Source organism: Akkermansia sp. (assembly GCF_020860705.1).
Classification (GTDB): domain Bacteria; phylum Verrucomicrobiota; class Verrucomicrobiia; order Verrucomicrobiales; family Akkermansiaceae; genus Akkermansia.
The window spans coordinates 60,460-118,130 of the sequence record NZ_JAJBTT010000029.1; the positions used below are offsets into that span (position 1 = coordinate 60,460).

General features: G+C 57.5%; 45 protein-coding genes (1 of these 45 running past the window's edge). 13 read left to right on the forward strand and 32 right to left on the reverse strand.

Translation table 11 applies throughout. The annotated features are described in order from the left end of the window. Positions 1 to 181: 181 nt before the first annotated feature. Together LIO64_RS06365 and floA are read right to left on the reverse strand one after the other, a co-directional pair. On the reverse strand, positions 182 to 832 hold the full coding sequence (locus LIO64_RS06365; protein ID WP_290548604.1) for a hypothetical protein: 651 nt from the start codon (positions 830 to 832) through the stop codon (positions 182 to 184). A gap of 54 nt (positions 833 to 886) precedes the next feature. Beyond that, positions 887 to 1,936: a flotillin-like protein FloA gene (gene floA, locus LIO64_RS06370; protein ID WP_290548605.1), complete on the reverse strand. Its 1,050-nt coding sequence runs from the start codon at positions 1,934 to 1,936 to the stop codon at positions 887 to 889. A 94-nt stretch (positions 1,937 to 2,030) separates the two neighbouring features. Between floA and queA the strand changes: the two genes are divergently transcribed. Then, complete coding sequence (gene queA / locus LIO64_RS06375) at positions 2,031 to 3,020, forward strand: tRNA preQ1(34) S-adenosylmethionine ribosyltransferase-isomerase QueA (RefSeq protein ID WP_290548655.1); 990 nt, start codon at positions 2,031 to 2,033, stop codon at positions 3,018 to 3,020. 104 nt (positions 3,021 to 3,124) lie between these two features. On the opposite strand, the gene LIO64_RS06380 is transcribed toward queA, so the two are convergent. Both LIO64_RS06380 and LIO64_RS06385 read right to left on the reverse strand, forming a co-directional pair. Then, a complete protein-coding gene (locus LIO64_RS06380) occupies positions 3,125 to 3,742 on the reverse strand; it encodes a hypothetical protein (protein WP_290548606.1) in 618 nt (205 codons plus the stop codon). Between the two features lie 311 nt (positions 3,743 to 4,053). Beyond that, a complete protein-coding gene (locus LIO64_RS06385; protein WP_290548607.1) occupies positions 4,054 to 8,016 on the reverse strand; it encodes an autotransporter domain-containing protein in 3,963 nt (1,320 codons plus the stop codon). A 241-nt stretch (positions 8,017 to 8,257) separates the two neighbouring features. On the opposite strand from LIO64_RS06385, the gene LIO64_RS06390 reads away from it, so the two are divergent. Continuing rightward, positions 8,258 to 9,985 (forward strand): cation:proton antiporter, encoded by a 1,728-nt coding sequence (locus LIO64_RS06390; RefSeq protein ID WP_290548608.1) that lies wholly within the window; start codon positions 8,258 to 8,260, stop codon positions 9,983 to 9,985. 11 nt (positions 9,986 to 9,996) lie between these two features. On the opposite strand, the gene LIO64_RS06395 is transcribed toward LIO64_RS06390, so the two are convergent. From LIO64_RS06395 to LIO64_RS06405, 3 genes are all read right to left on the reverse strand, one after another. Continuing rightward, positions 9,997 to 10,731, reverse strand: coding sequence for a class I SAM-dependent methyltransferase (locus tag LIO64_RS06395; protein WP_290548609.1), 735 nt, complete (start codon positions 10,729 to 10,731; stop codon positions 9,997 to 9,999). Between the two features lie 43 nt (positions 10,732 to 10,774). Next, positions 10,775 to 12,193, reverse strand: a complete 1,419-nt coding sequence (locus tag LIO64_RS06400; protein WP_290548610.1) for a cation diffusion facilitator family transporter — start codon at positions 12,191 to 12,193, stop codon at positions 10,775 to 10,777. A 146-nt stretch (positions 12,194 to 12,339) separates the two neighbouring features. Then, positions 12,340 to 12,732: a hypothetical protein gene (locus tag LIO64_RS06405; protein WP_290548611.1), complete on the reverse strand. Its 393-nt coding sequence runs from the start codon at positions 12,730 to 12,732 to the stop codon at positions 12,340 to 12,342. A 224-nt stretch (positions 12,733 to 12,956) separates the two neighbouring features. Here LIO64_RS06405 and LIO64_RS06410 point away from each other — a divergent pair, with 224 nt between their 5' ends. Beyond that, positions 12,957 to 13,712 carry a YebC/PmpR family DNA-binding transcriptional regulator gene (locus tag LIO64_RS06410; RefSeq protein WP_290548612.1) on the forward strand — a complete coding sequence of 252 codons (756 nt, stop codon included), beginning with the start codon at positions 12,957 to 12,959 and terminating at the stop codon, positions 13,710 to 13,712. A 50-nt stretch (positions 13,713 to 13,762) separates the two neighbouring features. After that, complete coding sequence (gene rho, locus LIO64_RS06415) at positions 13,763 to 15,751, forward strand: transcription termination factor Rho (RefSeq protein ID WP_290548613.1); 1,989 nt, start codon at positions 13,763 to 13,765, stop codon at positions 15,749 to 15,751. A gap of 88 nt (positions 15,752 to 15,839) precedes the next feature. On the opposite strand, the gene LIO64_RS06420 is transcribed toward rho, so the two are convergent. The 7 genes from LIO64_RS06420 to LIO64_RS06450 form a co-directional block, all read right to left on the reverse strand. Then, positions 15,840 to 16,523, reverse strand: a complete 684-nt coding sequence (locus tag LIO64_RS06420; protein WP_290548614.1) for a 7-carboxy-7-deazaguanine synthase QueE — start codon at positions 16,521 to 16,523, stop codon at positions 15,840 to 15,842. Between the two features lie 128 nt (positions 16,524 to 16,651). After that, the gene (locus LIO64_RS06425) at positions 16,652 to 17,701 is read right to left on the reverse strand and encodes a hypothetical protein (protein WP_290548615.1); all 1,050 of its coding nucleotides are present in this window, start codon (positions 17,699 to 17,701) and stop codon (positions 16,652 to 16,654) included. A gap of 156 nt (positions 17,702 to 17,857) precedes the next feature. Then, complete coding sequence (locus tag LIO64_RS06430; protein ID WP_290548616.1) at positions 17,858 to 19,429, reverse strand: 3-phosphoglycerate dehydrogenase family protein; 1,572 nt, start codon at positions 19,427 to 19,429, stop codon at positions 17,858 to 17,860. A 20-nt stretch (positions 19,430 to 19,449) separates the two neighbouring features. Next, positions 19,450 to 20,703 (reverse strand): DUF1015 family protein, encoded by a 1,254-nt coding sequence (locus LIO64_RS06435; protein ID WP_290548617.1) that lies wholly within the window; start codon positions 20,701 to 20,703, stop codon positions 19,450 to 19,452. 263 nt (positions 20,704 to 20,966) lie between these two features. Further along, positions 20,967 to 22,040: an alanine--glyoxylate aminotransferase family protein gene (locus LIO64_RS06440; protein ID WP_290548618.1), complete on the reverse strand. Its 1,074-nt coding sequence runs from the start codon at positions 22,038 to 22,040 to the stop codon at positions 20,967 to 20,969. Positions 22,041 to 22,270: 230 nt separating this feature from the next. Continuing rightward, the gene (locus LIO64_RS06445) at positions 22,271 to 23,293 is read right to left on the reverse strand and encodes a YeiH family protein (RefSeq protein ID WP_290548619.1); all 1,023 of its coding nucleotides are present in this window, start codon (positions 23,291 to 23,293) and stop codon (positions 22,271 to 22,273) included. Between the two features lie 120 nt (positions 23,294 to 23,413). After that, complete coding sequence (locus tag LIO64_RS06450) at positions 23,414 to 24,313, reverse strand: LysR substrate-binding domain-containing protein (protein ID WP_290548620.1); 900 nt, start codon at positions 24,311 to 24,313, stop codon at positions 23,414 to 23,416. 405 nt (positions 24,314 to 24,718) lie between these two features. Between LIO64_RS06450 and LIO64_RS06455 the strand changes: the two genes are divergently transcribed. Both LIO64_RS06455 and LIO64_RS06460 read left to right on the forward strand, forming a co-directional pair. Then, on the forward strand, positions 24,719 to 26,824 hold the full coding sequence (locus LIO64_RS06455; RefSeq protein ID WP_290548621.1) for a hypothetical protein: 2,106 nt from the start codon (positions 24,719 to 24,721) through the stop codon (positions 26,822 to 26,824). Positions 26,825 to 26,984: 160 nt separating this feature from the next. Further along, positions 26,985 to 27,404 carry a hypothetical protein gene (locus LIO64_RS06460; protein WP_290548622.1) on the forward strand — a complete coding sequence of 140 codons (420 nt, stop codon included), beginning with the start codon at positions 26,985 to 26,987 and terminating at the stop codon, positions 27,402 to 27,404. A gap of 19 nt (positions 27,405 to 27,423) precedes the next feature. Here the strand turns inward: LIO64_RS06460 and LIO64_RS06465 are convergent, their stop codons facing one another. Genes LIO64_RS06465 through LIO64_RS06495 form a run of 7 tightly spaced genes read right to left on the reverse strand, consistent with a single transcriptional unit; the run spans position 27,424 to position 34,563 of the window. Then, positions 27,424 to 27,879 carry a hypothetical protein gene (locus LIO64_RS06465; RefSeq protein ID WP_290548623.1) on the reverse strand — a complete coding sequence of 152 codons (456 nt, stop codon included), beginning with the start codon at positions 27,877 to 27,879 and terminating at the stop codon, positions 27,424 to 27,426. A gap of 19 nt (positions 27,880 to 27,898) precedes the next feature. Beyond that, positions 27,899 to 29,008 (reverse strand): glycoside hydrolase family 43 protein, encoded by a 1,110-nt coding sequence (locus LIO64_RS06470; protein ID WP_290548624.1) that lies wholly within the window; start codon positions 29,006 to 29,008, stop codon positions 27,899 to 27,901. Between the two features lie 24 nt (positions 29,009 to 29,032). After that, positions 29,033 to 30,115, reverse strand: coding sequence for a glycoside hydrolase family 43 protein (locus LIO64_RS06475; RefSeq protein ID WP_345779569.1), 1,083 nt, complete (start codon positions 30,113 to 30,115; stop codon positions 29,033 to 29,035). Positions 30,116 to 30,174: 59 nt separating this feature from the next. Beyond that, positions 30,175 to 31,428: a hypothetical protein gene (locus tag LIO64_RS06480; RefSeq protein WP_290548626.1), complete on the reverse strand. Its 1,254-nt coding sequence runs from the start codon at positions 31,426 to 31,428 to the stop codon at positions 30,175 to 30,177. A 4-nt stretch (positions 31,429 to 31,432) separates the two neighbouring features. Continuing rightward, positions 31,433 to 32,665, reverse strand: coding sequence for a hypothetical protein (locus tag LIO64_RS06485; RefSeq protein ID WP_290548627.1), 1,233 nt, complete (start codon positions 32,663 to 32,665; stop codon positions 31,433 to 31,435). A 17-nt stretch (positions 32,666 to 32,682) separates the two neighbouring features. Then, positions 32,683 to 33,867, reverse strand: coding sequence for an HlyD family efflux transporter periplasmic adaptor subunit (locus LIO64_RS06490; protein WP_290548628.1), 1,185 nt, complete (start codon positions 33,865 to 33,867; stop codon positions 32,683 to 32,685). A 15-nt stretch (positions 33,868 to 33,882) separates the two neighbouring features. Continuing rightward, complete coding sequence (locus tag LIO64_RS06495) at positions 33,883 to 34,563, reverse strand: hypothetical protein (RefSeq protein ID WP_290548629.1); 681 nt, start codon at positions 34,561 to 34,563, stop codon at positions 33,883 to 33,885. 188 nt (positions 34,564 to 34,751) lie between these two features. On the opposite strand from LIO64_RS06495, the gene LIO64_RS06500 reads away from it, so the two are divergent. The 4 genes from LIO64_RS06500 (at position 34,752) to asnS (ending at position 38,770) form a co-directional block, all read left to right on the forward strand. Then, entirely contained in the window at positions 34,752 to 35,429 is a 678-nt protein-coding gene (locus tag LIO64_RS06500) for a hypothetical protein (RefSeq protein WP_290548630.1), read from the forward strand. Between the two features lie 38 nt (positions 35,430 to 35,467). After that, a complete protein-coding gene (gene trxA, locus LIO64_RS06505) occupies positions 35,468 to 35,785 on the forward strand; it encodes a thioredoxin (protein WP_290548631.1) in 318 nt (105 codons plus the stop codon). 226 nt (positions 35,786 to 36,011) lie between these two features. After that, complete coding sequence (locus tag LIO64_RS06510; protein ID WP_290548632.1) at positions 36,012 to 37,292, forward strand: C39 family peptidase; 1,281 nt, start codon at positions 36,012 to 36,014, stop codon at positions 37,290 to 37,292. A 110-nt stretch (positions 37,293 to 37,402) separates the two neighbouring features. Beyond that, positions 37,403 to 38,770, forward strand: coding sequence for an asparagine--tRNA ligase (gene asnS / locus LIO64_RS06515; protein ID WP_345779570.1), 1,368 nt, complete (start codon positions 37,403 to 37,405; stop codon positions 38,768 to 38,770). 167 nt (positions 38,771 to 38,937) lie between these two features. Here asnS and LIO64_RS06520 read toward each other — a convergent pair whose 3' ends face one another. After that, complete coding sequence (locus LIO64_RS06520; RefSeq protein ID WP_290548634.1) at positions 38,938 to 39,366, reverse strand: hypothetical protein; 429 nt, start codon at positions 39,364 to 39,366, stop codon at positions 38,938 to 38,940. A 682-nt stretch (positions 39,367 to 40,048) separates the two neighbouring features. Next, on the reverse strand, positions 40,049 to 43,186 hold the full coding sequence (locus tag LIO64_RS06525) for an autotransporter domain-containing protein (RefSeq protein ID WP_290548635.1): 3,138 nt from the start codon (positions 43,184 to 43,186) through the stop codon (positions 40,049 to 40,051). A gap of 843 nt (positions 43,187 to 44,029) precedes the next feature. Between LIO64_RS06525 and LIO64_RS06530 the strand changes: the two genes are divergently transcribed. Next, a complete protein-coding gene (locus tag LIO64_RS06530; protein ID WP_290548636.1) occupies positions 44,030 to 46,702 on the forward strand; it encodes a hypothetical protein in 2,673 nt (890 codons plus the stop codon). Positions 46,703 to 46,716: 14 nt separating this feature from the next. Here the strand turns inward: LIO64_RS06530 and LIO64_RS06535 are convergent, their stop codons facing one another. From LIO64_RS06535 to kdsA, 8 genes are all read right to left on the reverse strand, one after another. Beyond that, positions 46,717 to 48,726, reverse strand: a complete 2,010-nt coding sequence (locus LIO64_RS06535) for an ATP-dependent helicase (protein ID WP_290548637.1) — start codon at positions 48,724 to 48,726, stop codon at positions 46,717 to 46,719. A 94-nt stretch (positions 48,727 to 48,820) separates the two neighbouring features. After that, positions 48,821 to 50,140, reverse strand: coding sequence for an OmpA family protein (locus tag LIO64_RS06540; protein ID WP_290548638.1), 1,320 nt, complete (start codon positions 50,138 to 50,140; stop codon positions 48,821 to 48,823). A 24-nt stretch (positions 50,141 to 50,164) separates the two neighbouring features. Beyond that, a complete protein-coding gene (mpl, locus tag LIO64_RS06545) occupies positions 50,165 to 51,547 on the reverse strand; it encodes a UDP-N-acetylmuramate:L-alanyl-gamma-D-glutamyl-meso-diaminopimelate ligase (RefSeq protein WP_290548639.1) in 1,383 nt (460 codons plus the stop codon). A gap of 24 nt (positions 51,548 to 51,571) precedes the next feature. Beyond that, entirely contained in the window at positions 51,572 to 52,456 is an 885-nt protein-coding gene (locus LIO64_RS06550; protein ID WP_290548640.1) for a haloacid dehalogenase-like hydrolase, read from the reverse strand. A 19-nt stretch (positions 52,457 to 52,475) separates the two neighbouring features. Beyond that, the gene (gene lptB / locus LIO64_RS06555; protein WP_290548641.1) at positions 52,476 to 53,222 is read right to left on the reverse strand and encodes an LPS export ABC transporter ATP-binding protein; all 747 of its coding nucleotides are present in this window, start codon (positions 53,220 to 53,222) and stop codon (positions 52,476 to 52,478) included. Beyond that, positions 53,219 to 54,202: an LptA/OstA family protein gene (locus LIO64_RS06560; RefSeq protein ID WP_290548642.1), complete on the reverse strand. Its 984-nt coding sequence runs from the start codon at positions 54,200 to 54,202 to the stop codon at positions 53,219 to 53,221. The genes lptB and LIO64_RS06560 overlap by 4 nt, the downstream gene beginning before the upstream one ends. Before the next feature lie 12 nt (positions 54,203 to 54,214). Then, a complete protein-coding gene (locus LIO64_RS06565) occupies positions 54,215 to 54,694 on the reverse strand; it encodes a hypothetical protein (RefSeq protein ID WP_290548643.1) in 480 nt (159 codons plus the stop codon). Continuing rightward, positions 54,691 to 55,506: a 3-deoxy-8-phosphooctulonate synthase gene (kdsA, locus tag LIO64_RS06570; RefSeq protein WP_290548644.1), complete on the reverse strand. Its 816-nt coding sequence runs from the start codon at positions 55,504 to 55,506 to the stop codon at positions 54,691 to 54,693. The genes LIO64_RS06565 and kdsA overlap by 4 nt, the downstream gene beginning before the upstream one ends. 27 nt (positions 55,507 to 55,533) lie before the next feature. Here kdsA and LIO64_RS06575 point away from each other — a divergent pair, with 27 nt between their 5' ends. Beyond that, positions 55,534 to 55,797 (forward strand): hypothetical protein, encoded by a 264-nt coding sequence (locus LIO64_RS06575; RefSeq protein ID WP_290548645.1) that lies wholly within the window; start codon positions 55,534 to 55,536, stop codon positions 55,795 to 55,797. Between the two features lie 30 nt (positions 55,798 to 55,827). Continuing rightward, a complete protein-coding gene (locus LIO64_RS06580) occupies positions 55,828 to 56,493 on the forward strand; it encodes a CbiX/SirB N-terminal domain-containing protein (RefSeq protein WP_290548646.1) in 666 nt (221 codons plus the stop codon). 64 nt (positions 56,494 to 56,557) lie between these two features. Here the strand turns inward: LIO64_RS06580 and LIO64_RS06585 are convergent, their stop codons facing one another. Beyond that, positions 56,558 to 57,671, reverse strand: partial view of an MATE family efflux transporter gene (locus tag LIO64_RS06585; RefSeq protein ID WP_290548647.1) — the 3' portion only. Its footprint extends 320 nt past the window's final position; only the last 1,114 of its 1,434 coding nucleotides appear in the window; the start codon falls outside the window, past its right edge; it ends in the stop codon at positions 56,558 to 56,560.

Consider the following 57,671-nt stretch of genomic DNA (forward strand, 5'->3'; position numbering starts at 1 on the left):
TTTACTGGGAATGAAGGCCTCCGGCCTTCATAGTTTGGGGCTGGGTAGAAGGGAAAAGAAGGGTGTGATTTATAAGGGCCGGGAGGCCCTTGTTCCCGTTAGAGAGTCCGTCAGGAGGCGGTGTGGAAGGGAAATATTTCCCCTTTTGGGAAAGCCTTGACCGGGAGAGGGCTCTCTACTTTTATTCCCCGCTGAAGGAAACGCCCCGGAGCGCTCTGGGTTTGCCCAGAATTTCCTGGTAAAGAATGGCCGTTTTCAAGGATTGGGAACGGCGCAGGGAATCTTTCAGGGAAAGAGGTTCAGACACGGCAATCGCCGGGAGCGGTTCAGGGCGGCTTTCCTTGAGTTCCCTTTCCTGTAAACGGTGCAGGGCGGCCTGTTCCGCATCAGACAGGGAACGCATGGACTGTTCCGCTTCTTCCGTGGCTTTCACGTAGCGCTCCAGCACGTTCTGGGCGGTTTGCTGGGCATTTCCCCCGGCCCACTCAGGCATGGGTTCCGGTGCGGGCCGGCGTTTGCGCGCCACGGCGGGAGTGGGGAGCTCAACGGGGGAGGCAGAGGGCCGCGGAGCATGTGCCGGAGCCTGGGACCGCGCCGGCTGGGGCCGCTGCGGTTGAGGATTGGTCCGGCGCATTTCCGCAATGACTTCCTTCACGCGTTTTTCGTGATGGTTCTCCGTGTCTTGGACAGGCGTTTCCTCGTCTTTCCCTTTGGATCGGAAAGATTCGATCCCTTTCGTGATGAGGTAGACCACCACGGCGATCAGCCAGAACCAGAGTTTCGTGTTGCTGCCTTCATCGCCCGAGGCGAGCATGTATGCCAGTAAATCCATAAAGAAAGAAAGGCCTCCGGGGAGAAAATCCAGACTCTCCGGAAGCCGGAAAAGCTATTTAATGGAAGAGGGGGAAGCATCCGGTTTGGCGATGGAGTCCCTCATCCTGGTGTCCGCCACCACGTTCTGGTAGCGGGCGTAATCCAGCACTCCCAGGTTGCCGTTGCGGAAGGCTTCCGCCATCGCCATGGGAATCTGGGCTTCCGCTTCCACCACCTTGGCGCGCATTTCCTGTGTCCTGGCGGCCATTTCCTGTTCCGTGGCTACGGCGGCGGCCCGGCGGACTTCCGCCTTGGCCTGCGCAATCTGCTTGTCCGCTTCCGCCTGTTCGGCCTGAAGGCGTGCGCCCACGTTGCCCGCGACGTCCACGTCTGCAATGTCAATGGAAAGCACTTCAAACGCGGTGGCGGCGTCCACGCCCTTGTCACTCACGGTGCGGGAGATCACTTCCGGTTTTTCCAGGACGTCCTTGTAGGAGGGCGCGGAACCTACGGCGGAAACGATGCCTTCCCCTACGCGGGCGACCACCGTTTCTTCCGTGGCGCCCCCTACGAAGAGGTCAAGGTTGGTGCGTACCGTCACGCGGGCGCGTACCGCCACGGCAATGCCGTCACGGGCCACCGCCGTCAGGCGCGTCTGGCCGGAAGAGGGGTTCGGGCAGTCGATGACGCGGGGGTTGATGGAGGTTCTCACGGCTTCCAGCACGGTCTTGGACGTACCTTTCACGGCCAGGTCAATGGCGCAGGCGCGGTCGTAGCTCAGCGGAATGCCCGCTTTTTCCGCGGCGATCAGGGCCAGCACGCAGTCCACAATGTCGCCGCCCGCCAGGAAGTGGGCTTCCAGTTCGTCCGTGCTGATGCCCAGGCCGGCCTTGGCTGCCGTAATGCGGGTGTCCACCACCAACGGGTAGGGCACTTTCCGGAGCCACATCCCCAGCATGTTGCTCATGGAGACGGGGGCTTTCGCCAGGCGCGCGCGCAGCCATGTCTTGAAGAATTTGGCAATGATGGCGAAGAAGATTACCAGAAAGATGACGAGAACGACTACCAGGATGGTTCCCCAAGCCGTTGTGTTGGATATGTTTGCTAACAGCAAGTTGTTCATGTCTCCTTCCATACCATAGAATGCGAAGCTGGGTAAAGATATAATTGTGTTACCTATGGTTTAAAGGTATTGACCTTTCAGCGGATTCGTGGCAATGCACTTGGCCGTGCGCACCATTGATTTTGATTATCCGCTGCCGGAAGAGCTGATAGCGGACCGTCCCCTGCCGGACCGCGCCGCTTCCCGGATGATGGTCATCCACCGGGAGACGGGTCTGATAGAACACAGGCATTTTTGTGATCTGCCGGAATACGTGCGGGAAGGGGACCATTTCATCCTGAATGACACCAGGGTGGTTCCGGCGCGGTATTTTTCCAACGACGGGTCTATTGAAATCGTGCGTGCCGAAGTACTCAATCCCCTGCTGTGGAAGTGCATGGTGCGTCCGGGGCGCAAGATGAAGCTGGGGCGTACGGTTGCCATAGGAGACGCGGAGGGCACCGTGGAAGGCATTGACGAGGAGGGATACCGCCTGATCCGGTTTGACCGGGAGGTGGACGAGGACAAGTACGGACGCCTGGCCCTTCCCCATTACATGAACCGGGAAAGCGACCCGTCCGACAAGGAGCGCTACCAGACCGTGTACGCCAGGCATGAGGGGGCCATTGCCGCTCCCACGGCCGGACTGCATTTTACGCCGGAGCTGCTGGCGGCCGTTCCCCATGATTTTCTGACGCTGCACGTGGGCGTGGGGACGTTCCGTCCCGTGAAGGCAGACAGGATTGAAGACCACCAGATGCATACGGAGCATTTTTTCCTGCCTGAAGCCACTGCCCGGGCGATCAATGAGGCCCGGAGGGTCATTGCCGTGGGAACCACCAGCGTGCGCGTACTGGAGCATGTGGCCACCGCGGAAGGGCTGCCGTTAAGGGAATGTGCCGGATCAACGAACATTTTTATCTATCCCCCCTACAAGTACAAGGTGGTGGATGCCCTGATCACGAATTTCCACCTGCCGCAGAGCACGCTCCTGATGCTTGTAAGCGCTTTTGCCGGGAAGGATCTGGTCATGAAGGCTTATCTGGAAGCCATACGGGAGCGTTACAGGTTCTTCTCCTACGGGGACTGCATGCTGATTCTGTAAGGTTCCTGCGCTCTTTCCGCCAATCATTCGGGAAGGGGCGGCTCCCTTTCAGGATTTGCCGCCCGGCGGCTTTTCCGGTGAGCGGCGGGAAGACGGAACGCCGTCTAAGGAGCAATGGAAATTTGTTCCCGCCTGAGCGCCAGCATGTTTTCTCCGTGATCCCTGATTTGACGGAGGGAGACCAGGAAGCGCAGGATTTCCCCCAGCATGATGTGCATCATGTTGGCGTAGTGGCCGTCCGTGTTTTTCAGGCACAGCCGGGGAAAATAGGAGGCCTCCAGCTCCGGAGCGTTCCACTTGTCCCGGATGATGCGGCTTTTGCGGGAGGCCGGAGGCCAGCAGGAATGATGCCGTTCCCTCAAATAAAGGAGATAGCAGTTTTTCAGCATGTCAAGCTGGTGGGTGACTCCCTCTCTTGCAAGTGTTTCAGCAGTTTTCTCCCCGTCTTTCACCCCCTGAAGCATCATGTGGATGTTTGTTTCCGCAAGGACGGTCCAGTAAAGGATGGGTTCCGCCAGGGCGCGGCTCCGCCTGCGAAACCTCAGGTAGAAGCGGTGGCTGAGTTCCAGGACTGAGAGCGCTTTTACGTAATGCATCAGGACTATCCGGCCGTATTGCCTGGAAATGAAGTGTTCCAGCTTTCGCTGGAGGAGGGCGTCCTTCATTTCCGTCTCCTCCCTGAGGATGGTCCACTGTTCCTGGAATATTGAATCTTCAGCCATGAATGCGGGGAATGATATGTTCAATAAATATGAATTATATTCCCATTAAATCAAATAAAAATAACAATAATTGGTAAGAAATGACAAATAAACCTAATAGGAAATGCTTTAATCCTGTGCCAGGGCTGTCGCCTGGAACACGCATGGCATAGGGGAGCGGAGAGAACCGCCGCCTGAAAAGGAGGAAGCCGTGCGGAACTTTCTTGGGGCCAGTTCGTGTGCGGCGGCCATGGATGATGGGAACGGATCATGAAAAAGCGCCATGCCTGTAGTTCCAGGCATGGCGCTTGTCTAATAGAACAGGGGACGGATTAGAAGTTGTACCGGTAGCCAAGGGCGCCGCCGATGGAGGTGTCTCCGGAGCGGAGGTCGGCATTGCCGTCCACGTAAACGGTGCCGTAGTCGGAACAGGGGATGTTGAGGCCCACGCCCAGCTGAACGCCGGTACGGCCAAGCTTGGCTCCCCTGATGGTCTGGACGAGACCCGGATTGGCAAGGTAGGCCACATTGGCCTGGGCCTTGTCATCTCCGAAGTCCTGCGAGACAAGAGCACGGAATTCGCCCGTAATGTCACGCCCGGTCAGATTGGTGCCCAAGACGCCTTTCAGGCGTAAACCGGCGGCAATGCTTCCCGTGGTGATGTCCATGTCATCCACGCGGAGTCCTGCGCCGCCTGCTCCGGCTTCATTGAAACCGTCCACGGAGGAATGCATGACGCTGACGTTGGCAACCGGCTGGAGAATGGTTGTCTGGCGTTTGTTGAGAACCAGGTCATAAGTGAGCTCGTACATGGCTCCGAAGCTCATGCCGGAGGTGCTGAAGCTGGTCTGGTAGCTGCCCAGGTTATGACGGACATCACGGGTGATGTCTGCATCCGACCAGCCGCCGGACAGAATGAGGGAGTGGCCCCATTTCTTGTGACGGTAGTGGCCGAAGAGGCTTACATAGTAGGTGTCAAGGTCACCGGAAGCGTAGTCGGCTCCGTTAGAGGAGTAATCCCCGTAATTGGCGGAGAAGGCTGCGCCCAAAGTGAAATTCTCCGAGCAATTGACGTCCATGCCGACAGTGCCGCCCCAGGAGTTAAGGGTAAAACCGCTGCCTTCATTGGAGCTGTCCAGGGAGTCCCTGCCTGCGTTGGCTTCAATCCAGCCGTTCACCTGGGGAATATCTCCCTGGATGTAGTTGGGATTGAGGCCCATGGTCTCCGCACGGTTGCGGATGAAGGTCATTTCCCTCCGCAGGCCGGACCTTTGAGCGGCCAGGATGCCGGGAATGGCCGTTCCGGCGGAAGCACTCAGCAGGCGGTTGGCCCTGGCGTAGTCTCCGTCATTCCAGGCATCGGAGACGGCGCGGTTCAAATAGCCCAGTTCCGTTCCGTCTTGAATGTTGTCACAGTTCCAGAGCAGGACGGCGCCTGCCACGGAATTGGAGGTATCTGCCGTAGCAAGCAGGGCGTTGTCCGCCTTGCGCGTTCCAGTCAGTACGACCTGGCCTTCCCGGTTTTCCGCATGCAGATTGGAGTAATAGGTTCCCAGTGCGCCATAGGCATTGATGTTGAGGTCACTACCCACCATGTCCCCTTCAAAGAGCACCAATTCCAGCCTTCTTTCAGATGCGGCGACATTGGATTCAATATTAAGGGTGGTTCCGTTGCGGTCTCCCTGGATGGTCAGCGTAGCCCCGTCTTCCGTAGAGATGAAAGGAGTGTTGTTCTGCGCCAGCAGGGGATTGATCACGAGCGTGATGGTGGAACCGTCCATGAATTGGCTCGTTCCGCTGAGAAGGAGCGTGGTGTTATGGGCGGCACCGGCGGATTCCATGGCAAGCGTGAGCGTGCCGGTGGAACCTACAGTCAGTGAATTGAGAAGAATGGGATTGGCGGAATCCCGGATCAGGGCCACTTCCCCTTCCGTAATATTGAGATTCAGGGTGTTTGAGCCTGCACCGGTGTAAGTCCAAGCCGCCTTACCCGCCTTGTTGATCGTGCCGTTCCCCTGGAAGGAGCCGGCAAAGGCGGATGCCTTTTCCGCATGGAGGGCAAGTTCTCCATTATTGAAGGTCACGGAGCCTTTCCCAAGCAGTCCGCCCACCACGGATTGGCGCGTGGAACCCAGATCCAGCGTAGCTGCTGCCGATTCCGGTCCCACGGCAACGGCCGTGCCGTCAAACCTGGCATTTCCGGACAGGGTGAAGGTTCCTTCCTGGACTACCACCAGGCCGGAGCCGGCAACAGTGATGTCCGTGTCCAGCTTGTTGCTGTTGCGGATGGCCAGCATGGAATCCCCGTTCAGCCGCAGGATGCCGGTGCCGGTGATGGAGGCCTGTTCCGTCAGGGTGTTCGCCGTTCCGCTCATGGACAGGGTGGCGTCATTCAGCGTCAGGGTTCCTTCCTTCCCGGTGAAGCGGGTAGTGGAAGACGTATGGGAAATGGAAATGCCGCCTCCATTCAACGTCATGGCACCGTAGGCGGAGGATTCGGATGTCAGGATGATGGAGCCGCTGGTGGCGTCCAGATGGAATCCGGCGTTCCCGGTCCCTGCCAGTGTCAGGTCACCGGTTCCTTTCTTGCTGAGTGTGCCCGTGCCTTGGAGAGTTCCGTTCCAGATAAGGGGATTTTCCGTGTCCAGAGTGATTTTGCCGCCCTGGGCCGCCAGAACGCCGTCTCCCGTGATGGAATGGATGACAATGTCCTGGGTGGTTCCCGCATTCAGGGTGGAAGTGCCGGAATCCAATGCCAGCGTAGCTATTTCCATCCGGGCCTGGTTGGTGAAGGACAGCGTTCCCTGGGTGATGTGCAGGGTGCCATTTTGAGTGCCGTCAATGTAGATGGCGTCTCCGATGGTGTTGCTGCCGTCAAAAGTGAGCGATTTTCCTTCCGCCAGGGCAATGGTACCGGTGCCTACCAGTTTCAGGCCGCTGGAAATGGTATTGTCCGTGCCGGTCAGGGTTAGGGAGGACTGGAGAAGATTAATGGAGCCTTTGGTGCCCGTCAGCTTTCCTATCTCCGCCGTAGTTGCTTCCTGGGCAAGCTTGGATACGCCGAAGATGCCTCCATTGATAGTCAGTTCCCCGATGGTGTTGGTGGCACCGGAGAGCACCAGCCCTCCCTCCCGCACATCCAGCGTGCCGGTAGTGGAAAAGCCGCCGGCCAGAACGAGGTTTTTAACCCCTGTCTTGGTGAAGTTGGCGTCATTGCCGATGACGGCTCCGGCGCAGATGGAATCCATCTTCGTGTTGGACAAATTGACCGTCAGGGATTTCCCGGCGGTGATGGTGACATTGTATTCCGCCTTGTCCCCTCTCAGGGAAGGCAGGACGATGGTGGCTCCGTTATCCGGATCAATGGTCATGTTCCTGTTGACGAGAACGGAGGTAAAGAAATCCAGGTCAATCTGGTTTGTAATGGAAGACCCGTCCACGGAAGCGTAGTAGGTGGGGTCATCCTTGAGTACCCAGCCCATCTCCGCAAGGAGGGCTTTTTCCTTGTCACTGGCATCTCTTCTCTGGGTGCCCTCCCCGATGGCATATTGCATCAGGGCGTTTGGGTCGCTTGTTGCGTCCACATGGGACATGCTGGAGCCGAGAGCGAAAACAAAGGGATTGTAAACAGTGAGGCCGCCGGAACCAATGGTATAGGAAACACCGGTTTCGTAATGGAAATTCGGGTCTCCCGGATGGTTGCCCTGGGCATCCGTGATCAGGGAATCCCAGATCGTGTAGTATTCTCCGTATGTTCCTGTATCGTTCCTGGAGTTAAAACCAACGTTGTGCCCGATTTCATGCAGGAGAACGCTGATGAAATCAATCGCGTCCGCGGGCGTGGTGTCGGCAACGCTGAATTCGTACTCCGGATTGAATTGAAGCCTGAAATCCGTCTCTCCTCCTGCCAGAGCTGCGTCTCCCCCCTCTTTCCAGATCACTTCCGTGGAGGTGGCTGTATTGTAGCTTCCTCCTTCGTAGGCAACGTAATTGGAAAAAGACGCTGCCAGAACGCCTGGATCAAGATCTCCCCAGGAAATGGTGGCTTCAATTTTCCGGGAAGCGGTGTTGCGGAAGGTATCGTCCCAGATATTAAGTGTGGTGGTGACAGCCTCTATTTGCTCGGTACTCCAGTCACGGGTTCCCTTCCAGTCGTCCGGGCCGTCCCCGTTGCCGAGAAGCGTGATGTGGAAGTTTTTAGTGTTGATTTCCTGGGTAGCTGCCCAGCCCGCAGGAGCCAGGATAGAGAGACCCGCCAGATATGATAGGATAGAGAGAGTGAGTTTCATTAACATGCGTTATAGAGAGTTTATGTTGGGGAAGTCAATCAGAAACAGTTCAAAATACAATTAAAACAGAGTTTTTACTAAAGATAAAATATGATAGAGATTGTTTCCCGGATTCTGAATTCACCGTGGTCGGAAAGTGCGACTGCATCCCGATGCGGCGCAATGCGTTCTTGTGGGAGGTAATCAAACGCGATAGCGTAGGAACGGCCTGTTGGCCAAGTACACTTTTTAGACCTGTTACGCGCGCATGGATCACGATTTCAGCCTCATTTTCACTTTTGTCGGCGGATTGACTGCCGCCCTCCTCTTCGGCCTTATTGCCAGAAAACTGCACTTGTCCCCGCTGGTAGGGTATCTGCTGGCCGGGGTGGTGGTAGGGCCGTATTCACCGGGATTTGTAGCGGACTCCCATACGGTGGAACAATTTGCGGAGCTGGGCGTCATTCTGCTGATGTTCGGAGTGGGGCTGCATTTTCATTTGAAGGATCTGATTGCCGTGCAGAGGGTGGCGGTGCCGGGGGCCGTTGTTCAGATATCCGTGGCTACCGTGCTGGGGGTGATGGTAGGGTGGTTGTTCGGGTGGTCCACGATTTCCGGGCTCGTATTCGGCATGGCCATCTCCGTGGCGAGTACGGTGGTGCTTACGCGGGTGCTGGAAGACAACCAGAATCTTCACACGCCGGGCGGCCATGTGGCCCTGGGCTGGCTGGTGGTGGAAGACTTGTTCACCATCCTGCTGCTGGTGCTTATTCCCGCTGTGATGGAGGCGCGCCAGAGCGGGGCTGAAGACTGGAGCGGCATTCTCACGGAACTGGGCTGGATGTTCGTCAAGCTGTCCCTGCTGGTGGCCCTGACGCTGTTTGCCGGGAAAAAGATTATTCCGCTGGTGCTGCGCTATGTGGCGCGGACGGGAGCACGGGATTTGTTCACGCTGGCCGTGCTGGTCATTGCGCTGGGCGTGGCGGTGTGCTCCGCGGAATTTTTTGGCGCTTCCATGGTGCTTGGCGCGTTTTTGGCGGGAATGGTCGTCGGACAATCGGACTTCTGCGCGCGCGCAGCGGCGGAAGCCATGCTGATGAGGGATGCCTTTGCGGTGCTTTTCTTTGTTTCCGTAGGCATGATGTTTGACCCGATGTCCGTGGGGGATTGCTGGCCGCTGGCCCTGGCGACGCTGGCCGTGGTGATGATAGGCAAACCGCTGGCGGCCTATGTGGTGGTGCGGTGCCTGAGGCGTCCGCTGCCGTTGGCTCTGAGCGTATCCGTGGCCCTGGCGCAGGTGGGGGAATTTTCCTTCATTCTTGCCGGGATAGGATTGATGTACAACATTTTGCCGCCGGACGCCAATCAGGCCATCATTCTGGCGTCCGTGGTTTCCATTTCCCTGAATGCCATCCTGTACCGCCAGATCGGTCCTGTGGTCAAGTGGCTGCAAAAGCGTGGCATCGGCCTTGCCGGCATGGGCGGGGAGAACAGCATGGACCCGCCGTTGCCGGACGCACGGCGCGTGGTGCTGGTGGGCTTTGGCCCCACAGGGCGCATGCTTAAAAGGATATTAAATGACAACGGAGTGGAAGTCGTCATTGTGGAAATGAACATAGATACGGTCACAGCTATACGGGAACAGGGCGGAGACATTGTTTACGGGGATGCCAGGCAGCGGGAAATCCTGCGCCATGCGGGCATTGAATATGCAGAAAGCCTGATTCTGTCCGCCTCCATTCCGGATGCCAGGGAAATCGTGGAAATGGCTCTGGAGCTTAACCCGCACATTGACGTGATGATTCACACCAAATACATGAGGGACGTGGACGTGCTGAAGGAAGCCGGCGCCACCCAGGTCTTCTCCTCGGAGTCGGAAGTGGCCCTGTCCATGGCGGAATACTTCCTGCGGGAAGGCGGTGCGGACGACGAACAGATCGTTTCCGAACGCCAGCGCATCCGTGCTGAACTGGACAGGGAGGTGCTGGGAGGCTGATATCCCCGGCGCTACTTTTTGCGGGCGGAGATAATCAACATCATGGGACGGCGCAGTTCCTCCTGCATGCCGGGAACGGAATCCAGAAATTCCCGGGAGGGGCGCGGTTCCTCCAGCGCAGTGACTTCGAATCCGTTTGAGGCCAGAGCGCCAAGATAAGAGGTAAGCGTCCTGTGGTATTTGGTCACTTCTTCTCCCAGAAAAACAGCTTGCCGCGGCCCTTCCATGAAATAACGGTCTACGGGCCAGTGCATGATCTGTCCCGACTCTCCGTAATGCCAGTCCTGCGTGCCCTGGGCGGTGAAAACGGGATGCTCCACGGAAAAAACAAAAACGCCTTCCGGCTTGAGCCAATGGGAGACATTCCGGCAGACCTGGTTGAAATCCGGCGTGTAATGGAAGGCCAGGGAGCTGAGAACAATGTCGAAGGAGGCTTCCGGCAGCCGGATATCCTCCATGGGCATGCAGCGGTACTCAATAATGCCTTCATTTCCCATGGCTCTGGCCTTGGCGATCATCTTGGAGGAAATGTCCACCCCCAGGACGGAGGCCGCCCCGTGTTCCGCCGCATACCGGCAGTGCCAGCCGAATCCGCATCCCAGGTCCAGAACGTGTTTGTCACGGAAATCCGGCAACAGCCGTTCCAGCGTTTTCCATTCTCCGGCTCCGTCCAATCCCTTGACGGAGCGGTCCATCCGGCTGTATTTCTGGAAAAAAACGTTATCGTCATATTTGTTTTGTTTCATGGCGGCGGGAAAGCAGTTTTTTGGAATGGAAGTAAATGCTGTTTTATTGGGTCGGTTTCAAGATGACGGTAACGCGGCCCAGGTGATGCAGGGCGTTTTCTATCTGGTCCTCCAGCTGTGAGGCGATCTGGTGGCATTCCCGGATGCTCAGGGCTCCGTCCGCGGAGCACACGCACGTCAATGTCGGGAAATTGTCCTCCCGTGCCAGGTCCAGTTTGAGAACCTTGCAGATATTCCTGTTCTGCTGAAGGATGAGGTTCACCTTCAGGCGCACTTCCTCCGGGGGAACATGTTCCGGAATGGCGTTCGCCTTCATGTCGCGGCAGTCCGGTTCAATGCGGCAGATCACCTTTTCCGGCTTGAGCGCATGCAGGACGGAATTCCTGAACTCCTTTACCACCTGGTAGCCGCGTTCCAGAGGCCAGTCTGCCGGAATCTCCACATCCATGAAATAGCAAGGCGCATGTTTCCCCCTGCCGGCGTAAAAACCGTGGATGCGGACATGGTGGCGCAGGGCCAGCCGGTGGACGATCGTGTCCGGCTCCATGTTGGAAAAATTCTCTTGTGCGGGTTCAATGTGAACGATGACGTCAGCTTCCGGTAGCTCGTACTTCACGATGCCTTCGATGGACTCCGCTACGTCATGAGCGTCATCCACATGCAATTCCGCCGGCGCTTCCACGTCCAGCTCCACAAAAATGCGCGCGCCGCCGTCACGCAGACGGATGCGCTTGACCGGATAATCCGGGGCGTTCTTCTTCATGGCGGCCAGCACCTGGTGCGTCAGGGCGGAAGATCCCCCGTCCATCAGGGCGTGAATGGAGCGTTTGGCAAGGCCGAAGGCCACGGAACAGACCAGGGCCGCCACAAACAGGGCCGCTATGGCGTCCGCCTTTTCCAGCAGGCCGTGCCAGATGGAATCCGCGGGAACCAGATGGGCCAGCCACACGCAGAAAAGCCCCAGCAGCACCACCGCGGAAGACCAGATGTCCGTGGTAAAATGAAGGGCGTCCGCCTCCAGGGCCTGGCTCTTATGCTTTCTGGCTACCCTGCGGAGCATAGCGGAGCGGTTTACGTCCACCAGCAGGGAGACGGCCACCACGGCAAAGGCCCACCAAGTGAGCGTGATCTCCGCTTCATTATAAAACAGACGGTCCACGGCCTCCCAGACAATCCACGCGCAGGTGATCAGGAGCAGGGCCGTTTCCGCCAGTGCGGAAAGGTTCTCCACCTTCTCATGCCCGTAAGGGTGGCTCTCGTCGGCTGGCCGGGCAGCCACCTTCACGGCATAAAAAGTCATGGCCGCAGCCATCAGGTCCAGGCCGCTGTGCAGGGCTTCGGAGATAATGCCCAAGCTGCCCGTTACGATACCGGCCCAGAGTTTGATCCCCGTCAAAAAGGCGGACCACAGGACGGACGAGAAGGCCGCGTGTTTTTTTTCCTGGTGCGCTGCTTGATCCATAAGACAGAGAAAAGAGACAGAAGCCCATCTAAGACCGCTCCCGTTTCTTAGTCAATGATAACACAGGCGGCGTTGAACTTCCGCTGTGTTCCATGACGGAATATGCGTTCTTCCGGAAAGGAGTGAAGCGGAATGTGTGGGTATTTTTAACATGGATGCTCAATTTGAATATTTTTTGGATTGGCTTCTAACGGACAAGACGCGTTGAACATGCCAGTAAACCGGAAGAGCCAAAAGTGTTGAAGGGAATTTTTAAAGGCGGCCGATTGAACGTGAGAAGGAGTGCTTCGTCCAAGTTCAAGAAAATGAAGGGGAAATAATGGAGTGTGAAGCGGATTGGCGGGGAAGAATGGGGCGGCTTGTTCACTTTTTCCCGAAGGTGCCCGCTCTTCCATCAAATTAAATGGAACGGCGATCTTTCCGTGGAATAATTTCTCAAGACTGATAAAGGAATTCTTGATCCGGTTCCTTGGGGATGCTCCGGTGCTTCCGTGACCTAAAAAAGTGTTGCCAATGCCAGGAAATACGTTATTTTGCATGTGTTGAGAGTGACTGCCAAGCGGTGGCCGCAACCCCTTGCGGGAGCGCGGCGTGTCCCCCCGGCAGAGTAGCCGGCCTCCCTGTAACCTATTTACGGATAGCCGCACCCTGATTTCCTTCCTCCGTGGTATTTGCGAAAGACAATGTGTTCGCCCGGGTTGAAGAACAGTTCCGCTTGTTAGTTTGTCTCTTTCCACATTCACTTACTATTATTCCCAATTCTATGTCCGGACATAATAAATGGTCTAAGATCAAGTACGTTAAGGCTAAGGAAGACGCCAAGAAGGGCAAGGTTTTTGCCCGCTTTGCCCATGAAATCATGCTGGCCGCCAAGAGCGGCGGCGGAGATCCGGATCTGAACCCCCGCCTGCGCGCCGCCATTGACGGTGCCAAGGCTGTGTCCACCCCCAAGGAAAATATTGAACGGGCCATTAAGAAAGGCACCGGGGAATTGGGCGGCGCAACCATTCAGGAGATCACCTATGAAGGTTATGGTCCGGCGGGTACGGCTTTCCTGATTGAAGTGGCTACGGACAACACGAACCGTTCCGCTTCCGAGCTGCGCACGCTGTTTACCAAGAATGGCGGCAGCATCGGCACGCCCGGTTCCGTGGCCTACCAGTTTGAACGCAAGGGAGAGGCCCGCATCATGGCGGAAGGCCTTACGGATGATTCCGCGATGGATTTGGCTCTGGAATGCGGCGCGGACGATGTAGAACAGGGAGATTCCGACAATGAATGGGTGTTTGTAACGGACCCGACGGAATTGAATAATGTGTGCGCCGCCCTGCGTGAGGCCGGCCATACGGTGATTTCCATGAAGCTGATTTCCGTAGCCCAGAATGTTTCCGTGATTAATGATCTGGAAACGGCGAAGTCCGCCCTGCGCCTGTACGAAGCGCTGGACGACTACGACGACGCACTGAACGTCTTCTCCAATTTCGACGTGGCGGAAGAAATCCTCGAACAGCTTGACTAACGCCGTTGTCTTCCAGGAGACGCCTGTTGTTGCAGTCCAATTTTTTTTCCATGTCTGATACTCCCCCAGATTTGACTCCGGAACACGCTTCTCCGGAGCCGGCTCCCAAAAAACGTGTTGTCCGCAGAGTCAAGTCTGCGGCGGAAACTCCCGAAGCCGCCCAGGCTGCCGCGGAGTCTTTCACCCGGGAAGAGGGTTCTCCCCCTGTTCCCCGCAAGCGAACGGTAAGGAAGAAGGTGCCGGAAACGGCGGTTGAAGGGATGGAGGATGCGCCGCAGAAGAAAAAGGCTGTACGCAAAAGCGACCCTGAGATTCCGGCTGTGGAAGAGACGGCGGAAGCCCCGGCCAAGCCGAGGCGCGGACGTCCCCGCAAGAAGCCCGTGGAGGAAGTTCCGGAAATGGGCGGCACTTCTGACGCTCCCGTAACGGAGGCTGCCGTCAAACCGGTGCGCAAGCGTTCTATTAAGACAGTTGCTCCTGAAAGCGATGCCCCCCAGGGCGCCGGGGTGGAAGCGGCCGTTCCCATGGTGCCTTCCGTGCCGCCTGCCGCTCCTGCGGAGCCCTCTCCGGAACAGTCCGGCGAAGGCAGGCCCAAGGTGATCCGCCAGAGGTTTGTAAGAAAACCGCGTCTGCAGGAGACGGCGGCGGATGAAGGTATTTCCAGCCCGTCCATCAAGGTAGTGCAGGAAGGCGCAGCGGATTTCTCCGGAGATGGCGCCCGGGATTCCTATCGACCGAATGAGCCGCAACGGCAGCGCTTTGACAAGCAGAACCGTCGTAATAACAATGACCGTTTCAACAAGAACCGGAACAACCGCCAGGACGGCCGCAATGGCAGGAACGGCAATGACCGGGTTAAAAACCGCTGGAACAATAACCACCAGGAAGGGACGGCTCCCCAGAATAATGCTCCCCGTGAGCTGGGACCTCCGGAACCGGTGGACGGCCTGTTGGAGATCACGAATAAGGGATTCGGCTTTTTAAGAAAACCTGACAATGATTTTGACGCCTTTGCGGAAGCCGTGTACGTTCCGCAGGACATGATTCGCAAGTTCGGCCTGCGTCCTGCCGTATGGGTGCACGGGCAGGCCTGCCGCCATGACCGCGGCATTCTTCTGACGGAGATTGCCACCATCAACGGGGATGCTCCTGAAAAGGCGCGCAAGACCCCGCATTTTGAAGAACTTAAAGCGGTCAATCCGAACAAGCGCATTTCCTTTGAAACCCGTCCGGAACGCTATACTACGCGCACGCTGGACCTGATTGCCCCCATCGGCCGCGGCCAGCGCGGTTTGATCGTTTCCCCCCCCCGCGCGGGAAAGACGACGCTGCTGCAGCACATGGCGGAGGCCATTCTGGAGAATTACAAGGATTCCATTCACCTGATGGTGCTGCTGGTGGACGAACGTCCGGAAGAAGTGACGGAATTCAAGCGTTCCCTCCCCGGAGCCGAGGTGTACGCCTCTTCCAATGACGGAAAGGTGCGCGATCATTGCCGCATGGCGGAGCTTTGCATTGAACGCGCCAAACGGCTTGTGGAAGCCGGCCAGCATGTTTTCCTGCTGATGGATTCCATCACACGCCTTGCCCGTGCTTATAATAATGCGGACAAGGGAAGCGGACGCACCATGTCGGGCGGCATTGATGCCCGTGCGCTGGAAATGCCCCGGCGCCTTTTTGCCGCCGCCCGCAATACACGCCAGGCCGGTTCCCTGACGATCATCGCCACTGCCCTGGTGGAAACCAACAGCCGCATGGACGACCTGATTTTCCAGGAGTTCAAGGGAACGGGCAACATGGAGCTTGTGCTGAACCGCCGCATTGCGGAGCAGTATATCTTCCCTGCCGTGGATATCCTGAAATCCGGAACGCGCCGGGAAGAGCTGATCATGCCGGAAGCATGGCTGTACAAGATGAATCTGATCCGCCGTGCTCTGGCAGGGCACAAGCCTGTGGAAGCCATGGAACGCTTCCTGTTCTTCCTGAACAAGTATCCCAGCAACGCCCAGATGCTGCTGGACCTGAAGCAGAAGGCCTGACCGCCGGAAATGATGGGATGTTGAGGCCGGAAAGGCTTGCGGGAGTTGTAAAAGTGCTTCCCCTTTCCAGAGATGGTGAAGGGCGTCTTCAGACGCCCTTTTTGCTGCCCCAAATGGCAATGTGCAGGCGGTCTGAAAAACGGAGGCCGTAGCGGAGGCACCATGCTACCGTTTGCGCACGCATGGCGTTCAGTTCCTCCCGGGTGGAGGCCAGCGGCATGATCAGGATGCGTTCTGCGGGAATGCCGGCCTCGGAAGCCAGCTGAAGGATGGCTTTTACGTCATCCTCGCACGCCACTACAAATTTGAACCAGGCTTTTTCCGTGGCCGCCAGCCGGCGCAGGATGTCCGGCTTCCAGGCTCTGGCGGCGTCATTGCCGGAGTGGGGGAGTTTGGGCGACACATTGAATTGTTCAATGCGTTCCAGCAGTTCATCCTCCGGCATGATGGTGCCGTTGGTTTCCATCTCCACGTCATGTTCCGGCAGAAGACGGAGCAGGGCGGGAAGGGCTTTCTGCTGGATCAGCGGTTCCCCTCCCGTCAGGACCAGGCGGCGGCAAGGATAATGGAGCACCAGTTCCGCCACCGTTCCGGGCTTGAGCCGTACGACAGGAGCCGACCCGTTCCAGGAATACGCCGTATCACACCAGGAACACGCCAGGTTGCAGCCCGCCAGGCGCAGAAAAACGCAGGGAGTCCCCTGGGAGACGCCCTCCCCCTGGATGGAATGAAAGATTTCCGGGTGTCCGTTAAGCTGTGCCAGTGTGAGCATGATCAGGCTGGCCTGAGACTATCATAACTCTGCCGCCCGTCAACGCCTCCCTGCGGAGGCTGCCGGAAGAGCGGAATAGGATCCAGGACATGTCCTTCATGCAGTGTTTCCGGTTTCTCCCGGGCGGGTTAACCATTGCTGCGCCGGAAGGCCCCTACGGTGAACAGGAGAAGGATAAAACCCACCACGGAGGAAGCTGCCGTGAACAGCTTCTGGAAGGAGGCATGGTCTTTTTCCTCCTTCTCCATTTTTTTTACCTCGTCTCTGGAGGCCCTGTGCATTTCCGCCCGTGCCCCATCATAAGCCAGGGAGGCCTGTTCTTCCTCTTTCCTGGCCTTTTCCAGAGCTTCCCGGACGGCTTTGGATTGCTCCCGGTAGTCGGCTGTAGCCAGAAGCTCGTCATCTCCCAGGTCCGTGGCGGCAACGCTTTCATGGCTGTCGTCGGTCAGGACCTTGTTTTTTTGTTCGGTCAGTTTTTCTTCCGCTTTTTGCATCTGGATCTCCTGTCTGCCCGCTTTTTCCTCCAGGGCTTCCAGAGAGGTGTTCAGGAGGTTCATTTTTTTCTTCGTGGCGGCGGCCGCCTGGCGGATGCGGTTCATTTGCGCCTGAAGTTCTGCAATATTTTCCTTTTGGGGAGCGGCTCCGGAAAATTTCTTTTTGGATTTAGCTTCTTCACGGTTCTTGGAGAGTTCGCCTTGCGCCTGTTCCAGTTCCTTTTGAACGTTCCGCTGCTTTTCGGCTAATTTGGCGAGCATGGCTTTCATTCCTTCCTTCTTCTGCAGCAATTCTTCCCTGGCGGCTTGGGAATTTTCCTTCTGCTTGCTCCTGCGCTGGCGCAGCTGGTCAATTTTCTGATTGTGTTCCTCCACTTCCTCCTGCTGGCTTGCCATGTTTTTCTGATAAGCGGCATCCAGCGCTTCCTGCTGTTTCTGCCTTTGCTGCTCAAGATAGGTTTCCTGGAATTTATCCATGGCTTCTTCCGCAGCCCGTGTAGCGTCCTGGGTGTCGTCCAGCTTTTTCCTGGTCTGGCTGACGGTTTTCTCCAGAATGACGGCGTCCTGTTCCATAGCCGTTTTCCGGGCGGCCAGTTCCTGTCCTTCCGGGGAGATGCGGTTTTGATAGTACCAGACGGAGAATCCGGCAGTTAAAATAGTCAGCAGAAGCAGGATGTAGCGCATGAGAGTGTTCCAACGATTCGGGTAAAAGTACAAAAAGGAGGGAGCCTTGTCAACATGGCAGAAATAAATGCAGCCCGCTTCCTGCCGGGGAGGGCGCAGAAGCGGGCTGTGTGGAAAGCGGCATTCCGGAAGACACCGGAAGCGTTCCTTTTCCGGTTAAAGATTCAGGGAGAAGGCGGAGATGGCGTCTATCTCTTCCGCAATCTTGTTCAGCAGCTCGTCGGAAACGGGCTTATTGGTCTTAAGCACGGCCAGAGCTTCCCGGGTGGCATGGTCGGCGGGTGCGGCGATGTTGTCAATGTTGATGCCGTTGGAGTACAGGGCCGCCCCGATGGTGGCGATGATGCCGGGACGGTCCTTGTAGCGCAGGAACAGCGTGGTGCCACGCAGGTCTGCATACAGTCCGTTAAAGTTGTTGAGGCGGGAGACCATGGGGATGCCTTCCGTAACCACGCCGCGCACGCTGGTGGAGACGTATTCTCCGTCTTCTTCCATGGCTATGTCCAGTGTGATGGAATCTTCATAGGGCTTGTCGTCCTTCGGTTCCCGTGCCTTGAAGACGATGCCGTGCTCGCGCAGGGATTCCTCTGCTGCCGCAGGCATGAGGCCTTTTTCCGCATGCGGCAGCAGCCCTTCCAGGATGGGGGCTGTAAACCATTTGCGGAATACGCGCAGATTGCCGTAAAAAGTGCATTCCACGCGGCGGATGGGCTTGTTGCCGCCGGCGTTGCGCGCCAGGGCGGCAAGCAGGAAGGCGAGCTGGAGATGGGCCGGATTGAGGCCGTTGGGGGATTCCCCGTTTACCACGCAGGAGGTGTCCCCATCGGAAAAATAGGCCACCATCTGTTCCGCGGCGCGCTTGGCCGCCTTCGTGTTGGCTTCCTGTGTGTTGGCGCCCAGGTGGGGCAGGATCAGGTCCGCTACGGCGGCGGAGGGTTTGTCTCCGGCAGCGTCCTTGGGATGCACGTCCGTCAGGTAGCCGATCTTTTTGCCGGATGCCCTGACGGCGGCCAGAGCCTCTTCATCCACGACCCCGTAGCGGGAGCAGTTGATGAGCACGGCCCCGTCCTTCATGCTGGACAGGAGGTCCGCATTCACCATGTGGTGGGTGGAGGGGCCGCCCGGAACGTGCAGGGTGATGATGTCGCACTGGGAGAAAATGTCTTCAATGCTGGTGGGGGTGACCCCGATGTTCAGGGCGCGCTGCCGGGCCAGGAAGTGGTCATAACCCAGGAGGGTGGGTTCAAACCCCTGGAGGCGTTTGACGAGGTTGCGGCCGATGTTGCCCAGGCCGATGATGCCCACGGTCTTCTTGGTCAGCTCGTTGCCCATGTACTTTTTCTTTTCCCACAGTCCGGCGCGGGTGGTGGTATCCGCCTGGACGATGTGGCGGTAATACGCCAGAATCATCGCCACCACTTCTTCCGCCACGGCATTGGAATTGGCGCCGGGGGTGTTCATGACGTCCACGTTTTTCTTGCGGGCGTACACGATGTCGATGTTGTCGTAGCCGGCTCCGGCGCGGATGACCAGTTTCAGGGACGGCAGGGCGTCCATGATTTCCGGAGTGACTTTTTCACTGCGCACGATCAGGGCCACGGTGTCCGGATGGGAGGCTGCCTGCTTTTCCAGGGGAGTATCCGCGTCCTGAATGACTTCATAACCGGCCGTTTTAAGCGTATTGGCCGCAACGTCGGAGAGTTTGGTGGGAATAAGAACCTTGTTCATGTTGGTGTGTGGTAGGAAAATTATTGTTCAATGGTATGGACGAAAAGTCCGCTGCGGAGCTTGGGCTCAAACCAGGTGGACTTGGGCGGCATGATTTCTCCGGCGTCCGCCACGCGGAAAAGGTCGTCCATGGTGACGGGGTACAGGGAAAAGGCCAGCGTCATTTCACCGCTGCAGCGGCGTTCCAGTTCGCCCAGGCCGCGAATGCCGCCTACGAAGTCAATGCGGTTGCTCGTGCGGGGATCTTCAATGCCCAGGATGGGGGCGAGCACATTCGCCTGGAGAATGGCGCAGTCCAGGCTTTCAATGGGATGGTCCGAAGGGAAGGTTCCCGGCACGGCGGTGACGGAATACCAGCGGCCCTCCAGGTACATGCCGAATTCATGTTTGGCGCGGGGGGAGTACCCTTCTCTGGGAACGGTTTCCACGGGAACCACGTCAAAGGAGTTTTGGAGCTTTTCCATGAACTCCTCCCGGGTCAGTCCGTTCAGGTCGCGCACGACCCGGTTGTAATCCATGATAAAAAGGTCTTCGTCACAGAAAACCACCGCCATCAGGTAGTTGAATTCTTCCTGCCCCGTGTAGCCCGGATGTTCCTGGCGCCGTCTGGAGGAAACGGCAGCACTGGAGGCCGTGCGGTGGTGGCCGTCCGCAATGTACAGGGCATCCACTTCTTCAAAGCCTTTCCGGATGGCCTCCACCGTATCGGGATCGGAAACGGGCCACAGGATGTGGGTGACGCCGTCGTCCGTCGTGAAGTCATATTCCGGTTTGTGGAACTTGATCCATTCCCGGATGATGCCGGAAAGGCCCTCGTGTTTCCGGTAAGCCAGGAAGACCGGTTCCGTCTGGGCGGAGCAGGCGTCAAAATGTTCAATGCGGTCCTGCTCCTTTTCCTTGCGGGTCAGCTCATGCTTTTTGATGACGCCGTTGGCGTATTCGTCCACGGAGGCGCAGCCCACGATGCCCGTTTGCACACGGCCCCACATGATCTGGCGGTAAATGTAAAAGGACGGCGCTTTATCCCGCACCAGGTAGCCCTTGCGCACGAATGCCTCCAGGTTTTCCCTGGCCTTGGCATAGGTTTCCGGGTCATGGATGGCGGTTTCGCTCGTATCAATGTCGGAGCGGCAGATATGGAGGAAGGATGCGTCATTCCCGGCAGCCATGTCTTTGGCCTCCCGGTGGTTCATGACGTCATAGGGGAGTGAGGAAACCTGCGCAGCCAGTTCCCGGGGGGGACGCAGGGCGGGGAAGGGATGGAGAGTGGACATGAGAACGTGAGAGAATACAAGAAGTTAACGATGGAAGCGATGATATAGCGCACGGAGGCCGGAGACAAGCCCCGCCGGAATACATGCCGCAATGAACAACAGCAGATGCCGCATGGGGCGTCTGACGATTCGAGAACACCCGGGGGCAGGTCCGGAGAAGGCGGGCAAGTTCCCCTTTCCCCGGAAGGCTGTTCAGCAGCAGGGACATGCGGAGCAGCGCCCTCTTTCCCGGCGTGGCCGGGAAAGAGGGGAGTCAGGAGGAATTACTTGAGCTTCAGGATGTCCACGATGTTGGACGTAATGGAACGCATGTCGTCCATGGTCAGCTCACCCATGTGGGCGATGCGGAAGGTTTTGTTCTTCAGGTCTCCGTAACCGTTGCCCAGCTGCATGCCGCGTTCAATCAGCACATTGTTCAGGGCTGCAACGTCAATGTCCCGTGTGTTGCTGATGACCGTCAGGGTGCGGGAGAGGTGGTCACGGTTGGCGAAAACGCTGAAATATTCATCCGCCCAGGAGCGCACGAATTCGGCCATGGCTTCATGGCGCGCAAAGCGGTTTTCCACGCCTTCCTGCATAATGCGCTGGAGCTGGAGGTCCATGGCGTACATGATGGAGACGCAGGGGGTGTTCGTGTACTGGTAATCCTTCTTCTGGATGGTGTCGTAAATGGAACGCAGGTCAAAGTAACAGCCGCGGTTGGGCACGGAAGCGGTACGTTCATAGGCCTTCTGGGACAGCGTGCAGATGGCCATGCCGGGAGGAAGGGCCAGGGCTTTCTGGGTGGAAGTCACCAGGACGTCCACACCCAGCTTGTCCGTTTCAATCCGGGAGCCGGCGGCGGAGCTGACGGCGTCCATGCACCATACGATGTCCGGATACTTTTTAAGTACTTCCGAGATTTCTTCCACAGGGTTCTGAATACCGGTGGAAGTTTCATTATGCGTGATGCAGATCGTATCGTACTTGCCTGTGGACAGGGCGGCATCCACCATTTCCGGTGTGGTGGGCTGGCCGAGTTCGCTCTTGAAAATATCGGCGGGAACGCCGTTGCCCGTAGCAATCTTGTACCATTTGTCGCCAAAGGCGCCCACGGAGAAAATGGCGGCGCGCTTGGCGGTGCAGGAGCGCACGGCGCCTTCCATCAGGCCCGTACCGGAAGAAGTGGAAAGCAGGATTTCCTGTTCCGTCAGCAGAATGCGGCGCAGATTGTCGGAAATGCGGCGCTGCAGGGCGGAAGCCGCCTTGGATCGGTGACCCATCATCGGGCCGCTCATGGCGGCGAGTACTTCAGGTGCTACTTCGGTGGGTCCGGGAATGAATAATTTGGTTGCCATTGGTTTTAGAAACTGGGTACGTGTACTATAGCGTTTCCAAATGGTTTGGCTATGAATTTTTATGGGGTTAAAAGAGGAATGGTTCCGGTGGGCCGGAGAGCGCCCCAGGCTTCTCCGGCCATAAAATAAAAAATCTGAGCGTTAGCGGACTCTTTTTACTGAATGCCAGTACGTTCTGGCGGTCGTGCGAATTTCGGTTGCTGCAGAGGCCTGTGGCTTTCCCTATTCGTTTAGAAGCTAATCAGTTTGACCAGCCAGTAACCGCCGAAGAAGAGCCAGACATACAGGAGGCCTGCAAGCAGGAAAGGCCGCGCTCCGGCTTTCTTGAACTTTTCAAAGCTGGATTCCGCGCCCAGAGCCGTCATGGCCATGGTCAGCAGGAACGTATCCAGGGAATTGATGGCGTCCACCAGTCCGGAGGGAAGCAGATGGAGGGAATTGAAGCCGATGACGGCCAGGAACAGGAAGGCAAACCAGGGGATGGTGATTTTTCTTTTTCCTTCCTTTGTGCCGTTCGCGGAATCCCGGCGTGCCAGGATAATGCTCAGAATGACCAGGACGGGGGCCAGCATCATGACCCGGATCATTTTGACGATGATGGCCGAGTCGGAAATGGATTGCCCCATGGCGTTCCCTGCGCCTACCACGTGGGCCACTTCATGCAGCGTGGCTCCCGTAAAAAGCCCCATCTGTTCTGTCGTCAGTTCCAGCATTCCGGTCCGGAACAGGGCCGGATACAGAAACATGGAGATGGTCCCGAAGATGACGACGGTGGAAACGGCCACGGCCGCCTTGTACGGCTTGCTTTTCACCACAGGTTCCGCGCCCAGTACGGCCGCGGCTCCGCAAATGGAACTGCCGATGGAGGTCAGCAGGGCCGTATCCCGGTCCATTTTCAGCAGCCGTCCCAGTCCCACCCCCAGCAGAATGGTAAGGGTGACGACAATCATGTCAATGAGCAGAGCCGCACCGCCGATGTCAATCACGCTCTGAAACGTCAGCTTGAATCCGTACAGCACAATGCCGGTTCTCAGCACCTGCTTGGTGCAGAACTGGATGCCCGGCACCCAGGGTTCCGGAAGATGGTTGCGCAGGCTGTTGGCGTAAAGCATCCCCAGCACAATGCCGACGATCAGCGGGCTGAAGGAGAGGTGTTTCACCCATTCAAAATCCGCAATATAAAAAGCGGAAAAAGAGAACAGGACAATAAGCAGAATGCCGTTGAGGGGACTGGCTAGGTGTTTGGGAGACATGAGCTGTAGAATGATGAGCACTGCCGCCGGAAACGTCCGGATGAAGACGCCCTGGAGCGAATGCGGGGGAGATATACCCCACTATCATTATAAAATCTAATCAGAAATTCTTATAGACAATTAGATTTTGTTATAATAGTTCCGGCAGAATTTGATGAATAACTCGTTGATTCTGCTATGGTCTCCATGCCCTGTGGCAAAATGGAAGGAGCGGCGGATTTCCAACTGGCGGACGTGGATTTTTTTCAAATCGCCGCGTTTAAGTTCTTCCCGGACTGCGAGGGTGGAAAGAAACGAGCAGGCGTCCGAATGCGCCAGATACAGCTTGATGCTCTCCGTATTGCCCAGGGTCATCAGGACGCGAAGCCCGGAAGTGTTGATTCCGTGGTTTTTCAGGGCTTCCTCCACCACCCGCCGCGTGCCGGACCCCGGCTCCCGCATCAGGAGGGGAAGGCTGGACAGTTGGGAAAGGGAAAGGCCTTCCCGGGGGGCTGCGGCATGAGTTCCCCCCGCCAGAATGATTTCATCTTCCATGAAGGGCTGGTAATGCAGGTCCGTCCGCGTCGCCGTGCCTTCCACGATGCCGAGGTGAACGGCTTCATGCTGCACGGCCTGCTCCATCTCTTCCGTATTGCCGCTTTTCAGCTGTATCCGTATTCCCGGATAGTGGCGGTTGAAGAGGGCCAGCAGGGGGGGCAGCACGTACTGGGACATGGTGGAACTGGCCCCGAGGCTTAATTCTCCGGAGATGGGAGCATCCCGGCCGGAAGACAGGTCTTCCTCCAGGGCCTCATATTCTTTCAGAATGCGGCGGGAATGGGCCAGCAGCCGGCTGCCTTCCGTCGTCAGGGCGATGCCGCGGCCCTCCCTCTTGAACAGGCGCGCGTCAAGCAGGCGCTCCAGCTCCTTGATATGGCGGGTAACGGCCGGCTGGGTGATGAACAATTCTTCCGCCGCGCGGGTAAAGTTGAGCCGCCGCGCAACGGTTTCAAAAACTTTCAGCCGGAAATCCGTAATCATGGGAGCAGGCGCCATTCAACCATGCCTCCGTGTTCCCGGCAAGCTCCTTTCCTTCATGCGGTTGCCCGTTGAAATGAAAAAGGCGTGAAATCGGGATGATGACATGATGGCGGCTCGTGCGGTGTGGCCGGAAGAAAGAGAACAGGGACAACATGAGTATTAAATGGCGGCTGGCGGCCGGAGTAGCGTTGTGCATGATCGGAGGAGCGTTTTCTCATGTTTGATCCGGAAGGACGTTCACGGCAGGTATTCTTTTTTCTTGTTGGAAGAGGAATTGTTTTTGTTAATCTTGCCTTGCCTGTCCGGTACATGATTGACTGGATTATTCCGGAAAGGTGGAAGGATCCGGTGGCGGTTCCATGCCTTTTTCAGGATCTGAATATTTTCCATTGCCTATAATTGAAGATGAATAGCCATACAATACAAAGCATGGGCGTGGCGCTGGCCGCCGTCGTGTGCCTGCCGTCCCCGGGAGCGGAACCGGCTCATGCGGTTCCCCCCGTTTCTCCTGCTCCCGCCGCCGTGGACAGTTCCCTGTTCCCCATCGGGAATGAAAAAGTCGGCCTGGATGTGCGCGTGACGGGTAATACGTTTGCAGACGCTGTGTTCCATGACAAGGTGAACGGCCGTTCCTACAGGCTGGGGCCCGATATTTTTGCCCTCATGGTGGTGGATGAAGAGAAGGATTTGCGTCCGGAAGTGACGATTGAAAGCAAAAACGCGCCCAGGAAGGAAATCAAATCCCGCTATAAAAAGTTTTCCGCCCGTGATTTCATGGCTCGCACGCCCAGTGTGGAGAAGATTCCCGCCCGGCCGGACGCCCGCCGTCTGGCGGACCGCCGCCCCGGTCAGCGTGTGACCGTTCCCTTTGTGGGGAACAGGGATGGACTGGCTCTTCTCTGGACGGCGGAGGTGCGGGAAGGCTCCCCGTACGTGCGCCTTTCCCTGAAGGTGGAGGCCCGGCATCTTCCCGCCGCCGTCCGCGTGATCAGGCTGCTTGACCTGTCAGCTCCGGATGGCCGGGTGATGGGATCCGTCAAGGGGGCTCCCGTTACGGCTTCCGGCGGCACGCTTTTTGCGGGCGTGGAACATCCCATGTCCGTAAACCGGGCAGAGAAGGACGGCCGCATCCAGGCCCAGATGGAACGCCGTCTGGATATTCCGGCCTGTGCGTCTGTAACTGTTTCCGCCGTGGTAGGCGTGGCCGCGCCCGGACAGTTGAGGCGCGCTTTTCAGGTGGATTATCTGAATCAGGAGCGCGCGAGGCCCTACGGCGCGTTCCTGAATTATAACACGTGGTACGATATCGGCTATTTTGACCGCTATTCCGAGAAAAAAGCCCTGGATGTGATCAATACCTACGGCCGGGAACTCGTGAAAAAACGCGGTGTAGTGATGGATTCCTTTATGATGGATGACGGCTGGGACGATACGGAGACCCTCTGGAAATTCAATAAGGATTTTCCAGACGAATTCCACAAGGTGCGTCAGGCCGCAGAATCTTTCGGCGCGGCTCCCGGGGTGTGGCTCTCTCCGTGGGGTGGTTATGGAGACCCCAGGAATAACCGCCTGAAGGCGGCCAATGGAAAGTTTGAAACGAATGAGGTTGGCTTCGCCCTGGCAGGTTCCAGGTATTACAACTATTTCAGGGACATGTGCGTACACATGATCAGGGAGAATGGCGTTAATCATTTCAAGTTTGACGGCACGTCCAGTGTGGAAACCCAGGTTCCGGGCAGCAGGTTCTCCAGTGATTTTGAAGCGATTATCCATTTGATTGAAGAATTGCGCGGCGTGCGGCCGGACCTGTATGTGAACCTGACCACGGGGACCTGGGCTTCCCCCTTCTGGTTTGGAATTGCAGATTCCATCTGGCGTGGCAACTGGGACCATGAATTCCGGGGAGAGGGAACGCCGCGCAATCAATGGATGACTTTCCGTGATGCCAAGATTTACGAGAATAACGTGGAAGTATCCCCTTTGTTTCCGGTCAATTCCCTGATGACCCACGGCGTCATTTACACCAAACGCGCTCATAACCTGGAGAAGGTGGAGGGAGATGACTTGAAAAATGAAATCTGGTCCGGCTTCGGTTCCGGTACGCAGATGCAGGAAATTTACGTTTCTCCCGGCCTGCTGACGCAGGATGAATGGGATACGCTGGCCGCCGCCGCCAAATGGACCCGTGCCAACGGAGATACGCTGGTAGATACGCATTGGATCGGCGGGAGCCCTGCGGATATGGAGGTGTACGGCTGGGCTTCCTGGTCCCCGCGGAAGGGTATCCTGACCCTGCGCAATCCCTCTTCCAGAACGCAGACAGTGAGTTTTGACCCCGCAGCCGTGTTTGAACTGCCGGCTGGGGCTCCTGCGGAGTACAGGCTTTCTTCCCCCAAGGGGGATTCCCTGCCAGCGGAAGTAATCAGGGCCGGCACTCCGTTTTCCATCACGCTCCAGCCGTTTGAAGTCCTGGTGCTGGAGGCGGTTTCTGAGAAACAAGACGTGAAATAAGGAACCGGAGGCAGTCATAAAACAAGATGGACAGGGAACAGCCGTCTCTGTCCATTTTTGTTTGCCAGTTAATCATTAATAGATTTTTTGGGCATGCGGGAAGGCTTTGGAATTGTCCATCGCCTGAACGGAACGGGATGCCGGGGACTCCAATGCCTATATGAAACTGCATTCCATGATCATTACCGGCGCCGCCGGATTTCTGCTGTTGGGGGCCTGTTCCCCCTCTTCTTACCAGACTACGTTCCCGGAACCGGCCTATGTGAAGGTTTCCGCCAATAATGGAGCCTATGCGCCTTATCCGGACAATCCCCAGGGCCAGCAGGAACTGGTATACTGGTATGAATCCCTGCGTGAGCCCCTGACTGTTGTTGCGGAAGTTCCGCCGACTCCCATCGTCACCAAGGGCCCCGGGCCGGTGATTCTGGATTCCGATAATTTCTCCGCGAAGCTTTACCGCGACAGGACGGAAGTGAAGAAGAAGGACAAGGATGGCAAGTGGGTCACGAGCGTGCGCCCCACCACTCCCGCCGACCAGCGCATGAGGAATTACGTGATAGCTTCCAGGAAAGCCCGTTAACCGGGACTTTCATCAAGATTCAGGAAAACTTGTCCGGCCTGTTTCCCTCTCCGGAGGAAACAGGCCCGGTTTGCGTATGGGCAGGTTGTTCATCCCATTCATCCGGGGAAACGGCACGGCGGCGGATGCTTTTTCCCGGCCAGGGAATATAGGCGTCCGTGTAGAAGGTGGAGGCGCAGCTCCGGCACGTCAGCATAATGCCGGTATCCGGTCTTCGTTGTTCCTCCGGCGTCTGTGTAGCGGGATGAAGCCTGGCGTATCCGCAATGCGGACAGTGGATAGGGAGAGGTGCGGCATATAACACAGCCAGTGCCGCCGTGCAGACAATGGCCCAGGCAATGTACACCGCCCAGAAAGGCCATTCAGGATTCAGCAGCCAGATGGTGGCAATGGCAGGAATGGAACAGAGGACATAGAGCAGGGTGCGCTTTTGTCTCCTGGCGAGGAAGTGGAAGCAGTAGATCGTATCCTGCATGGGAAGGAGAAGAAACCGGTTACAGATCCTTCAGTGTCCATTCATCCTTCCATTCCAGCCTGATCTGGTCTCCGTCCCATTTCATGGGCAGCCACAGGTAGCGGCCGTCAATGGCGTTTTTGGGACGCCAGATGTCCGCCATGAAGATGAATTTGCCGGGCTTGCCCTGCACGGGCAGGATGTAGGTGCTCTGGCCGCCGAAGGTGATGCCGGCTTTGGGCCCCACGCAGGGGTTCTTGAGCTCCGTCCATGGTCCGGCAATATTGTTGGCTACGGCGCTGCGCGCCGCATTGGGAGCCCAGCCGGAGCATCCGGAGGCGATCATGTAATATTTGCCGTTGTATTTGCAGATGGCGGGGGCTTCCATATAGCGGTTGACGAAGGCCCGGACGTATTTTCCGCTATGCCCGGTATAGTCCGGCGTGAGTTCCGCAATGTGCAGGGTAATGTTCCCCTCGGAGGAGTAGATGTGGTAGGCCTTGCCGTTATCATCGACGAAGATGGTCATGTCCCGGCTCATCTGGCCGCCGGGAAAGTCCCGCCTGATGATGCGGACGTAGTCGGGCATGTCCATGGTGAATTCCGTGGTCTGGTCCTTTTTATCCAAATTCATGGGCCATTTGCCCGGATTGACGCGTCCGGCTTTCAGGAACTTGAACGGTCCGGTGGGTTTGGTGGCCGTCGCCACGCCCGCCTGGGCTGCCCCGTATCCCTTGCCCCGGAGTTCCAGATGGAACCACATCACGTATTTTTTGGTCTTCTTGTTGTACACGACCTTGGGGCGTTCCAGAATGCAGCCCTTGGCGATGGGGTGGGAGTTGTCCCCTTCCACCACTTTCAGGGCGATTCCCTCGTCCTTCCAGTTGTACAGGTCCTTGGAGGAATAGCAGTGCACGCCCACCTGGGCGCGGTTTCCGGCATCTCCCTCCACCTTGTGTTCCCCGTACCAGTAGTAGGTTCCCTTGTCATAGAGGATGCCGCCGCCATGGGCGTTGATATGGACGCCGTTGTTGTCCGTCCAGATTTCTCCGGGCTTGAAGGACGTGTGCTTTACGGGGGTGTCAGCCGTGGAGACGGAGGAAAGGCAATAGGCCAGTCCGGCAAAAAAGGCAAGCGTTAGCGTTTTCATGAATAACAGGGAGGGGTGGGGAGGTTACAGGTCTTCCAGTTTCCATTCATCCTTCCATTCCAGCTTGATCTGGTCTCCGTCAAACTGGATGGGCAGCCACAGGTAGCGGCCGTCAATGGCGTTCTGGGGCCGCCAGATGTCCGCCATGAAGATGAATTTGCCGGGTTTGCCCTGCACGGGCAGGATGTAGGTGCTCTGGCCACCAAAGGTGGTGCCGGCCTTGGGGCCTACGCAGGGATTCTTGAGCTCCGTCCACGGTCCGGCAATGCGGGGCGCCACGGCGCTGCGGGCGGCGTTGGGGTACCAGCCGGTGCATCCGGAGGCGATAAAGTAGTATTTGCCCTTGTGCTTGAAAATGGCGGGGGCTTCCATGAAGCGGCCTGGAAATGCCCGGACGAATTTTCCGGTGTGCTCCGTGTAGTCCGGCGTAAGCTCCGCAATGTGGGTGGTGCTGTTTTCTTCGGAGGAATAGATGTGGTAGGCCTTGCCGTCGTCGTCTACAAAAATAGTCATGTCCCGGCTCATCTGGCCCTTTTCAAAATCCTTCTTGAACATATCCTCGGAGCGCACTCCTTCCGGCAGGGCGCTGGAAGTCAGACCGGGAACCCCTTTGAACGTTTTCATGGTCTGGTCCTTCTTGTCCATGTTCATGGGCCATTTGCCCGGATTGACGCGTCCGGCTCTCAGGAAGGTGAATGGTCCGGTGGGTTTGGTGGCCGTCGCCACGCCCGCGTAAGCCGCGCCGTAGCCTTTCCCCTTGAGTTCCAGATGGAACCACATCACGTATTTTTTAGTCTTCTTGTTGTATACAACCTTGGGACGTTCCAGAATGCAGCCCTTGGCGATGGGGTGGGAGTTGTCCCCTTCCACCACTTTCAGGGCGATTCCCTCATCCTTCCAATTGTACAGGTCCTTGGAGGAATAGCAGTGCACGCCCACCTGGGCATAGTTCCCGGCGTCTCCCTCCACCTTGTGTTCCCCGTACCAGTAGTAGGTCCCTTTGTCGTAGAGGATGCCGCCGCCGTGGGCGTTGATATGGATGCCGTTGTTGTCCGTCCAGATTTCTCCGGGCTTGAAGGACGTGTGTCTGGCCGGGGTTTCCCCCATGGAAAGGGCGGTTGCACCGCAGAACAGGCAGAGCGCCAGAAGTGATTTCATGGTGTTTGTCATGGCCGGGATGGTTTGGAGATAAGCGTGGATGGTGGTTCCGGCTGTCCGTACAGCTTGTCCCACGCACGGGAAAGGGCGTACAGGGCATACCCGGTGCCGTAAAATTTGTGGTAATTGTACAGGGGGTAGTCCCACCAGGAGCCGTCCTTTCCCTGCCGGGCAAGGATGTCGTTAGCCAATAAAGACGCATGGCGTTTTACCTGATTTGGAGCCAGCATGTCCAGACACATTCCTGAGTAATAGTAACCGTAGTAAAAGAAATACCCGGAATTCTGGGCGAAACTCTCATGGGGGGTGGGTTTGTGGAGGGCCATCGTAAGCCAGCCCCGGCGGCTCCACAGGCGGTCCAGGCCGTCAATGAGCTGGCGCATGGAGATGGTCTCCGGTTCCCACAGCCTGATGGCGTAATCACAGGCGGGAGTGCGGGCCAGGCTGCCGGTGTGGCGGTTGATGGGCCTGCCGGGATAAAAGGCGTGCCCCAGGGAATAGACGTAGGTTCCCGCGGGCGTTCTCTGGGATTTGAGGAATTTCAGCGCGCGGCTGAATATTTTGTCGTCCAGGGCAAGGCCGAACGATTTTCCGGCCATCCAGGCGGAGATGAGAACCGTACCCGTCAGGAAGGAGGTGGGCTGTGCTGCGGGCCGTTGGCTGAATCCGGAGTAGGTAAGGTAGCCCCACCCTCCCATGGCGGAGGCCAGTTCATTGAGCTTGTCCACCTGGGCGCGGGCGCACTCCATGAGTTCCCGGTAACGCGGACTGTTCCGGTCCAGCGCCGCCGCCCGCATGCTCATGGCGTCCAGCACATAAGTGTGGGCCCAGGTGTTGTACACGCAGAGGGCGTCTCCCCGTTTCAAATGGGGCATGGTGCGGATCAGGTAGTCTTCCGCACGGGTCATGGCCTGCTGCACCGCCGGTTCGTTCCTCAGGGGGCTGGCGTTCAGCCCCGCGATGCACAGGGCCGTGCTGGCCGTCTTGAACGTCAGGGGGCCGTCCGGATAGGGGCATGTGACGTTCCACGTGCCGATCACCCGGTGGTCTCCCCAGGAGCCGTCCGCGTTCTGTTCTTTCAGCAGGAAATCCACGCCGCGGCGGAAGGCCTGGTCAAATTGTGCGGCTTCTGCGGGAGGAACGTCCGGTATCTTGGCGATGGGAAGGACATCGGCCTTGCCTGGTGCCATGGATTCCGTTTCCTCTGCGGAAACGTGCAGGGTCGCTGTCAGGAGCAGGCAGGTGAGCAGCAGGCGGAACATGATGTCAGGGTGCGGATGCAGGGTTGGCAGGGTACAGGGAATCCCGCACGCGGGAAACAGCGTACAGGGCATACCCGGTACCGTAGAATTTGTGGTAGTTGTACAGGGGATAATCCCACCAGGAACCGTCTTTTTCCTGCATGGGCAGCAAGTCGGCCGCCAGGTGGGAGGCGTGGCGGGTCAGGCGTTCCTGAGGCACCTCGGACAGGCAGCGGGCGGCGTAATAGTACCCATAGTAGAAAAAGTAGCCCGCATTCTGGGCGAAGCTTTCATGCGGAATGGGTTTTTTCACGGCCAGTGAAAGCCATCCTCCGCGGCTCCAGATGCGTTCCAGGCCGTCCTCCAGCTGCCGTCTGGAAATGAAATCCGGATCGTACAGGAGGAGGGCCAGGTCACCTGCGGGGGTGCGGGCCAGGCTGCCGGTATGGCGGTTGATGGGCCTGCCGGGATAAAAGGTGTGGGAGATGGAATAGACATAGCTTCCGGCAGGCGTCCGCAGTTTTTCCAGCCCGGCCACCGCCCGCTTGAGAATACGGGGATCTGGTTTGAGGCCAAAGGCCCGTTCCGCGTCCTTGTAGGCGATCAGGACCGTAGCCGTCAGGAAGGAAGTGGGTTCTCCGATGGGGCGTTTGGAAAAGGTTTCAAACGTGTAATAGCCCCATCCTCCCTGCACGTCCGCCATCTGGTCCAGCGCTTTTACCTGGAGATCGGCCACTTTTTTGAGTTCCGCGTACAGGGGGGAATTGACCGGAAGGTTGCTGGCGGCCCTGCTCAGGGCGGAAAGGCCGTACGCATGCCCCCATACGCCGAGCACGGTGCGCGTATCCCCCCGTTTCAGGGTGGGCAGTGTGGTGAGCAGGTACTGGATGGCCCTGTCTACGGCCGTTTTCACGGCGGGGTCCTCTTTCAGCGGGCTGGCGAGCAGGCCGATGACGCACAGGGAGGTGGAGGCCGTCCTGAAGGACCTGGGGCCTTCCGGGTAGGGACAGATGACGTTCAGCCCCTTGGTGCGCGTGTGGCTTCCCCAGGAACCGTCCCTGTTCTGGCTGCCGAGCAGGAAATCCGCCGCCTTGCGGATGGAAGCGTCCAGCTTTTCCCGCGAGGGCGGCGGTACGTCCGGCACCCGGGCAATGGGAATGGTATCCCTTTTCTCCTTGTCCGCATGTTCTGCCCGGACGGGGGCGCAGAGCGCCGTGCAGGCTCCCAGGGCGGCAAGAAGGAGGAAGGCCTTGTTCATGGATGGTCCGGGGTGGCTCAAGCCTGCTGGTCCTTGATGGTCACCTGAACGGGAAGGCCGGGCGCAAAGATCTGGCTGGCGGGAACCTTGGGCGTGATAATGATGCGGCGCTTTCCGTCGGCGCCCGGAATGGGGCTGGCTTCCGTGATGATGCCGGGAATCTGCATGTTCGTCACCTTGATGACGACGGTTTCCCCGACTTTGGGCGTAGCCGTGGAGTCCGGCAGGGTGGCCTGCACGATCAGTTCCGAATCAGGGGGCACGATAGTGGCGAGTTTGTCAAAGGCTTCCAGTTTGCCGCCGGGCTTGAGCTTTTCCGCTACCGGAATAGCCACCCATTTGTCAGCCACGTAGCCGCCGTAAAGCAGGATGCCGTTTTCCGGTGCCTTGAAGGCGGCCATTTCCCGGTCCGCTTTCAATTCATTGTATTTGTCCTGAAGGCGGCGCAGGGAGACTTCCGCTTCCGTCAGGGCAATCTTCTTCTGTTCCAGGTCAAACTCCGCCTGTTTCCGGGTTTCCGCCAGGTCCATCTGCTTTTCCTTGACGGCCGTGGCGTAGTCTTCTCCCAGGCGGTGGATATTGCGCAGTTTGGCAAGCTCCGCGACGAGCTTGGCTCCCTGCACGGCAAATTCACTTTCCCCCAGTTCGTTTTTCAGGCGTTTCAGGATAATTTCCTCCGTTTCTTCCGCCACCTGGTCATCCTTGTACATCTTGGTGAGCTGGTTCAGCTCCTCCTGCTTGTAGGACATGTGGCGGAGGGCCTTGTTCACGCGTTCCTCCTCTTCCGCCAGCATGCGGGCCTTCCGTTTTTCCAGAAAGTCCTTCTGGTCCTCTTGCGTGCGCGCCAGGGCAGTCTGGGACTTTTGGAGGGCCAGGGCGGAGCGTTCCTTTTGCTGGTCCAGGGCGTAGCGGAGTTTCAACACCTCCAGGTTCTTGCTTTTAATGGTGCGTTCGTAATCCTCAATGCTCTTGTCCAGAATGCGGAAATCCGCCTGCGCTACGGATTCCCCTTTCTTGACGGAACTGCCCTGGGGCATGATGCCCAGCAGGAAAATATCCGAAGACCCCTTGGGGGAAAAGGAAATGGACTTGGTATTCTTTTTGGGCAGCAGGATGCCCGGGGCAATGGAGTCCGCCATGGCGGGAACTCCCATCAGGAGAGCGGCCAAAAGGCCGGCGGTGGTGAGGAATAGGTGCTTCATATGGAAATGATGAAATCAGGACTGGTGGGCGGAGAAGGGGACGAAACGACCCTTCTTTCCCAATATAACGGTGTGAAAAGTGGTTTTCTTTCCTTTATGTGAAGCAGGCACGGCTTCCGTGCTGACTTCAAAGCCCGCTTTTTGCAGGGTGCGGGTCAGCCGGGTATCCGGCCGGGCCACGGTGATGACCAGAAGGCCGCCCTGCTTGAGCGCGGCAAAATAGTCGGAAGCCTCCGCCACGGTCAGGTTCATGCGTTCATGGGTGGAACGGCACAGGATGGCGTGGAAGCTCTTCGGGTTTTTGCGGGCTACCTGGAGAGCCGGGGCAAATTCCACGCTGACGCGCGGATCGTGTAAAAAACCGGGCCGTTCCTGGTCCATGAACTGCTGGTGCCAGTCAACGAGCTGCCTGCATGGTTCCGCCACGATGAAGCGGGCCTTTTCCCTCTGGACCTGGTCCATCAGGGCAAACAGGGTGAAGCCCAGGCTGAGGCCGTCCAGAAGAAAAGAGGGCTGGTTGGCCCTTTTAACCGGGGCCGCCGCCATGGCCGCCGCCGCTTCATTGCTCCCATGGGAAAAACTGGATGCCAGCTGCACGCCGTCGCGGAGAAGAAAGTGGAAGCCGTCCCGTTCCCAGAGGTCGAGAATGGAACCGTCAGGCAAGGTAGTGAACGCTAGTTTGGTAATGGGTTTCATATGAAATAATGCCGGTTACACAGCGTAGGAAAGAACGCTTTTCAGGGCAAGTCCGGACAGCGTGTTTAGGATGGAATACGCGCCAAATTAAAAAAAATTGCACGGAATTTGGGCTTTGCGCATTCTTTTTCTTGATTTACGGACGGAAATAAGCGAGAGCTATCGTTCAGCACAGTTATTTTTCCGATATGAGTAATCCACCTCCTCCCTCCATCCCGGGCGGTACTCCGCCTCCGCCCAGCATTCCGACTCCTCCGGCTGCCCCGGCTGCTCCTTCCGTGCCCAATGCACCGGCAGCTCCTGCGGCTCCCGCTGCTCCGCCCGCTGCTGCTGCGCCCACCATTCCCCTCCGTCCCGCCGGACTTGGCGGCGGCATCAAGCTTGGAGGCGGGTTGAAGACGGTGGCTCTTGGTTCCGCCACGACGCCCGTGGCTCCGCCCGCCGGGGCCGCTGCGCCTACCGTCCCCCTGACTCCTCCCGGAGCAGGCATGGCGACCGCCCAGCTTCCGCAGGCTACCATCGGATTGAACACCGCTCCCGCGGCCGCTCCCGTTTCTTCCGCTTCCTTTACAGCCAAGAAATTTGAAGAGGATACGGAGGCAGCTCCCAATACGCTGCTCAATGTCCTTTCCTTCGTAGCTCTTGCCTTTGCGCTTATTTTCGTTGGTTATCAGTATTCCACGGATACCTTGGAAGCCCGCAGCATGACGGGCTGGCTGGGCGGCGACTCCAAGCCCGCCGCGGCGGCTCCCGCCTCCGCCAGTGAAGAAACGACCGACGACGCTGCCGCTGAATCTTCTTCCGATGACGCCGCTTCCGACACTGCTGCCGAGGAGCCTTCCGAGAGCGCCGATGCAGAAGAATAAGTGAACGTAATGATTGTTGAAATACTCTAAGCGGTACTATGGCAAACGTATTTTCTGAAGCAAATTTTGAGGATGAAGTTCTGAAATCCGACATTCCTGTGCTTGTCGATTTCTGGGCTACATGGTGCGGCCCCTGCCGCATGATCGCCCCGATCATCGACCAGCTCTCCACGGAACTGGCCGGCAAGATCAAGGTGGGTAAAGTGGATGTGGACGCCAATAACGGCCTGGCCGCTACCTACGGCGTGCGTACCATTCCCACCCTTCTGATTATCAAGAACGGGGAAATCATGGACACGATGGTGGGCGCCTCTTCCAAGGATGCCATCATGCAGCGTTTGCGTCCGTTCATGTAACCGACTGGTTTATTTATTCAAGCCGGCCTGCTGCGGAATTTACCGTGGCAGGCCGTTTTTTTCTCCAGGGGTTTTGACTGAATAAGCCTGATGCGGGGAAAGTGAGTGGCGGAGCATTCCGCCGGGGGGGAAGGCGCATTTTTTCTTGGCAGAACCGTCAGGGAGGAATACATTGTCAGTATGGGTCCCGGACTGCGGGACGGTTTTCTCCAACTCCTTTGCCGTGATGCGATTCATCTCTTCAGTTCTGTCCATCCTTTCCGCCTGCTGCCTCCTTCCCGCCGCTTGGGCTGCGGGTGACCTGGCGCCGGATTTAAAGTCCGGCGCGTTCTGGAATCTGCAGCAGCCGGAGTTATTCGGGAAATATTTTAACGGAGAATCCGGAGGCTGGGTGGACAAGGACAAGACCCAGCTGCGGATTGCGAAGCCTGCGATCAAGATAGGGGACATGTCCCTGGGGGAAATGCTGGTGCATTGGAAGGAGGGAGTTCCCCAGTCCATGACCATCATGATGTACAACAAGGGGGACAACGGAGCCATTGACAAGGACGAATTTGAAAAACGGCTGGCCCGCATCAAGGAGGGACTGACCACGCTTACCGGAGTTCAGCCCAAGGAATACCGGGCTTCCCGGCGGGAAGCGGTGGTCAAGGTCAATGGCTGGTCCTGGATCTGGGACAAGGGAGCGCTTGCCCTGGAAATCAATACCTCAAAAGAGGGCAGGGAATTTGAAGCGGAGTTCATCCGGTTGAAGGCCGGTCCCACGGAAGCCTCCATTGCAAGGGGGGACGCTTCTTCCCGCGCTAAAAAGGCTGACATCAAGCAGCATGTCAGGAAGGAGGGAAAGAGAGTGGTGATCCAGGACATTCCCATGGTTGACCAGGGGCAGAAGGGTTATTGCGTGGTGGCTACCGCCGCCCGCATTTTTGCCTATTACGGCATGGATTACGTGGACCAGCATGAGCTGGCTTCCCTGGCCAATTCATCCGCTTCCGGAGGCACCAGCACGGCGGAAATGGCGGAAAACCTGAAAAAGATAGGGGCGCGTTTCCAGATCCGGATCAAGGTGCTGGATTCCCTGGCGGACACCCGTGATTTCAGGAATCTGCTGAAAGCCTACAACCGCGCCGCCGCCAAATTGAAAAAGGAGAAGGTGGAGAATGAGTATGACTGGCCCGGCTTCTGGGAGAATGCAGACGGTGAGGCGCTGAAGCTGGCGCGTGCCGGATCTCCGGCCCAGGTAGATAAATGGCTCAATGCCATTAAGCCCTACATTTCAGCAGGCATTCCCGTGCTGTGGTCCGTACAGCTGGGCGTAGTGCCGGAACCGATGCGCCTGTCCCAGACGCGGGGAGGCCATTTGCGGCTCATCATCGGCTTTGACGAGGAAAAGAAGACGCTCATTTTCTCGGATTCCTGGGGCGTGGCGCACACGGAGAAGGAAATGCCGCTGGCGGACGCCATCGCGATTACGACGGGCCGCCAGGTCATGCAGCCCTCCAAATAAAGCCGGGGTGTACGCTCTTCTTCCTGTGCCGGGATCCCCGGAATATTTCTCTGCGGGGGAAAAGTAATTCTGCTGGCATGGAAAAGGCGCTGTATTATACTTGCGCCATGATCAGCAGAACATTGGTGAAACATGCCTTGTCCAGTGAAGCGGAAAGGCCGGACATCCTGATTCAGGGCTGGGTGCGCACGCGCCGTGATTCCAAGGCTTTTTCTTTTCTGGAAGTGAACGACGGCTCTTCCGTGGCTTCCCTGCAGGTGGTGGCGGATGAAGGCATACCCGGTTATGAACGGATTGGGGAGATGACCACGGGGTCCGCCGTGAGCATCCGCGGTGCGCTGGTGGCCGGGCAGGGCAGGCAGCGCTGGGAACTGCGCGCCGCCTCTCTGGAGCTGGTGGGGAACGCTCCGGACTCCTACCCCTTGCAGAAAAAGGGGCATACGCCGGAGTTCCTGCGTTCCATCGCCCATCTTCGCCCCCGCACCAACCTGTTCGGTGCCGTGTTCCGCATGCGCAGCAGGCTGGCCTTTGCCATCCACCGGTTTTTCCAGTCCAGGGATTTTTCCTGGGTCAGCACGCCTATCATTACGGCCAGCGATTGCGAGGGCGCCGGTGAAATGTTCCGCGTAACGACATTGGAGGTGGGCGAGGCCGCTTCCCGGGACGCCGCCCGGGATTTCTTCGGCAAGGCGGCCTACCTCACGGTGAGCGGCCAGCTGGAAGGGGAAGCTTTCGCATGCGCCCTGAGCAACATCTACACCTTTGGCCCCACGTTCCGGGCGGAAAACTCCAATACCACGCGCCACGCGGCGGAATTCTGGATGGTGGAGCCTGAAATGGCCTTTTGCGACCTGTACGGGGACATGGATATGGCGGAGGCGTTCATTCGCTTCCTGGTCAGCGACGCCCTGGAAAACAGCGCGGAGGAAGTCGAATTTCTGACCCGTTTTGTGGACAAGGGCCTGCGGGAACGCCTGGAGCACGTGAAGGAGACTCCGTTTGTGCGCTGTTCCTATACGGAAGCCGTGGATATTCTTCTCAAAAGCGGAAAAACGTTTGATTATCCCGTTTCCTGGGGAATCAACCTCCAGAGCGAACACGAACGCTTCCTGACGGAAGAGCATTTCAAATGTCCGGTCATCGTGTACAACTACCCGAAGGAAATCAAGCCCTTCTACATGCGCTTGAATGAAGACGGAAAAACCGTTACCGCCATGGATGTGCTGGTTCCCGGCATCGGGGAAATCGTGGGCGGCAGCCAGCGTGAGGAAAGACTGGACATCCTGCTGGAAAACATGCGCCGCACGGGCATGAATGAGGAAGCGTACCAGTGGTATGCCGACCTGCGCCGCTACGGCAGCGTGCCGCACGCCGGGTTCGGGGCCGGTTTTGAACGGCTACTGATGTTTGTAACCGGAGTGAACAACATCCGCGACGTTCTGCCCTTTGCCCGCACGCCGCGGAATTGCGAATTCTGACCAGCGCTGGAAGCTGTCCATTTTTTACCGGGAAAGGCCTCAGACTGCCCCGGAGAAGAAAGCCGCGTTATACAGAAGGGGCGTGCGGGAATGAACTTTCCGGAAAAAGAAAACCCCGACTTTTCCTTCTGAGGATCAGCCGGGGAGGATCGATGATGATAAGGTGGTTACTTTCTCCTGCGTCTTAACAGCAGGGCTTCCAATCCCAGGAGGCCCAGCGTCGCAGTGGCGGGTTCCGGAAAGGCTGCCCATGTCCAGTGTTTCAGTGAAGGAGACGGTGTGGTTTTTGGTCCAGAAGTCAGGGTATCCGCGGCAGTCCAGGAACCGTGTTCCGCGGCGCTGAAGGTGCCGAAATTCAGCATAAAGTCCTTATTGATGCCGAAAGCGTTTGTGGATTCGAAAACCAGGTGGGCATTCCCTTCCAGCGTAACCGTGTTGACCTGGAAATCTCCCACTCCTGCGTAAGTGGTGCATAAAAGGGTATTTCCGGATCCCAGCTGATGCTCCGCAATGATCTTGCTGGTTAGACCAGATAATGGTTCCGACGCTTTCTCCAATGATGGCGTCGTCACCGCTGCTCTGCGGATAATAGCCATTCGGTGATCCATTTACCGTCCAATTGTTTGTATCTCCATAAATTCCGTTTCCCGCCGCTCCGCTCCAGATATAAGTGGTGGCAGCCTGGGAAATACCCGCGGACAGGAAGCATAACATGCAAAGTGTAGATAGTCTCATGCGCAATAGGTACTTTAGCTATGCCGCACATAACGGATTTAGAAATCCGGAGTCACGTCAGAAACATCTAAAAGAAAAATGTTTCCGGGAATTTTTCCTTTCCAATCCCCCCGTGAATCGTCAACTTCTGCTTCAGCAGCAGATTTACGCCTCCGGCGCCTGGGAACGGAAGGCTCCCGCCTTTCGTGATTGAAAACCTTTCTGGAGCACGGCGGAAGCTCTCGTTTAACAGTCTTCACTCTGCTCCTGCAAGAGCATCCATTAGGGCCGGGAGGCCCTAATTCCCAGGCGATATGCGGCCGCAAAAAAATTATGTAAGTGTTTGTTAAACATAAATTTGCTATTTCTAAGATTTCCGATTGAAACATCTCCGGAGCTCTACGAATTGCTAATCAGGTGAATGGTTCATTCTTAGTCTGGAAATGTAAATTTTCCATGAACAAAGCTTGAAAAATCATGGTATATGGAAAAACCCTTTCCCGCATTAAGCGGGAAAGGGCCTACCATAACCAAGTAAAAGCATGCGCTGGAGCGCCGTCCTACTTAGAACGTATAGCTGATGGCGCCGTTAATGCCATGGGCGGTCAGCTTGTTGCGGGTCTCGAACTGATAGCAGATGCGGGCTCCCCAGTTGCTGGAGAAGAGCACGTCAATGCCGGCATTCAGGCGGAACGCGGTGCGGCCTACATTGACGCCGCGGGCGTTCCAGTCTCCCAGAGGCCCGGAAACATTGGATTTGGGATTCATGCGGCTCACATCCTGGGCCGCGGCTACCGTCAGCGCCGGGGTAATGGAGGTGCCGCCGTCCGTCTGATAGGTGCGGGCAATCGTGATGCCGACCGGGATGGTCCAGTTCTGGGCACGGGCGTGGCCAAAGGTACGTCCGTAGGGGCCGCTTTCAGAGAATCCCTTGAGTTCGGAAGTCATGAATTCGATACCGGTGTAGGGCGTCACGAAAGCTCTGCCCAGGGCGAAGCGTTCCGTCCAGGTGCCGTACAGGCCGCCGCTGAAGGTATCCGTGTCTGCCCTGCCATTGGCGGCAGAACCCATCATGTAGGAATCACCTTTGAAACGGGAGCGTCCGTAGGCGCCGTAGCCGTCCAGGGTGAACTTGCTGTCCCGGAAGGGATGCATGCGTCCGTAGATCATGGCCAGGAAGGAATCGACGTCGTAATCGGCTCCGATGCCCGTCTTGTCCTTGAAGTCACCGAAGCTCTGGCCGGCGGCGATACCGATCAGGGAACCCTGCGCAGCCTTGTAGTCGATGCCCACGGCATAACCGCCGACATTGTACTTGTATCCGGAAACACCGTCACGGGCGTCCTGGTCATCCCAGATGCCCATGCCGCCTACCCAGATGTTGCCGTTGCCCTTGGCGATCGTCTTGCGGGCGATCGGGGAGCCCTTGGCGTCCACCACTTCAATGGTGTCTTCCGTCTGGCGGGCCATGGATGCGGCGGACTGGATGCGGCCCAGGTCGGCAAAGTTCCGAACTGTGCGGCTGGCGGCCCAGGTGAAGTTCACCACATGTTCGCCGCTGACGGACTGGATGAGGCTGGCGGCTTCATCCGCGTTCGTGGAACGCAGCAGGGTTTCGTAGAACTGGGCGGCGGGAGTTCCGGCCGCTACATTCAGGCGGTTGTTTTCCAGAGCGGCTGCTACGGTGTAAACGTTGCCGTTGTAGCCGGACAGGGGACCGTCAATGCCTTTCATGTTCTGGGTGATGGTGGTGGTTCCGTCAGCGGTACCGGGAGCCATCGTGGTGGACAGGAACAGGTTGTTCAGCAGACGGCCGGAAATGTCCGTTCCGTTCAGCGTGACTGTCACGCTTTCCGTGCCCTTCTTCAGCTGGGCGAGGGGAACGGGGCTGCCGGTGGCATCGGAAACCTGGATACCCACGCGGGAATCGTCCTTGAACGTGGCCGGAGTGCCGAAGTCCAGCACGGAGCCATCGCTCAGCAGCAGGGTGGAATCACCGCCAAAGGTGGCGGAAGCGCCCTTCATGGTGGAACCCTGGGCCAGCGTCACGCTGCCGGTCTGGATATCGTAAACGGTGTCGTCCGTACCCATGGTGGCGGAGCCGATGGCCGGGGCAGTTGCAGCCCTTTCAGCGGCGGCGTTCGCCGTTCCGAAGGTGGCGCGGCCGATCACCAGGTTGCCTTCCAGCTGCTTGTAGGTGCCGCCGAAGGTGTCCGCACCGGTAGTGCCGCCGTACACGAGCGTGCCGGCACCGGTCTTCGTCATGACGGCTGCCTTGTCATTGACCGTGGCGGGAGCCGCGGTGGCGATGCCGTCATTGATGTAGGTGTAGGCGGTGGCGTCCGTGTAGACGTTGATCTGGGAATTCTGGCCCGCATGCACGGAACCGGCTACGCCGTTGGCGGTATTGCCGGAAAGAACGGCCCCGGAACCAATGTACAGGGTCTGGCTTTCCGCCAGGTTGATGGCGGCCTTGTCGGCATTGGTGGCGGTATTGTCCACCACCTGCGTTCCGTCTCCGATGGAGATCTGGCCTCCGGCGGTCACGATGCCGTCAGCGGCGGTATTGCCGGTGATGACGCTGTTGTTGCCGATGGCGATATTGTCGTCCGCCGTCAGTGTGGCGTTCCCCTTTACGGTGGAATTGTTGCCAAGCGTGATGCTGCCTTCGATGGTGTCCAGCCTTTCCGTATTTGCTACGGTGTTCCAATTGCCGTCGTCGTTGCTGTAGACCGTCTTGTTCAAGTCAACGGATTCCGCGGAAACGGTGGTGCCGTTCAGGACAGTATTGTCTCCCAGGGAAACATTGCCACCCTGGGTCTTGATGTTGATGGCTCCGGCCGTGGTTTCGCCAAGGACGATGCCGCCTGAAACGCTGTCGTCCAGGGAGTCGATGACGGTTTTGCTGGTCTGGGTGTTGGACGCGTCAAATTCTTCCGTAGTAACGTTGCCGATGCCTGCTGTGGAGGTCACGTCTCCGTTCAGCGTGATTTTGGACGCCGGATCGCTTACGATCTGGCCGGTAGCCGTTACGGTACTCTGCATGGTGACGTTATTGCCCAGAACCACCGCCTGTTCGTTGGAATCATTGTAAGTGGAATAGGTGGTGCGGGTATAGGCCTGGCCTGCCGGAGGTGTTTGGGGATCCACTGTTTTGGTTGCCTGATCATTCACCGTGATGGCTTTTTCCATGGAAACATTGTCCCCGATGCCTACCTGTCCGTTCGTGGAGGTGATCAGAGCACCGATGGTCTTGGGATGAGCGGCGTCATCCGTACCCATGATGGCGACGTTTCTGCCGTCGATGGTGTCGGTGTTCGTCGCGTGCGTCACCACAATGTCGTTATCGCTCCCAAGAGGTTCGCTCAACGTGATGTCATTGAATGAAACCTGGTCGTTAACCAGGTCATAATTGAAATTGATCAGTTTTCCACTGGGATCCGCCATTTGGATGGTGATGTTTCCCGTTCCGGAGATGGCTTGCATCTGGACTCGTTGTTCCTGGGTCAGCGTGAGGCTATCCTCTCCCGGGGGAAGGGTAATCGTGATGGTGGAAGCCTCGTTGGAGGCGGCGGCCTGGTTCCAGGCTGTAACCAGTGAGTCGGCGCTGTCGACCGGGTAATCCGCTGCCGTGGCGACGGAGAAACTGCCGAGACAGGCAATAACTGCTGCGAGCAGCACTTGTGGGAGTCTTAATTTCATGCTTTTTTATTTGTTTAATGATTAGGTGGTTACGCATTCGTGACAATCACGGCGTCCAGCATTTTAGATGATTCCTATTCTAAAGCGTTCAGTGGGATGACATGCAGTAATTTGTTTGAAACGAAAATTAAAATGTAGGAATATCAATGCCTTATCTGAATATTTGAAGCCGTTCGATTATGACAGCGTTTCTAAACGGTACCTGTGCAGGTCATCCGTTAAAGATTTTAACCCGAAGATGTCTTTTACGGATGAGAAAAGACGAAGAGAAACGGAAATAAAACATTGAAATTCACCCGGGGATCTCTGGGAAATGCTGGGAAGTAACATGTCTATTTTAATTCGGTTGGTTGGATGATTTATTCCTGTGGAAATAACGGCCGGGTCGGTATTTCCCCCGTGCCGCCTGTCTGCGTACTTGCCTCTCTTGAACTTCATGGGGTGTATCAATCCCGGACCTGGATAAAAAGCCTCCGGCAAAACCCTTTCCGCAGGCTGCCATTCCGGCAAAAGAAAAGTTGTTCTGAACCCGGTACAGGGCCGGCCAATGGAAATTCCTGTTTTCAGCCTGCCAGGGGGACAGCCAGGTGAAAAAACTGTGGCATGCACTATCAGGGAGTTCGCTTTTCCGGGAGTGCATGAAATGCCGCCGGGCAAACATTTGATGGAAGCCCCCGTGACAACAGGGGAAACATTTCCCGCGGTCTTCCTATGCGGAAAATGTGGTGTCTAATGATTGAAATATTTGACAATAAAATGTTTACATCATTTTTGAAATATGGCATTCATTGATGATGCAACAGGAACTTGCTGCTTTTTCCCCTTGCATCCCTTCTTTCCGCCATGAATAGAGCGCGTTTTTTTCTGGTACCTTTTTTACTTCTGCTGGGCTTTTGTTCCATGCACGGGCGTTGCGTGGGAGATGAGTGCCCTGTTGGCAGCCAGTGCAGGCAGTCCATCGGAAAAAATCTGGACCTGTTTGACCGGACCATGGAGCCGGGTTATCTGGACATGGTGGTGAAAGATCTTGAGAAAATGGCAGACTGCGATGAACAGGAACAGCCTGTCCCGGAAGTCCGGAGATACAAGCTGGATATTTATTTCCGGATGTTCCGCGCCGTGACGGAGGCCATTGATCCCGATTATCTCCCGGAGATGGCCCGGATGATGATGTCCCGCGGGGAAAAGAACATGCCGGAAAAGGAGCCGCGGCCGATTCCGGAAAAGGTTGCCAGTTCCTACCTTTACGACTACCTGCAATCCGGGTTGCGGGTGTTCCGTTTTCAGATCAGGCTGGCTATCCTGGATTATATCCGTTCCGCCTATCGGGGCGTACCGTCTCCGGAAGAGCGGCGGGAGGCTCTTGCCCTGGCGGAGGGGGTGGATGATGAATTCCTTGCTTTGTTACGAAAATTCATTCAGACGGACGTATCCTGGCGGCCGTCCAGGAAAGGCAAATCCCCCGTTCCGGAGGATGGAAAGGCGGAAGAGGAGGAGATGACGGCGTTCCTGCGGCATATTTATTTTCTGAAACATTCCCGGGATCCTCTTTATCTGTCGGAAGACTATGGCTGCATGAACATTTCTCTGCCTCTGCTTCCCGGGCAGGATGGCTTCATTGTTTCCGGGCAATCCCCCGACAGCGTTAAAAATCCGGAGGCCCGCAGGCAGTATCTGATTGCCAGAAAGGAAAATGGAAGGAAAAGCCGGGGCGTGGATTTGAGCCGGAAAGCGGAGGAAGAAGTGAGGAATGCGCAGGAAATGTTTTTTGGGAAAATAAAGTCATCCAAATGGCTGGATACCCAGGGCGGCAGGAGTCTTTTGAAGAAGGCCGCGGAATTTGGAATGGATGCCGTGTTCCTGGACAACCTCCGGGAAGAATTGGAAATCAGGGAGATCAGGGGAGCCCTGGCCCGTTTCAGGAAGACGAAAACCAGGGCCGATCTTGATGCGGCCTGCTTGCTGGTGCACCAGTTCCGGCGCGCGCGGGAGGAAGCTAAAGGCCGGTGGAAGGCCGGGTCCACTTTTCAATTGGAGAAATGGCTGGAACTGTACCACGTCATTGCGCAGGAGCCTTCTTTTGAAGATGGCGAGCGCATCAGGGAGGATCTGGAAAAGAAGATGATGGAACATATCTGGCGGACATGTTCCAATTCCTGTAGTGCATTAAGAGAGGTCGGATGGTGGCTCCGGGCCTATGGCATGGACAAAAGGCTGGTCGGGCAGGTTAGCGCGGAATGCCAGCGCGTCCTGACGGCGCAGAAGCAGGAGATAGGGAATCTTCTGCTGTCCATGGAGCTGGCTTGTACCCCGGAAAAGGTGAAACAGGCGGCCAGAGCCATCGGCAGGCTGACGCACCGTAATAGTGGGGGCAACGGGGATATTCCCTCCATTCTTGATTTCAAACTGCATTCCTGGCTTCAGCTGATGAAGATGCTGGAGAAGAACCTGGACCCCCTTTATAAGGACTATCCGGAACGTTCCCTGCTGTTCAGGAGAAGCGGAGGGAATGATGGGGACATTCAGCCCGGTTTCCAGAAGGATCTCTGCCGCCATCATCAGGATATCCGCTACAGTGTGGAGAGCCTGGTAAATGGTGATTATGACGGGACGCCGGAGATTCAGCAGCGAGCCTTGCGGATGTTGGAAGGCATGAATGTAAGACCGGAATTTCTGAACTCCTGCCGGCATTATTTCGATACCGGGAACCTGAGGAAAAGCATCCAGCAGCTGAAGGAAGAAGGAAAGGGAAATCCGGAACAGATATGGAAAGACATTCAGGCATGGGCGGAGGATGAAGAGGCTCCTCCCGACTGGCCTTATAAATGTTTTCTCGAAAAGATGTCCAGGCAGTTTAGTTTGTTTGAGGCCATGCAGAAAAGCGGGAACCTGGGGCCGGCTGGTTTTTCCACGTCCTTTCAGGAGCAGATCATGGCGGAAATTCAGGAAACCCTGCCGGATGACAAGGCCGGACGTTCCGCACTGGAGGAAATTTTCCGCAGGGCCGGAGAGGGTCCTTTGAAAGATTCCGTGAGGGAATTACTGGAAAACAGAATGACTGCCAAAACGGCTCTTTTCTTTGAACATGTGGCCCGGTTTGAGGAAACAGGATCCCTGGAATCGTTGGATAAAGCGTTCTCCGTCCTGGATTATATCATTTATGGGGAAAACAACGGCAGGGACGAGCGTGCCGTCCGGAGGGAAAAGACGGATATTTATTTAAGATTGATCAGGGCGCTGGACCATTTCCAGCCTGTGGATTTGGTGGCCAGGCAGAAGCTTCCTCCCGACCAATGGGGAAAGGGCTGGAATGACAAGCTTCCTCCCCTGGAGCGCATGAAACTGCTTCTGGAGAACAGGAAGGATTGGGTACGTTCCTATTTTTTCTCCCATATCCGCTATCGGTATGGGGCAACCCGGGAGGAACTGGAGGAAGTACGGCAGCTGGTCCGGAACCATGGAATGGATGAAGCATTCCGCAAGGAAGTGGAAGAACGGCTTACGTTAAAGGAATAAGGGAGGGAAAGCCGTTATTCCACTTGCCATTCCTCCACCAGGCTGGCCGGGAATTCATCCAGAAAACGGGAGGGCATCTGCATGAAGGTTCCTCCCTGGGCGCGGCAGTTCCAGCGGGGATAGGTCAGGTAAAGCTGGTCCTTGGCGCGGGTGATGCCTACGTAAAAGAGGCGGCGTTCCTCTTCCAGCCCCGCCAGATCGCCGTCGTCAATCACGCGCTGGTGCGGGAACATGCCGTCGCACAGGCCGATCAGGAAGACGACGGACCATTCCAGCCCCTTGGCCTGGTGGATGGTGGACAGCGTAACGGCGCCCCCGGACAAGTCCGCCGCGGCGCTTTCGTCATCCGTATTGCCCAGCAGGGAAAGCTGGGAAAGGAAATCCTCCGTGGAGTCAAACCGTTCAGAGAATCCGGCCAGGTGCAGGAGATCCTGCCTGCGCTGGTCGTAGTTCTCAAAAGCGGACTGCATGTACTCGTCATAAACGGCTTCATGGATGGAGACGAGCATGGAGGCCGGCCCGGCGATTTTCCCGGCAGGGGCCAGTTCATCCAGCGTGTAGCAGAGCTGCATCCAACCCGTTTTGGATTTGGCCGGGACCGGGAAGTCCAGCATCAGGGCGGAGAAGGATTCCGGAGGCGTTTCCAGCCGGCTTTCCGGACAGGCCGCCCAGCGTGTCCAGAGCTTCTGCGCCATGCCTGGACCGATGCCGGGCAGGAGCATGACCATGCGGCGGAAGGAAAGCTCGTCCCTGGGATTGACCACAAAGCGCATGAAGGCCACGACGTCCTTGATGTGGGCCTGTTCAAAAAACCTGATGCCGCTGGTGATGCGGAAGGGAATTTCTCCGCGGGTCAGTTCCATTTGCAGTTCCATGCTGTGGAAGTGGGCGCGGTAGAGCACGGCTATTTCATTGGGGTCCGTGCCTTCTTCAATGAGGTCCCTGATGCGCTGGGCAACGAATTTGGCCTGCATCCGGTCGTCGTTGAGCGGGACGAGGGCGGGTGGCATTTCCCCGGTGGGGCGCACGGAGCGGAGCTGTTTTTCAATCTGCACCTCGTTGGCGGCAATAGCTGCATTGGACAGTTCCAGAATCTCCGGCACGCTGCGGTAATTGGTTTCTATCTTGAAGGTTTTTGCGGCCGGGTAGCGGGTGGTGAAGCTGAGGATGTTCTCCATGTCCGCGCCGCGCCAGGAGTAGATGCTCTGGGCGTCGTCCCCCACCACCATGAGCTGGCCATGTTCCCGGGCCAGCATGTCGATGAAACGGCTCTGGAGGTAGTTGGTGTCCTGGTATTCGTCCACCAGGATGTGCTGGAAGCGGGAGCCGTACAGGGCGCGCAGGTGCTCCTGTTCCTGAAAGAGCCTTACGACGTTGAGCAGCAGGTCGTCAAAGTCCATGCTGTTGGTTTCCTGCTTGCGGGCCACATATTGTTCATGCACGTCCAGGATGGCGTCCAGATGGTTGGAGAGGTACGGATAGGCGTTTTCCAACGTTTCCTGGATGTTGGCGCCTTCGTTGTCCGCCAGGCTGAACAGGGAGGAAAGGACTTCCGGCTTGGGAAAACGGGTGGATTTTTCATCCAGCTTGAGGGATTTGACCACGCTCTTGATCATGGATTTGCGGTCGTCTGAATCCATGATCGTAAAGGCCGGGGTATAGCCCAGGTATTCGGCGTGCTGGCGCAGGATGCGGTTGGCAATGGAGTGGAACGTGCCGCTCCACAGGCGGGACAGGTCAAGGGGGATCAGGGAACGCACCCGTTCCGTCATTTCCCGCGCCGCCTTGTTGGTAAAGGTAAGCAGCAGGATATTCCACGGGTCCGTGCCGTGGTCCAGCAGCCACGCCACGCGGTAGGTCAGTGTACGCGTTTTTCCCGAACCGGCTCCCGCAATGACGAGCGCCGGCCCCGGTTCCGAAGAGACGGCGGCATACTGTTCTTCATTGAGAGCCGTGCGGTAGTCGATCCCGGAGACAGGCGCGGCCGGAGCGGCGTCCTGCTTGATGACGTAACGGCGGGCCATGGGTGGTCAGTTAATGGTTAATAGAGAAGAGTTAACAGAGTTGGCGGGAATAATTTTCCCTCTCCGCTCTCCACTCTGCTTCCTGATTACTCTTTTAAAAGTCCAGGTACATTTCCGCCCGGCGGTTTTCCTTGCGGGCTTCATCGCGTGTTCCTTCATCCGCCGTGGGAGCGTAAGTGCGGCGCGGCTGTGATTTGCCGAATCCCTTGGTGACGATTCTTTCCGCGGGGACGCCGAACTGGACCAGCTGGGCTTTGACAGCCGCCGCCCGGCGTTCGGAAAGGCCCTGGTTGTAGCGTTCGCTGCCTACGTCGTCCGTGTGGCCGCTGATTTCCAGCTTTTTGCCGCCGTCCGTCTTGATGGCTTCCGCCACGATCTGGAGCTGGCGTTCGGAGCGCTTGGAGAGCGAGTCTTCATTGAAGCCGAAGAACAGGGCCAGGGAATCGCCTCCCTGCGGATTTTTCACGATGGGGATGAAAATGTCGTCTCCAGCTCCCTGCCGTTTTGTGTAGGCTTCCAGCATGCTGTCCAGGGAAGCCTCCGCAATCAGCCATTTTTCGTCCGTTTTAGCTACCGTCAGGCCCACGTTCCCCGCCTTTCTTCCCTGATCGTCCTGAAGGTGCACGAAGAATCCCGCATTGGTGGGCGCTTCATAGGCGGTTTTGATGGGGGCGTCTTCCCGGAGGCGGAAGGCTCCTTCCTCAAACAGGATGCACAGGCCGGCGATGGTGGCGTCCTGCACCTTGGAGCTGTCCACGAATTTCCGCGCCGTGCGGAAGTCCGCCTTGGCGACGGCGTCCATGAAGGAGCTGACGATGCCCATGGGGTCGTTCATGGCCATGGGGGCGACCTTGTCCTTGGCCAGGTCCTGCTTGCTGGGCAGGGTAAGGGAGTCCAGCATCCATTGCTGCTTGTCATTGCGCTTCATGTCCAGGTAGCCGCGCGCGCCGCTGCTGAAGTTGAGCGTGTATCTGGCCGTGGGATTGGTCCCCTGGTTGTTGGCGCCGATGCTCGTGATGCCGGGGGAGGAAAGGCGCACGTGGCGCGCTTCCATGAGTTCCCTGATGGTGCGGCTCTGCACCTCCGTGACCGCCTGCTGAATTTCCAGGGATTTCAGAGTATTCAGGTCCCTGTCCTGAATGACCTTGGCAATGGCCTGCGCCAGCGTCTGGGGGGAGTCGAGATTGACCAGGGAAGACGGAGTGGCCGTCTGCCGGCTGATGTCTTCCTTCGTGAGCGGGTCCACGGTAGGCTGGGGCGTCACCGTCTGGCGCGCCGGAACTTCCGTTTGCGCCGCCGGTTCAGCGGCGGCAGGCTCCTCCTCCTGGTTGCCCAGGAACAGGAAGACCAGGGCCAGGCTGCCCACGACCAGGAAACTGATGATGAAGGCGGTGATGGTGGATGCGTTTTTCATGGGAGGTGAATGTGGAAAGAGGGATCAGGCTTTCAGGGCTTCCAGCAGTTTGGCGTGAATACCTTCAAAACCGCCGTTGCTCATTACCAGAATAACGTCTCCCTCCTGCGCTTTCTTACAGACGGCGGAGACGATTTCCTGGGCATGGCCCCCGATCAGGGCATCCTTGCCCAGGGCGGAAAGATCATTGGAAAGTTTGGTCAGGTCCAGGCGTTCTTCCAGGGCCACCTTGTCCGGGTGGTCCACGGCGGCTACCACGGGGAAATCCGCCGTAGCGAGGGACAGGGCCAGTTCATTCTGGAAAATGTTTCTGCGCGTGGTATTGGAGCGCGGTTCAAAAATGGCCCAGATGCGTGATCCGGGATAGCGCTGGCGCAGGCCCAGGATGGACTGCTTGATGGCCGTGGGGTGGTGGGCGAAGTCATCCACCACGGAGATGCCGTTGACCACGCCTTTGACTTCCTGGCGGCGCGCCACGCCTTCAAAGCGTGCCATGGAATCCGCCAGCTGCTTGACGTTCAGCCCTGCAAACTGGGCGGCGGCAATGGCCATGGCGGCATTGCGGATATTGAATTCCCCGATCATCGGAACATAGTAACGGGTGCCTTCCAGCGTGAAACTGCTGCCGTCCGTGGAGGTCTCCACATCCAGAATGCGGATGTTGGAAGAGTCGGCAAAGCCCAGCGTCTTGACAGGGCAGGGAGCTCCCTTGACGACGTCCAGGCAGTTGGGATCGTCTGCATTGACCAGCGCCAGGCCGTTGCGGGGGATGATCGCGGTCAGGCGGCGGAAGCTCAGCTTGATTTCCTCCAGGGAATTATAAATGTCCGCATGGTCAAACTCAATGTTGTTGATGACCACCAGTTCCGGCAGGTAGTGCAGGAATTTGGACCGTTTGTCGAAAAAGGCCGTGTCGTACTCGTCCCCTTCCAGCACGGAGAAGTCGGAATCCGTAAAACGGCCGCCGCGGCCCAGGTTGCGGGCAATGCCGCCGATCATGAAGCTGGGGTTAAGCCCGGAGTCCTCCATCAGCCACGCCAGCATGGACGTGGTGGTAGTTTTGCCGTGGGTGCCGGTCACCACGTAGTTGCGCTTGCCGCGCAGGAAATATTCTTTCATCGTCTCCGGCAGGGAGAGATAGCGCAGGCGGCGCTGGAGCACGGCTTCCACCTCCTCATTGCCGCGGCTCATGGCATTGCCGATGACGATGACGTCGGCGTCCTTCGGGATGTTGGAGGCCTTGTAGCCTTCAAACAGGGTAATGCCCTCTTCCTCCAGGAAGGTGGACATGGGGGGATAAACGTTGGCGTCAGAGCCGGTGACGGTGAAGCCGCGGCGCGCCATGGCGGCGGCGACGGCCCCCATGGCGGTTCCGCAGATGCCGAGGAAATGAAAATGGTTGTTCATGACGGAAGGAGGGATGGAGCGGGTTTATTTGGAAAAGGAGGGAGCTGCGGCGCAGGAATCCGCCAGGGCCCGGTCCCTGCGGCGCACGATGCCGTTGGCGATGTCCGTGACCATGCCGGACAGCACGCGGGTAAGATGGCTTCCGGGCGTATAATCCGCAGGGGCGATGAAGTTCACGCGGTCGGAGCTGGAGGCCAGGTTGTAGCACTTGCGGAAGCTGCGGCCCGTTTCGTCATCCGGATTATACACGGCCACGGCGTGGCCGCCGTTCCTGCGCATGACGGTGAAGCAGGGGACGTCCGTGGGGCCGTCTCCGATGTAAATCATGTTGGCGAAGGGGATGGGGCGCATGTCTTCCGGCATGTGGTCGTTCACGTCCTGGTCGTAATCCAGCATCCCCTTGTTGATGCGGAAGAGGTACTGGGTCTTGGTGGTATGGGAGATGACCCTCTTGGGAAAGTTGATATGGCCGTTCTCCTCACTGAACTCGCACCCGAACACGGCCTTGAAATAGGGGCGCAGGCCGGAGCCGTCAATCAGGGCTTTCAAGCCGGAGGAGATGATATAGTATTCAATGTTGATGCCCAGATCCGTATGAAGGGAGGAGAGCGTCATGGACGGAAAGGCGTCAAAGAACTCCGGAAGGCCGGGGTAAAAGGTAAGGTGTTTCCCCAGCTGGGTGAGCCGGGCGTTGCTGACGCGGTCCAGGGAGAGGGCGTCCAGCAGGCTTTTCATGTAAATCAGCTCTCCGTCCCAGCCTTCCCGTTCTCCGGTGGCGTTGCACTTGTCCCAGAATTCCTGCGGGGAGATGCCGAATTCCGGAAAAATGGCCTGGTCCTGCATGTAGAAGGGGCTGAGGGTCTGGTCATAGTCGAAAACAAGGGCGATCGTATTTTGGGGAGAGGACATGGAACTGGCGGAAGATGGGTTACATGCGGAACTGGTCGCCCAGATACTGCTTGCGGGCGATGGGGTCGTTGGCGATTTCCTCGGAAGAGCCGTGCTTGATCACTTTCCCTTCAAACAGGATGTAGGCGCGGTCCACGATGTGCAGGGTTTCCCGCACGTTATGGTCCGTAATCAGGATGGAAAGGCCATCCGTGTCACGCAGCTCCATGACGATCTTTTGAATGTCGGAAACGGCGATGGGGTCCACGCCGCTGAATGGTTCGTCCAGCATCAGCAATTTCGGGTTGGTGGCCAGGGCGCGCGCGATGGTCAGGCGCCTTTTTTCACCGCCGGACAGCTGAATGGCCATGGAACGGCGCAGCTTCGTAATGCCGAAGCGGTCCATCAGCTCCACGGCGCGGTCTTTCTGCTGGCGGGAGGTCATGTCCTTGCGCGTCTGGAGAATGGCCAGGAGGTTGTCTTCCACGGAAAGCTTGCGGAAGATGGATTCTTCCTGGGGCAGGTAGCCCATGCCGCGCCTGGCGCGCAGGTTCATCGGCAGTTCCGTGATGTTCTCATCCGCAAAAATGACGCGGCCCTCGTCCGGGCGCACCAGTCCCGCCACCATGTAAAAGGAAGTGGTTTTTCCCGCGCCGTTCGGTCCCAGCAGGCCCACGATTTCCCCGTGGCCCACCGTCAGGCTGACCTGGTCCACGACTGTCCGCGTCTTATAGGTTTTGCAGATGCCTTCGGCATTCAGCAAATAGGAAGATTGGGAGGAACTCACGGTTTGCGGTTGGTTTTCTGTTTTTCCCGGTCGGAAAGCTTTTTATCTACGTGGCGGAACGTGGTTTTGGTTCCACGGCTTCCGTACATGCTTCCGTTCGCGTACACGCGGATGAAGGCGTCCTTATTCGGATTCTCCACGATGGCGTCCGGAGTGGTAATGACCGGGGACCCTGTCAGGATGATTTCCCCGGTTTTGGCGTTGTAGGTGATCTTTTCCGCCCTGGCGGTGCTGGTTTCCCCGTCCTTGTTGGTGTAACGGGCTCTCACATTGCCGGAGGCCGCGACCGTTTTAATGGAATTGTAGTCAAAATTGCCGCCGTTGGGGAGAGTCACCTGGGGCTTGCTGTCTTCTTGATCCTTTCCCTTTTCCTTCTCTTTCTCCCGCTTGAGTTCGGAAGGTTTTTTGTCTCCCGGCTTCTTTGGAACGAACTCCGCGTAAATCTTCACGTGGTCCGTACAGTCCATGGAAAGGTTGGGGTTGCGCACCCGTACGTTTTTCATGAAGACCAGCACGCCTTCTTCCATGTCAAAGTACAGGTCCCCGTCACAATCTATGGAATACAGGTCGTTTGCGGAATTCGTGCGCATGAAATTTTCTTTCGGATCAGGCTCTGCGGGCGCGGCGGCTTCCGTATCCGTGGCGGCGGCATTGGTATTGCCCGTGACGTTGTGTTGCTGGCGGAAATTCTGAATCTGCCCGTCAACGGCCTTTTCCTGCGCGCTGTAGGTGTTGATCGCTTTTTCCCCGTCTTCCTTCAGGTTTCCCGTTGGAACGGGGGCCAGTGCCTTTTCCCTCCGGGCGGTTTCTTCCTCCGTCATGGGGCGCACGATCTGGGCAGGGGGCGTCAGGGGCGGTTCCAGGCGGGGATCCAGTTCCTTCGGCAGGGGCTGGACGATATGGGCGGGTACGCCGTCAGTCGCCCCGCAGGCGAAGCCCCCGGTCAGGGCGAACAGCAGCAGTGAGGAAATTTTCTTCATAAAAAGCAATGGTTACTTGTTGCGTTGATCCATGCGGATGGTGGTTTTAACGGGGCCAAGGATGATGCCCCTCTTGATATTGGTATCCAGGTAAAGACCGGTTCCCTTCGCGGAAAGATTCTCTTCCTTGAGGGTGCTTTCCGTATGGGAGACGGCCAGTTTTTTGTCCAGAAAGTAGGAGGCGGCCCTGGTGGAAAGATGGGAGGTCCGGGCATCCTTTCCGTACAGGTAGACATTCAGGATGCTGGCGGCAATTTCCTGCGGGGCGGCCACCGTCACGCTTGAGGCGGTCAGCAGCATGGAAAGGCGCGGCCCTTCGTACCGTGACAGGCTGACCTTGGGGAGTACCTTGCCCACGGGCAGAAGTTCCAGCATGGGAAATTTCTTGTCCACTCCGGCAAAAGGCGTGGCTGTGGGCAGGCTGGTATCCGCCTGCGCCGCCGTGCCGTACGCGGCCGTCGCCAGAATGCATATGAACAAGAATTTCATCATGGATGAATCGCCTGGTGGATGGCTTGAAGACGCTTCAGCACGCCTTCCAGCAGATGGAGGGGAATTTGGTTGGGACCGTCGGAAAGCGCCTTGGAGGGATCCTTGTGCACTTCCATGAACACGCCGTCAATGCTGCCCGTCGCCATGGCGGCGGACGCCAGCACGGGGGCCAGTTCGCTGTCTCCGCCCGTTGTGCCGCCCAGGCCTCCGGGCCTCTGGACCGCGTGGGTGGCGTCAAATACGACGGAAAAGCCTTCCTGCTTCATCCAGTACAGGGAGCGCATGTCCACCACCAGATTATTATAGCCGAAGGAGGTTCCGCGTTCGCACATCATGAAATCGTCACAGCCGAAGGCGCGCATCTTTTCCCCGATGTTCACGGTATCCCACGGAGCCAGGAACTGGCCTTTCTTGATATTCACGGGGCGGCCGCTCTTGGCGCAGGCTTCCAGAAGGTCCGTCTGGCGGCACAGAAAGGCGGGGATTTGGAGCAGGTCCACATATTCGGCGGCGATTTCCGCTTCCTGGGCGGTATGCACGTCCGTGACCACGGGCAATTTCAGCTCCTTCCCGATTTCCGACAGGATGCGGCAGCCTTCCCGGACGCCCGGGCCCCGGAAGGAAGTGACGGACGTTCGGTTCGCCTTGTCGTAGGAGGCTTTGAAGATCAGGGGTATATCCAGGTTTTCCGCGATGGATTTAATGGAGCGAGCCATTTCCCAGACGAAGGATTCGCATTCCAGAGAGCAGGGGCCCAGGAGGTAGAACGGCCGCGGGCCGCCGATTTCAACGGATTGAATAAAAAACGACATAAAACAAAACCTGTATGTCCTTGTATCATGACGGTTTCAAGTCCTCCGGTCAAGCCGCTATCCTGCCTCCGCAGGGAGATTCGAAGGGAAGGTTTCATTTTTCTACAAGAAGATGTTTGCGTGGTTAATGAAGGATTAAATGTCAGTGTGATGAACGAATTTTTCATCTACGGCGGGGGCGTCTGGAGAACATGGACGAGAAAGGTTGTTATGGGATTGCCGCCATCCGGCATTTCTGTTACAAACGGCAATCATGCGCATCCCGCATGGATGAATGACGGGATGAGCTGAACACCGCTTCCCTCCCGTGGTCTCATTGACATGCCCAGAAAGATTTACAAATTATGCGTTTCCTATGATGAAGCAGGAGCGGATGTCCGGGGACAGGTGGCGGAAAGGGTTCAAGGGATAAGCGACCGTGTCTGGCAGGCGTCTTTCCGTAGGATGGAGGCCGCCGAGTTGCCGCCGGCTGACGGCGTGGTCTGGGTTTATCCCGTCTTCATGCAGAGTGGCGTGACAGTAACGGAAACACTTCCGGAATTGTTGCGTTCCCTCTATGCGGAACGCGGGCAGGTTCCGGAATTTGTCTTTAAGCCCGTATGGGGAGCGGAGCGGGGTGCCGATTTGGGCACGGTGGAAGTTTTACGGAAGGAATTGGAAGGGAACGCCTCCCTGCTGCTGGTGGCCCACGGCGTGACCGGAAGGGAACTTCCGCCGGAACCCTCCCGGTATCTCCAGCGGTTGGGATTCATGCTTCCGGAAGGAATCGACATGGCGCTGGCTTATTTTGGCGCGTCTCCTTCCGTGGAAGAGGTTCTTCCTGCGTTGAAGGGAAGCAAGGTAGTGGTGCTTCCGTTCCTGATCGGGGAGGGAAAGCATATGCGGGAGGATATGCCAAGTCCGGAACTGGCTGCGCAATATGGGAAGACGCTGAGGGTTCTGCCGCCTTTTGGAGCCTTGTATTTACAGGCGGAACAGGAGTACTGAAGGGCAAAAGCGGTCGAACCGCCGTGGGATAAAATGAGGAACAGGTGCGAGCTGCCGCCTGGCGTTACGCCGCCTGCCGGGCGGCTTCCGTTTCTTCCTCACAGCATGGGGGAAAGGGCTGTTTCATGGAATGCCCCAGCTTTCTGCTGGTGAAGTAATAGGCGATGGCGAGCGGCACGCAGGAGCCGATCCACGCGGCGGGGCTGGCCATGCTGACCCCCTCAAAGCCCAGGTAACGGGCCAGGACGACGGCGGCCAGGGCGCGCATGCACAGTTCCATGACGCCCGCGAAGGTGGGCACGATGCTCTGGCCTAGCCCTTGCAGGGTGTAGCGGAAGACGAAGAGGAGAGCCAGCACCCAGTACATGGAGGCATTGATGTTCAGGTAGGTCTGGGCCAGGCTGACGACTTCCTTTTCCCCTTCTCCCACGAACAGCCTGATCAGTTCAGGCCCCCAGGCAATATTGACGGCGGCCACCGCAATGCTGAATCCCACGGACATCAGGTTGCACTGGAGAACGCCCCGGCGGATGCGTTGCAGGTTCCTGGCTCCGTAGTTTTGGGCCACGTACGTAGCCATCGTGATGCCGAAGGACATCATGGGCAGCGTGGCGACCATGTCGATTTTCTGGGCTGCGCTGAAGGCGGCCACGGACTGCGCTCCCAGCCGGTTGAGGGCGAATTGCACCAGAATGGCCCCGATGGCGATGATGGAAGCCTGGAACCCCATGGGGAGGGCCACGCGGATGTGCGCCCACAGGTAGCGGCGGCTCATGTTCCAGTCCGTTCTGGTCAGCCGGAGAATGGGAAATTTTTTAAAGACGTAAACGGTACAGCACAGGCCTGCCACCAGTTGGGAGGCCACGGTGGCGATGGCCGCTCCCGCCGGCCCCATGCCGAACCGGAGGATCAGCACCAGGTCCAGCGCAATGTTCAGCAGACAGGCCAAAACCAGGAAATACAGGGGCGTCCTGCTGTCCCCAAGGGCGCGGAGGACGTTGGAAAGGAGGTTGAACAGCATGGCCGCGCCGATGCCCCAGGAAATGACGATGATGTAGGAATGGGCCGCTTCCAGGATTTCCGGCGGCGTTTGCAGCAGTTCCAGCACGGGCCGGGCAACGGCGACGCCGATGGCCGTCAGCAGGACGGTCATGACGGAGCTCAGGACGATGCAGACG

Bases quoted from the DNA above. Each gene is read 5' to 3' on its own strand.
- LIO64_RS06365 (WP_290548604.1), bottom strand. From the start codon at position 832: ATGGATTTACTGGCATACATGCTCGCCTCGGGCGATGAAGGCAGCAAC.
- floA (WP_290548605.1), bottom strand. From the start codon at position 1,936: ATGAACAACTTGCTGTTAGCAAACATATCCAACACAACGGCTTGGGGA.
- queA (WP_290548655.1), top strand. From the start codon at position 2,031: ATGCACTTGGCCGTGCGCACCATTGATTTTGATTATCCGCTGCCGGAA.
- LIO64_RS06380 (WP_290548606.1), bottom strand. From the start codon at position 3,742: ATGGCTGAAGATTCAATATTCCAGGAACAGTGGACCATCCTCAGGGAG.
- LIO64_RS06385 (WP_290548607.1), bottom strand. From the start codon at position 8,016: ATGTTAATGAAACTCACTCTCTCTATCCTATCATATCTGGCGGGTCTC.
- LIO64_RS06390 (WP_290548608.1), top strand. From the start codon at position 8,258: ATGGATCACGATTTCAGCCTCATTTTCACTTTTGTCGGCGGATTGACT.
- LIO64_RS06395 (WP_290548609.1), bottom strand. From the start codon at position 10,731: ATGAAACAAAACAAATATGACGATAACGTTTTTTTCCAGAAATACAGC.
- LIO64_RS06400 (WP_290548610.1), bottom strand. From the start codon at position 12,193: ATGGATCAAGCAGCGCACCAGGAAAAAAAACACGCGGCCTTCTCGTCC.
- LIO64_RS06405 (WP_290548611.1), bottom strand. From the start codon at position 12,732: ATGCAAAATAACGTATTTCCTGGCATTGGCAACACTTTTTTAGGTCAC.
- LIO64_RS06410 (WP_290548612.1), top strand. From the start codon at position 12,957: ATGTCCGGACATAATAAATGGTCTAAGATCAAGTACGTTAAGGCTAAG.
- rho (WP_290548613.1), top strand. From the start codon at position 13,763: ATGTCTGATACTCCCCCAGATTTGACTCCGGAACACGCTTCTCCGGAG.
- LIO64_RS06420 (WP_290548614.1), bottom strand. From the start codon at position 16,523: ATGCTCACACTGGCACAGCTTAACGGACACCCGGAAATCTTTCATTCC.
- LIO64_RS06425 (WP_290548615.1), bottom strand. From the start codon at position 17,701: ATGCGCTACATCCTGCTTCTGCTGACTATTTTAACTGCCGGATTCTCC.
- LIO64_RS06430 (WP_290548616.1), bottom strand. From the start codon at position 19,429: ATGAACAAGGTTCTTATTCCCACCAAACTCTCCGACGTTGCGGCCAAT.
- LIO64_RS06435 (WP_290548617.1), bottom strand. From the start codon at position 20,703: ATGTCCACTCTCCATCCCTTCCCCGCCCTGCGTCCCCCCCGGGAACTG.
- LIO64_RS06440 (WP_290548618.1), bottom strand. From the start codon at position 22,040: ATGGCAACCAAATTATTCATTCCCGGACCCACCGAAGTAGCACCTGAA.
- LIO64_RS06445 (WP_290548619.1), bottom strand. From the start codon at position 23,293: ATGTCTCCCAAACACCTAGCCAGTCCCCTCAACGGCATTCTGCTTATT.
- LIO64_RS06450 (WP_290548620.1), bottom strand. From the start codon at position 24,313: ATGATTACGGATTTCCGGCTGAAAGTTTTTGAAACCGTTGCGCGGCGG.
- LIO64_RS06455 (WP_290548621.1), top strand. From the start codon at position 24,719: ATGAATAGCCATACAATACAAAGCATGGGCGTGGCGCTGGCCGCCGTC.
- LIO64_RS06460 (WP_290548622.1), top strand. From the start codon at position 26,985: ATGAAACTGCATTCCATGATCATTACCGGCGCCGCCGGATTTCTGCTG.
- LIO64_RS06465 (WP_290548623.1), bottom strand. From the start codon at position 27,879: ATGCAGGATACGATCTACTGCTTCCACTTCCTCGCCAGGAGACAAAAG.
- LIO64_RS06470 (WP_290548624.1), bottom strand. From the start codon at position 29,008: ATGAAAACGCTAACGCTTGCCTTTTTTGCCGGACTGGCCTATTGCCTT.
- LIO64_RS06475 (WP_345779569.1), bottom strand. From the start codon at position 30,115: ATGGGGGAAACCCCGGCCAGACACACGTCCTTCAAGCCCGGAGAAATC.
- LIO64_RS06480 (WP_290548626.1), bottom strand. From the start codon at position 31,428: ATGTTCCGCCTGCTGCTCACCTGCCTGCTCCTGACAGCGACCCTGCAC.
- LIO64_RS06485 (WP_290548627.1), bottom strand. From the start codon at position 32,665: ATGAACAAGGCCTTCCTCCTTCTTGCCGCCCTGGGAGCCTGCACGGCG.
- LIO64_RS06490 (WP_290548628.1), bottom strand. From the start codon at position 33,867: ATGAAGCACCTATTCCTCACCACCGCCGGCCTTTTGGCCGCTCTCCTG.
- LIO64_RS06495 (WP_290548629.1), bottom strand. From the start codon at position 34,563: ATGAAACCCATTACCAAACTAGCGTTCACTACCTTGCCTGACGGTTCC.
- LIO64_RS06500 (WP_290548630.1), top strand. From the start codon at position 34,752: ATGAGTAATCCACCTCCTCCCTCCATCCCGGGCGGTACTCCGCCTCCG.
- trxA (WP_290548631.1), top strand. From the start codon at position 35,468: ATGGCAAACGTATTTTCTGAAGCAAATTTTGAGGATGAAGTTCTGAAA.
- LIO64_RS06510 (WP_290548632.1), top strand. From the start codon at position 36,012: ATGCGATTCATCTCTTCAGTTCTGTCCATCCTTTCCGCCTGCTGCCTC.
- LIO64_RS06520 (WP_290548634.1), bottom strand. From the start codon at position 39,366: ATGGCTATTATCCGCAGAGCAGCGGTGACGACGCCATCATTGGAGAAA.
- LIO64_RS06525 (WP_290548635.1), bottom strand. From the start codon at position 43,186: ATGAAATTAAGACTCCCACAAGTGCTGCTCGCAGCAGTTATTGCCTGT.
- LIO64_RS06530 (WP_290548636.1), top strand. From the start codon at position 44,030: ATGAATAGAGCGCGTTTTTTTCTGGTACCTTTTTTACTTCTGCTGGGC.
- LIO64_RS06535 (WP_290548637.1), bottom strand. From the start codon at position 48,726: ATGGCCCGCCGTTACGTCATCAAGCAGGACGCCGCTCCGGCCGCGCCT.
- LIO64_RS06540 (WP_290548638.1), bottom strand. From the start codon at position 50,140: ATGAAAAACGCATCCACCATCACCGCCTTCATCATCAGTTTCCTGGTC.
- mpl (WP_290548639.1), bottom strand. From the start codon at position 51,547: ATGAACAACCATTTTCATTTCCTCGGCATCTGCGGAACCGCCATGGGG.
- LIO64_RS06550 (WP_290548640.1), bottom strand. From the start codon at position 52,456: ATGTCCTCTCCCCAAAATACGATCGCCCTTGTTTTCGACTATGACCAG.
- LIO64_RS06560 (WP_290548642.1), bottom strand. From the start codon at position 54,202: ATGAAGAAAATTTCCTCACTGCTGCTGTTCGCCCTGACCGGGGGCTTC.
- LIO64_RS06565 (WP_290548643.1), bottom strand. From the start codon at position 54,694: ATGATGAAATTCTTGTTCATATGCATTCTGGCGACGGCCGCGTACGGC.
- kdsA (WP_290548644.1), bottom strand. From the start codon at position 55,506: ATGTCGTTTTTTATTCAATCCGTTGAAATCGGCGGCCCGCGGCCGTTC.
- LIO64_RS06575 (WP_290548645.1), top strand. From the start codon at position 55,534: ATGACGGTTTCAAGTCCTCCGGTCAAGCCGCTATCCTGCCTCCGCAGG.
- LIO64_RS06580 (WP_290548646.1), top strand. From the start codon at position 55,828: ATGCCCAGAAAGATTTACAAATTATGCGTTTCCTATGATGAAGCAGGA.